51 protein-coding genes, 2 tRNA genes and 1 CRISPR repeat array (1 of these 54 running past the window's edge) are annotated in these 57,671 nt (G+C 65.6%); of the genes, 27 read left to right on the top strand and 26 right to left on the bottom strand.

The genetic code is table 11. The features are described from left to right. The 6 genes in view from trpB to aroE are tightly spaced (at most 10 nt apart) and all read right to left on the bottom strand, a layout consistent with a single transcriptional unit that may run on beyond the window. Positions 1-695: the 5' end (the start) of a tryptophan synthase subunit beta gene (gene trpB, locus VGK32_22395; protein ID HEY3384518.1), read on the bottom strand. 1,144 nt of this gene lie to the left of the window's left edge; the window shows 695 of its 1,839 coding nt (coding positions 1-695); the start codon lies at positions 693-695; the stop codon falls past the left edge of the window. Further along, a complete protein-coding gene (trpC, locus tag VGK32_22390) occupies positions 686-1,507 on the bottom strand; it encodes an indole-3-glycerol phosphate synthase TrpC (GenBank protein HEY3384517.1) in 822 nt (273 codons plus the stop codon). The genes trpB and trpC overlap by 10 nt, the downstream gene beginning before the upstream one ends. Beyond that, positions 1,504-2,526, bottom strand: coding sequence for an anthranilate phosphoribosyltransferase (gene trpD / locus VGK32_22385; GenBank protein ID HEY3384516.1), 1,023 nt, complete (start codon positions 2,524-2,526; stop codon positions 1,504-1,506). Before trpD ends, trpC begins: the two co-directional genes overlap by 4 nt. Positions 2,527-2,530: 4 nt before the next feature. Continuing rightward, positions 2,531-3,124, bottom strand: coding sequence for an aminodeoxychorismate/anthranilate synthase component II (locus tag VGK32_22380; GenBank protein HEY3384515.1), 594 nt, complete (start codon positions 3,122-3,124; stop codon positions 2,531-2,533). Positions 3,125-3,134: 10 nt separating this feature from the next. Continuing rightward, positions 3,135-4,613 (bottom strand): anthranilate synthase component I, encoded by a 1,479-nt coding sequence (gene trpE / locus VGK32_22375; protein HEY3384514.1) that lies wholly within the window; start codon positions 4,611-4,613, stop codon positions 3,135-3,137. Further along, positions 4,610-6,082 (bottom strand): shikimate dehydrogenase, encoded by a 1,473-nt coding sequence (gene aroE / locus VGK32_22370; protein ID HEY3384513.1) that lies wholly within the window; start codon positions 6,080-6,082, stop codon positions 4,610-4,612. Before aroE ends, trpE begins: the two co-directional genes overlap by 4 nt. Before the next feature lie 375 nt (positions 6,083-6,457). Between aroE and VGK32_22365 the strand changes: the two genes are divergently transcribed. Continuing rightward, positions 6,458-8,329 carry a SpoIVB peptidase S55 domain-containing protein gene (locus VGK32_22365; protein HEY3384512.1) on the top strand — a complete coding sequence of 624 codons (1,872 nt, stop codon included), beginning with the start codon at positions 6,458-6,460 and terminating at the stop codon, positions 8,327-8,329. A gap of 23 nt (positions 8,330-8,352) precedes the next feature. Next, complete coding sequence (locus tag VGK32_22360; protein HEY3384511.1) at positions 8,353-10,620, top strand: hypothetical protein; 2,268 nt, start codon at positions 8,353-8,355, stop codon at positions 10,618-10,620. Positions 10,621-10,641: 21 nt separating this feature from the next. Here VGK32_22360 and VGK32_22355 read toward each other — a convergent pair whose 3' ends face one another. Both VGK32_22355 and VGK32_22350 read right to left on the bottom strand, forming a co-directional pair. Further along, the gene (locus VGK32_22355; GenBank protein HEY3384510.1) at positions 10,642-11,439 is read right to left on the bottom strand and encodes a zf-HC2 domain-containing protein; all 798 of its coding nucleotides are present in this window, start codon (positions 11,437-11,439) and stop codon (positions 10,642-10,644) included. Next, positions 11,436-12,062, bottom strand: coding sequence for a sigma-70 family RNA polymerase sigma factor (locus VGK32_22350; protein ID HEY3384509.1), 627 nt, complete (start codon positions 12,060-12,062; stop codon positions 11,436-11,438). Before VGK32_22350 ends, VGK32_22355 begins: the two co-directional genes overlap by 4 nt. A 178-nt stretch (positions 12,063-12,240) precedes the next feature. Here VGK32_22350 and VGK32_22345 point away from each other — a divergent pair, with 178 nt between their 5' ends. Continuing rightward, positions 12,241-13,644 (top strand): tetratricopeptide repeat protein, encoded by a 1,404-nt coding sequence (locus tag VGK32_22345; protein HEY3384508.1) that lies wholly within the window; start codon positions 12,241-12,243, stop codon positions 13,642-13,644. Between the two features lie 55 nt (positions 13,645-13,699). Here the strand turns inward: VGK32_22345 and VGK32_22340 are convergent, their stop codons facing one another. Next, positions 13,700-17,167 carry a sigma 54-interacting transcriptional regulator gene (locus tag VGK32_22340; protein HEY3384507.1) on the bottom strand — a complete coding sequence of 1,156 codons (3,468 nt, stop codon included), beginning with the start codon at positions 17,165-17,167 and terminating at the stop codon, positions 13,700-13,702. Positions 17,168-17,303: 136 nt separating this feature from the next. On the opposite strand from VGK32_22340, the gene aroC reads away from it, so the two are divergent. The 9 genes from aroC to bamD all read left to right on the top strand — a co-directional run bounded on the left by aroC (position 17,304) and on the right by bamD (position 25,014). Further along, positions 17,304-18,509, top strand: a complete 1,206-nt coding sequence (gene aroC, locus VGK32_22335) for a chorismate synthase (GenBank protein ID HEY3384506.1) — start codon at positions 17,304-17,306, stop codon at positions 18,507-18,509. Further along, a complete protein-coding gene (gene def, locus VGK32_22330; GenBank protein ID HEY3384505.1) occupies positions 18,506-19,015 on the top strand; it encodes a peptide deformylase in 510 nt (169 codons plus the stop codon). Before aroC ends, def begins: the two co-directional genes overlap by 4 nt. 4 nt (positions 19,016-19,019) lie before the next feature. Beyond that, positions 19,020-19,973: a methionyl-tRNA formyltransferase gene (gene fmt / locus VGK32_22325; GenBank protein HEY3384504.1), complete on the top strand. Its 954-nt coding sequence runs from the start codon at positions 19,020-19,022 to the stop codon at positions 19,971-19,973. After that, on the top strand, positions 19,970-21,337 hold the full coding sequence (rsmB, locus tag VGK32_22320; GenBank protein ID HEY3384503.1) for a 16S rRNA (cytosine(967)-C(5))-methyltransferase RsmB: 1,368 nt from the start codon (positions 19,970-19,972) through the stop codon (positions 21,335-21,337). The genes fmt and rsmB overlap by 4 nt, the downstream gene beginning before the upstream one ends. Before the next feature lie 63 nt (positions 21,338-21,400). Next, on the top strand, positions 21,401-22,123 hold the full coding sequence (locus VGK32_22315) for a PASTA domain-containing protein (protein HEY3384502.1): 723 nt from the start codon (positions 21,401-21,403) through the stop codon (positions 22,121-22,123). Then, the gene (gene rpe / locus VGK32_22310; GenBank protein ID HEY3384501.1) at positions 22,120-22,800 is read left to right on the top strand and encodes a ribulose-phosphate 3-epimerase; all 681 of its coding nucleotides are present in this window, start codon (positions 22,120-22,122) and stop codon (positions 22,798-22,800) included. Before VGK32_22315 ends, rpe begins: the two co-directional genes overlap by 4 nt. Beyond that, a complete protein-coding gene (locus VGK32_22305) occupies positions 22,801-23,217 on the top strand; it encodes a thioesterase family protein (GenBank protein ID HEY3384500.1) in 417 nt (138 codons plus the stop codon). Next, positions 23,214-24,170, top strand: a complete 957-nt coding sequence (locus tag VGK32_22300) for an NAD-dependent epimerase/dehydratase family protein (GenBank protein HEY3384499.1) — start codon at positions 23,214-23,216, stop codon at positions 24,168-24,170. Before VGK32_22305 ends, VGK32_22300 begins: the two co-directional genes overlap by 4 nt. Before the next feature lie 13 nt (positions 24,171-24,183). Then, the gene (gene bamD, locus VGK32_22295; protein HEY3384498.1) at positions 24,184-25,014 is read left to right on the top strand and encodes an outer membrane protein assembly factor BamD; all 831 of its coding nucleotides are present in this window, start codon (positions 24,184-24,186) and stop codon (positions 25,012-25,014) included. A gap of 13 nt (positions 25,015-25,027) precedes the next feature. On the opposite strand, the gene pgsA is transcribed toward bamD, so the two are convergent. Beyond that, complete coding sequence (pgsA, locus tag VGK32_22290) at positions 25,028-25,609, bottom strand: CDP-diacylglycerol--glycerol-3-phosphate 3-phosphatidyltransferase (protein HEY3384497.1); 582 nt, start codon at positions 25,607-25,609, stop codon at positions 25,028-25,030. A 111-nt stretch (positions 25,610-25,720) separates the two neighbouring features. Between pgsA and VGK32_22285 the strand changes: the two genes are divergently transcribed. The 3 genes from VGK32_22285 (at position 25,721) to VGK32_22275 (ending at position 28,340) form a co-directional block, all read left to right on the top strand. Further along, positions 25,721-26,779: an NDP-sugar synthase gene (locus tag VGK32_22285; protein HEY3384496.1), complete on the top strand. Its 1,059-nt coding sequence runs from the start codon at positions 25,721-25,723 to the stop codon at positions 26,777-26,779. Positions 26,780-26,792: 13 nt separating this feature from the next. Continuing rightward, on the top strand, positions 26,793-28,151 hold the full coding sequence (locus tag VGK32_22280) for a phosphomannomutase/phosphoglucomutase (GenBank protein HEY3384495.1): 1,359 nt from the start codon (positions 26,793-26,795) through the stop codon (positions 28,149-28,151). Between the two features lie 115 nt (positions 28,152-28,266). After that, a tRNA-Gly gene (locus tag VGK32_22275) sits at positions 28,267-28,340 on the top strand. A 49-nt stretch (positions 28,341-28,389) separates the two neighbouring features. Here VGK32_22275 and VGK32_22270 read toward each other — a convergent pair. From VGK32_22270 to deoC, 10 genes are all read right to left on the bottom strand, one after another. Further along, complete coding sequence (locus tag VGK32_22270; protein ID HEY3384494.1) at positions 28,390-29,733, bottom strand: amino acid carrier protein; 1,344 nt, start codon at positions 29,731-29,733, stop codon at positions 28,390-28,392. Between the two features lie 57 nt (positions 29,734-29,790). Then, on the bottom strand, positions 29,791-30,078 hold the full coding sequence (locus VGK32_22265; protein ID HEY3384493.1) for a hypothetical protein: 288 nt from the start codon (positions 30,076-30,078) through the stop codon (positions 29,791-29,793). A 26-nt stretch (positions 30,079-30,104) separates the two neighbouring features. After that, positions 30,105-30,374, bottom strand: a complete 270-nt coding sequence (locus tag VGK32_22260; GenBank protein HEY3384492.1) for a EutN/CcmL family microcompartment protein — start codon at positions 30,372-30,374, stop codon at positions 30,105-30,107. Next, positions 30,371-30,694 (bottom strand): EutN/CcmL family microcompartment protein, encoded by a 324-nt coding sequence (locus tag VGK32_22255; GenBank protein ID HEY3384491.1) that lies wholly within the window; start codon positions 30,692-30,694, stop codon positions 30,371-30,373. The genes VGK32_22260 and VGK32_22255 overlap by 4 nt, the downstream gene beginning before the upstream one ends. Beyond that, on the bottom strand, positions 30,694-31,305 hold the full coding sequence (locus VGK32_22250; GenBank protein HEY3384490.1) for a BMC domain-containing protein: 612 nt from the start codon (positions 31,303-31,305) through the stop codon (positions 30,694-30,696). The genes VGK32_22255 and VGK32_22250 overlap by 1 nt, the downstream gene beginning before the upstream one ends. After that, a complete protein-coding gene (locus VGK32_22245) occupies positions 31,305-32,750 on the bottom strand; it encodes an aldehyde dehydrogenase family protein (GenBank protein ID HEY3384489.1) in 1,446 nt (481 codons plus the stop codon). Before VGK32_22245 ends, VGK32_22250 begins: the two co-directional genes overlap by 1 nt. Before the next feature lie 90 nt (positions 32,751-32,840). Further along, the gene (locus tag VGK32_22240) at positions 32,841-33,128 is read right to left on the bottom strand and encodes a EutN/CcmL family microcompartment protein (protein ID HEY3384488.1); all 288 of its coding nucleotides are present in this window, start codon (positions 33,126-33,128) and stop codon (positions 32,841-32,843) included. A gap of 10 nt (positions 33,129-33,138) precedes the next feature. Then, positions 33,139-33,441, bottom strand: a complete 303-nt coding sequence (locus VGK32_22235) for a BMC domain-containing protein (GenBank protein ID HEY3384487.1) — start codon at positions 33,439-33,441, stop codon at positions 33,139-33,141. A gap of 56 nt (positions 33,442-33,497) precedes the next feature. Continuing rightward, positions 33,498-34,121: a hypothetical protein gene (locus VGK32_22230; protein HEY3384486.1), complete on the bottom strand. Its 624-nt coding sequence runs from the start codon at positions 34,119-34,121 to the stop codon at positions 33,498-33,500. 14 nt (positions 34,122-34,135) lie between these two features. Continuing rightward, positions 34,136-35,398, bottom strand: a complete 1,263-nt coding sequence (gene deoC / locus VGK32_22225) for a deoxyribose-phosphate aldolase (GenBank protein ID HEY3384485.1) — start codon at positions 35,396-35,398, stop codon at positions 34,136-34,138. 218 nt (positions 35,399-35,616) lie between these two features. Between deoC and hpt the strand changes: the two genes are divergently transcribed. Then, entirely contained in the window at positions 35,617-36,147 is a 531-nt protein-coding gene (gene hpt / locus VGK32_22220) for a hypoxanthine phosphoribosyltransferase (GenBank protein HEY3384484.1), read from the top strand. 164 nt (positions 36,148-36,311) lie between these two features. Here the strand turns inward: hpt and VGK32_22215 are convergent, their stop codons facing one another. After that, on the bottom strand, positions 36,312-37,730 hold the full coding sequence (locus VGK32_22215) for an amidohydrolase (GenBank protein HEY3384483.1): 1,419 nt from the start codon (positions 37,728-37,730) through the stop codon (positions 36,312-36,314). A 97-nt stretch (positions 37,731-37,827) separates the two neighbouring features. On the opposite strand from VGK32_22215, the gene upp reads away from it, so the two are divergent. The 3 genes from upp to VGK32_22200 all read left to right on the top strand — a co-directional run bounded on the left by upp (position 37,828) and on the right by VGK32_22200 (position 39,479). Continuing rightward, positions 37,828-38,451 (top strand): uracil phosphoribosyltransferase, encoded by a 624-nt coding sequence (gene upp / locus VGK32_22210; protein ID HEY3384482.1) that lies wholly within the window; start codon positions 37,828-37,830, stop codon positions 38,449-38,451. Between the two features lie 21 nt (positions 38,452-38,472). After that, complete coding sequence (locus tag VGK32_22205; GenBank protein HEY3384481.1) at positions 38,473-39,336, top strand: citryl-CoA lyase; 864 nt, start codon at positions 38,473-38,475, stop codon at positions 39,334-39,336. A 67-nt stretch (positions 39,337-39,403) separates the two neighbouring features. Continuing rightward, a tRNA-Val gene (locus tag VGK32_22200) sits at positions 39,404-39,479 on the top strand. A 93-nt stretch (positions 39,480-39,572) separates the two neighbouring features. Here VGK32_22200 and VGK32_22195 read toward each other — a convergent pair. From VGK32_22195 to VGK32_22185, 3 genes are read right to left on the bottom strand one after another with little or no spacing between them, the layout of a single operon-like run. Then, the gene (locus VGK32_22195) at positions 39,573-39,785 is read right to left on the bottom strand and encodes a hypothetical protein (GenBank protein HEY3384480.1); all 213 of its coding nucleotides are present in this window, start codon (positions 39,783-39,785) and stop codon (positions 39,573-39,575) included. Next, positions 39,785-40,654: a hypothetical protein gene (locus VGK32_22190; GenBank protein ID HEY3384479.1), complete on the bottom strand. Its 870-nt coding sequence runs from the start codon at positions 40,652-40,654 to the stop codon at positions 39,785-39,787. Before VGK32_22190 ends, VGK32_22195 begins: the two co-directional genes overlap by 1 nt. After that, complete coding sequence (locus VGK32_22185; protein ID HEY3384478.1) at positions 40,624-40,875, bottom strand: hypothetical protein; 252 nt, start codon at positions 40,873-40,875, stop codon at positions 40,624-40,626. Before VGK32_22185 ends, VGK32_22190 begins: the two co-directional genes overlap by 31 nt. 1,513 nt (positions 40,876-42,388) lie before the next feature. Between VGK32_22185 and cas1f the strand changes: the two genes are divergently transcribed. From cas1f to VGK32_22170, 3 genes are read left to right on the top strand one after another with little or no spacing between them, the layout of a single operon-like run. Further along, the gene (cas1f, locus tag VGK32_22180) at positions 42,389-43,405 is read left to right on the top strand and encodes a type I-F CRISPR-associated endonuclease Cas1f (GenBank protein ID HEY3384477.1); all 1,017 of its coding nucleotides are present in this window, start codon (positions 42,389-42,391) and stop codon (positions 43,403-43,405) included. Continuing rightward, positions 43,402-43,821, top strand: a complete 420-nt coding sequence (locus VGK32_22175) for a hypothetical protein (GenBank protein ID HEY3384476.1) — start codon at positions 43,402-43,404, stop codon at positions 43,819-43,821. Before cas1f ends, VGK32_22175 begins: the two co-directional genes overlap by 4 nt. Before the next feature lie 27 nt (positions 43,822-43,848). Next, positions 43,849-44,823 (top strand): IS1595 family transposase, encoded by a 975-nt coding sequence (locus tag VGK32_22170; protein HEY3384475.1) that lies wholly within the window; start codon positions 43,849-43,851, stop codon positions 44,821-44,823. Positions 44,824-44,827: 4 nt separating this feature from the next. Here VGK32_22170 and VGK32_22165 read toward each other — a convergent pair whose 3' ends face one another. Beyond that, on the bottom strand, positions 44,828-45,094 hold the full coding sequence (locus tag VGK32_22165; GenBank protein HEY3384474.1) for a hypothetical protein: 267 nt from the start codon (positions 45,092-45,094) through the stop codon (positions 44,828-44,830). A gap of 152 nt (positions 45,095-45,246) precedes the next feature. Beyond that, a complete protein-coding gene (locus tag VGK32_22160) occupies positions 45,247-45,984 on the bottom strand; it encodes a hypothetical protein (GenBank protein HEY3384473.1) in 738 nt (245 codons plus the stop codon). On the opposite strand from VGK32_22160, the gene cas3f reads away from it, so the two are divergent. The 5 genes from cas3f (at position 45,958) to cas6f (ending at position 53,144) form a co-directional block, all read left to right on the top strand. After that, positions 45,958-48,927 (top strand): type I-F CRISPR-associated helicase Cas3f, encoded by a 2,970-nt coding sequence (cas3f, locus tag VGK32_22155; GenBank protein HEY3384472.1) that lies wholly within the window; start codon positions 45,958-45,960, stop codon positions 48,925-48,927. The genes VGK32_22160 and cas3f overlap by 27 nt on opposite strands. 319 nt (positions 48,928-49,246) lie before the next feature. Further along, positions 49,247-50,551 carry a type I-F CRISPR-associated protein Csy1 gene (csy1, locus tag VGK32_22150; protein ID HEY3384471.1) on the top strand — a complete coding sequence of 435 codons (1,305 nt, stop codon included), beginning with the start codon at positions 49,247-49,249 and terminating at the stop codon, positions 50,549-50,551. Beyond that, a complete protein-coding gene (csy2, locus tag VGK32_22145; GenBank protein HEY3384470.1) occupies positions 50,541-51,527 on the top strand; it encodes a type I-F CRISPR-associated protein Csy2 in 987 nt (328 codons plus the stop codon). Before csy1 ends, csy2 begins: the two co-directional genes overlap by 11 nt. A gap of 22 nt (positions 51,528-51,549) precedes the next feature. Beyond that, positions 51,550-52,575, top strand: a complete 1,026-nt coding sequence (gene csy3, locus VGK32_22140; protein ID HEY3384469.1) for a type I-F CRISPR-associated protein Csy3 — start codon at positions 51,550-51,552, stop codon at positions 52,573-52,575. A 5-nt stretch (positions 52,576-52,580) separates the two neighbouring features. Next, positions 52,581-53,144, top strand: a complete 564-nt coding sequence (gene cas6f / locus VGK32_22135; protein ID HEY3384468.1) for a type I-F CRISPR-associated endoribonuclease Cas6/Csy4 — start codon at positions 52,581-52,583, stop codon at positions 53,142-53,144. A gap of 129 nt (positions 53,145-53,273) precedes the next feature. After that, positions 53,274-57,504: direct repeats of the CRISPR family, unit length 28 nt; unit sequence GTTCACTGCCGCGTAGGCAGCTCAGAAA. Positions 57,505-57,671 lie beyond the last annotated feature (167 nt).

The raw sequence follows: 57,671 nt of genomic DNA, 5'->3' as shown, positions 1-57,671 counted from the left end.
AAGCGGCCACCAAACCGCCCGTAGTACCCGCGCGCATCCGGATCACGGCGTCCGAACAGAGGGAGCGTCGCCGGAGCCGGCCCGCCCCCTGTGGCCCGCGCCGCGGCGAGGAACGCCCGCAGGCGCCCATGGTCCTTCAGGCCGGGCCCGGTCTCGACGCCCGACGACACGTCCACGGCGAAGGGACGAACGTTGGCGATCGCCTCCGCGACGTTCGCCGGCGCCAGGCCGCCAGCGAGCACGATCCGTCGGCGTGCCGCCATCCGGGCCGCGACGTGCCAATCGACCGTCTGGCCCGTTCCGCCCCGCCGTTCGGGATCGAGCGCGTCAACGAGGAGCAACACGCCTTCCGGCCACTCGTCGAGCGATGCGAGTTGCCGTTCGGTCGCGAGCACCGCCTTGATGACACGGCACGGCCAGTCCCGACAGGCGTCCGGGGTTTCATGACCATGGAGCTGCACCGCGCTCAGGCCCACGTGTCGAACGATTTCCTCGGCGTCCGTCCGCGGCATGTCCACGAACACGCCGACAGCCGAGACAAATGGCGGCAGTCTCGAGACGATCGCCCGGGCCCGGGCCGGATCGATGTAGCGGGGACTTGCCGGCCAGAACACGAACCCGACCGCAGATGCCCCGCCGTCCACCGCGGCGATCGCGTCTTCCGCCCGCGTGATGCCGCAGACCTTTACGTGCATGCCTCGCTCCGTGAAGGCTCCGAGAGCAGCGCGCGCAGCGCCTCGCCCGGCGCCGAGGCCGTCATCAATTGCTCCCCAATGAGAAACGCGTCGAACCCGGCTGCGCGCAGCCGTTCCAGGTCCTCATGACGTCGAAGCCCGCTCTCCGCTATCGCCAGCACATCGTCAGGGATCCGATCCACCAGGCTCTCCGACGTCCGGAGGTCGACGGCCAGCGTCCGGAGATCCCGATTGTTGACGCCCACGATTCTTGCGCCGGCGTCGAGCGCCAGCGCCAAGTCATGGCCGTCGTGCACCTCGACGAGGGCCGACAACCCGAGCGACGAGGCTCGCGCCACCAACTGCGCGAGCCGCGACTGATCGATCGCTGCCACGATGAGCAGCACCGCATCGGCGCCAGCGGCACGGGCTTCGACGAGTTGGTACTCGTCGATCATGAAGTCCTTCCGCAGGACCGGCGTGGCGACCCGCGCGCGGACGGCCGCAAGGTGATCGAGCGAGCCGTCGAAGAACATCGGCTCGGTCAGGACCGAGATCGCTGCCGCGCCGGCCGCAGCATACGCCTCGGCGATGGCCGCGGGGTCGAATGGATCGCGCAGAACGCCCCGGCTGGGCGAACGTCGCTTGCACTCGGCGATGACGTTCCATGTGCCGATCCGCGACAGTGCCGCCGTGAACTCACCTCCCCGAGGCGCGCATCGGTCGGACGCCGCCTCGACGACAGCCATCGGGATGCGATCCCGCCGAATCTCCAGACTCCGGCGCGTCGCCGCCAGGATGGCCAGGAGCAAGTCCGGAACATCTCGCGTCATCGCGCCACGCCTCCTGATGACAGCGCGGCCATTCTCGCGAGACAACGTGCCGCGTCGCCGCAGTCGATCGCCCCTGCGGCCCGGTCGATCCCGGCGCTCATCGAAGCGCTCGCTCCCGCCACGAAGAGCGCGGCACCAGCGTTGATGAGCACCACGTCGCGTGCGGGGCCCCGTTCTCCTGCCAGGATCGCGCGGGCGATGCCGGCATTGACACCCGCATCGCCACCGATCAGTGCCCTGGCGGAAGCGCGCGGAAGTCCGACATCGGCCGGATGGAGGTAGAAGGTGATGACTGCCGCGTTGCGGCACTCGGACACCTTGGTGTACCCCGTGGTCGAGATCTCGTCGAGACCATCCGCCCCGTGAACGACCCAGGCGCGCTCCGAACCGAGGAGCATCAGCGACCTGGCCATGAGCTCGGTCAACTCCGGCCGCGGCACACCCACGATCTGACGACGCGGCCGCGTCGGGTTGGTGAGCGGGCCCAGCAGGTTGAAGGCGGTTCGGACACCCAAGGCGCGCCGCACCGAAGCCGCGTGGCGCATCGATGGATGGAACACCGGCGCGAAGAGAAACGCGATGCCGATCTCGTTCAGCATTCGATCGACGAGTTCAGGCGACATGGCGGCCGCGACGCCGAGGGCCTCGAACAGATCGGCGCTTCCGCACCGACTCGAAACCGATCGATTGCCGTGCTTGGCCACCTTTACACCGCAGGCCGCGACCACAATCGACGCCACCGAAGAGATGTTGAACGTCCCGGCCTGATCGCCACCCGTCCCGCACAGGTCGATGGCATCTTCGTGCGTCCCCGGAACCGGGACCGCACGGTCGCGCATCGCACGCGCGAACCCCACGATTTCCTCGGGCCGTTCGCCCTTCATGGCCAGGCCCATGAGCAAGGCCGCAACCGTCGCCTCACTCGCCGCACCGTCCATGATCTCGTTCATGGCCCCAGCAGCCTCGTCGGCGGTCAGGTCTTCGCGGCGCACGAGTCTCTCGAGACAGGTCTTGAACATGTGGCTACCGTGCAACCGCGACTTCGCCCGCCGACGCGAGGAACGCTCTGAGGATGTGGCGTCCAGGTCCGGTGAGAATCGATTCCGGGTGGAACTGCACGCCGTGCACCGGCCACACGCGATGCCGGACGCCCATGATGACGCCGTCGTCCTCCGCTCGAGCACAGACCACCAGTGCCTCGGGAACGGTAGCGGGATCGATCGCGAGCGAATGGTATCGGGCCGCAGGGAATGGTGACTCGACGTCAGCGAACAGGCCGCTGCGATCATGCGCGACCAGCGAGATCTTGCCGTGCCTCGGCGCGGGGGCGCGAACGACGCATCCGCCAAACGCGAGGCCGATGGCCTGGTGGCCAAGGCACACCCCGAGAATCGGCACCCGGCCCGCGAGACGGCGGATCAGTTCGAGCATGACGCCCGCCTGTTCCGGCCGGCCGGGGCCCGGCGACAGCACGATCCGCTCCGGAGGATCGCTGGCAATCGCCTCGACGGACACGCGATCGTTACGGTGTACGTCCAACTCGGCACCAAGCTCGCCGAGATACTGGACCAGGTTGTAGGTGAACGAGTCGTAGTTGTCGATCACGAGAACGCGCATGCTCGTGGCCTCACAAACCCGCGGCCGCCAGTTCGAGGGCCTGCATCAGAGCTTTCGCCTTGTCGCACGTCTCCTCGTACTCCGCCGACGGATCCGAATCCATGACGATGCCCGCACCGGCCTGGACGCGTGCGGAGGAACCCGACATCACAATGGTCCGGATTGCGATGCAGAAATCGAGGTTGCCGGCGAAGTCGACGTAGCCCACCGCGCCCGCATAGATCCCCCGCCGATCGGGTTCGAGCTCGCTGATGATCTCCATCGCCCTGATCTTCGGCGCACCGGAGACGGTGCCAGCCGGAAAGCACGAAACGAGCGCATCGAGACGATCGCACTCGGGCGCCAACCGTCCTTCGACCACCGAGACCAGGTGCATGACGTGCGAATAGCGCTCGAGTCCCATGAATTGCGGCACGCGAACGGACCCGTACGCCGACACGCGCCCCACGTCGTTCCGCCCCAGATCCACGAGCATGACGTGCTCGGCTCGTTCCTTCTCGCTCGCCTTCAGTTCCTCGGCCAGGCGCACGTCCTCCGCCTCGTCGCTCCCGCGTGGCCGCGTCCCGGCGATTGGATGCGTCTCGACGCAGTCGCCCTCCACCCGCACCAGCATCTCCGGTGACGACCCGATGATGGAGCGTCCGCCCATCCGGATGAAGAACATGTACGGCGACGGGTTGACGTGCCGCAACGCCCGGTAGACTGTGAACGGTGCCACATCCACCTGCGCGTCGAAACGCTGCGACAGCACGACCTGATAGATGTCGCCGGCCGCAATGTGTTCCTGCCCGGCGCGCACCGCCGCCTCGAACCGCTCGCGAGACATGTTCGACCGCACGCTCAGCGGCCGCGGCTCGGTCTTTATCACCCGCGACAGATTGCCCTGCAACTCGCGCTCGAGGAAGGTAATCTTCGCGCAGGCGAACTGGTAGAGCGCCTCGAGGTCGTCGCCCGGCACGATCCTCGCGTTGGCGATGAGCAGAATGCGATGCCGCACGTGGTCGAAGGCCAGCACCGTGTCGAACACCATGAATCCCGCGGCCGGATCGCTCTCATCGCGTCCGCTGGCCGGCGCCAGCGGTACCGGCTCGAACCACGCCGCCGAGTCGTACCCGAGGAAGCCCACCGCACCGCCCGTGAACCGTGGGAGCCCCGGCACGACCGGTGACCGGAAGTCGGCCATCAAGCGGCGCAACGTGGGAACGAACGCCTCGTCCGGCGTTGTCGTCACCCCGGCCCGCTCGATTGTCGGTCGGCCGTCGGCGTTCGCCCGAAGAACGAGGAACGGATCCTTCCCGAGAAAGGAGTAGCGGCCAACGTGCTCACCACCTTCGACGCTCTCGAGCAGGAAGGCATAGTCGGAATGCTCCGCGATCGCCAGGAACGCCGAGACCGGCGTCAGCAGGTCCGCGATCAGCTCCTTGCAGACCGGCACGAACGTGCCCTGACGCGCCAGTTCGGCAAACTCGGAGAACGTCGTCATCTTCATGCGATACCTGCCATCTGGTTCAGGCGCGCCACTGCGGCCGCCTGCATCACGTGGCGTGGCGCCGCCACGCCGGTCCACCATTCGAACTGCACGCACGCCTGCGAAACGAGCATCTCGAGACCGCCGATTGTCCGGCAGCCCGCGGCGGCTGCCTCTCGGAGCAGCCGCGTCTCAGCCGGGTTGTAGACGAGGTCGTACACGACCCGGCCGCGGGCCAGCCGCGATGCAGCGAGCGGCGTCTGTGTCACGTTGGGATGCATGCCGATCGGTGTCGCATTGACAAGAAGGTCCCACTCGCTTGGCTCCGGCAGACCGAGCCGTCCCGTCGTCCCGACGGCCAGCGCTGCGACTCGCTCGACGTGTTCGCGCGTACGGCCCCACACGGTCACGCGCGCCCCGGCATCCGCCAGCGCCCGGACAGCCGCGCGTGCGGCGCCGCCGGCGCCGAGGATCGACACCCGCGTCTCACCGAGCCGGATACCCGACGCAACGAGCGGCGCGAGGAACCCCGACACATCGGCGTTGCGACCCACCCACCGCAACCCATCGGCCTTGAGCGTGTTCAGGGCGCCGGTCTGAAGGCTCACCGTGTCCACCTCGGCGGCACAGGACATCAGATCCACCTTGAAGGGCACCGTCACGCTCGCTCCCGCCACACCAATCGCCCGCGCGAACCGCTCGAAGTCGTCCGCCGAACTCGCTTCGAGCGGCACGAAGACGGCGTCGATCCCGGTCGCCTCGAACGCGGCGTTGTGCATCGCCGGGGACACCGAATGTGCGATCGGGCGTCCGACGATCGCGAACACGCGGGTGCGAGGTGTGATGGCTCGAAACCGGAACTCGGACAGCAGGCGTCCGGGAGCCATCTGCCCCGGCGCGACCCCCTCGCCCGCGTAACTCCAGCACGATCCGAAGTGCGGCGCCAGGATCCGGCTCGGCCATCCCGGCGTGCCCATCGCCACCAACGCGGCCTTCACGCCGTCGTTCGTATCCCGCCCGAGTTCCACGAGCGGCAGGTTGTCGCAGAGCGATCTGGCCGTCACGGCGAGCTTCACGACCTCGGCTCCAGTCGCTCGCATCGCTCGATAGAGCCCCGCCAGACCGCGCGGCACGCCGGCGAAATCGTGCATTGACAACACCACGCCGCGGCCGTCCCTCGCCGCCACGAACTCGCGGTGATCGGCCTGGAACTCGACGTCGACGTACTCCGCGCCCTGTTGCTGAGCCTGACGAAGCAGGCCGAGTCGCTCCTCTTCAGCGCCGTCGAACGCGCCCCCCTCGCGGACGGGGCGGCAGGTGACGAGCACCGGCACCGTTCGACCTTCGAGAGCCCCGCTCACATCGGCGTCCCGCACGCCGTCGAGACGAAGCTCCACGAGGTCCGCCACCTGTGCCGCGGCATTTCGTCTCGCGCGCAACTCGGCCGTGGTCGAGCCGGTCACCGTCACACAAAGCTGTGGAGTGCTCATAAACACAAAAAGCCTCTCCAACCGTTCAGGCTGAAGAGGCTTCTCAAAGGTCGCAAGCTGCAGTGGCTAGGACACGGACGCCCCTTCAATGATGGAATACCACCACCAGCCACGATACGACAGCATCGACACCCGTACCGCAACGGCGCGTGCGGAACGCGAGAAGCCAACCGGGCGGGAGAATGCTGGTGCGTGCATGCGATCTATTCGAGCCAACGTCGCCCAGAGGGTATCAAACCAAGCGTCCGGACGTCAACCAATGCGCGCGCGCGCGTCCGCGTTCTCCTTGACCGGCAAGCAGTTCCTCCGCCTATAATGGTCTCAAACCATGCACGTGTTCACTCGCCGCATGCACCCGGGACGACAGTCCTTTCCATGAAGCTTCGGACCCTCTCGTCAGTTCTCCTTCTCGCATCGGTCGTGGTCGCCTGGCCGACCGCTGCACCTCGCTACATGTCCGTGGACGAGGTGCGCCCCGGGATGGTCGGCATCGGCCGCACCGTGTTCGAGGGTGACCGCATCGAGGAGTTCAAGGCGCACATCCTCGGCGTGCTCCGCAACGTCAACGGCCCGAGGCGGAACATGATTCTCGCCCGCCTCGAGGGCGGTCCGCTCGCCAACACCGGCGTCATCGCCGGCATGAGCGGGAGCCCGGTCTACATCGACGGCCGCATGGTGGGCGCGGTGGCGTTCTCGGTCGGGCAGTTCTCGAAGGAACCGATCGCCGGCATCACGCCGATCCAGGAGATGATTGAATCGGCGGGACCGCCCGTGCGACGGGCCCCGATCGACAAGAAGGTCCGGATCGATTTCCCGATCACGCAGGAGAAGATGGCCGCGGCGCTGCGAGATGCGTTCGCATGGTTCCAGCGTCCCTTCGCCGACAGCCCCGCGGACGTCCTCGCGTCCGGTTTCGGTGCGATCGACGCACAGCGAGGGGCCCAACTCGGCGCGATGCTCCGCCCGATCGCCACACCACTGGTCGTCGGCGGTTTCTCCGGCGTGGTGGGCGACAGCCTGAGCGCCGCCTTTCGCGACTCAGGCTTCGTCCCGGTGCCGAGCGCGAGCCGTTCCCAGGCCGCCGCAGCCGGCCAGGCGCCGGCCGGCACCGACAGGCCGGTGCTCCGCCCCGGAGATGCCGTCGGAGTCAACCTCATCACGGGCGACTTCATGCTGGGCGCCACCGGTACGGTGACGGAGGTGGATGGCAGCCAGGTGTACGCGTTTGGCCACCCCTTCTACAACCTCGGGACGACGCAGTTCCCGATGACCCGGGCCTTCGTCTACACCCTGTTGCCGAGCCTGACCTCATCCATGAAGATTTCGACGACGGGTGAGACGATTGGCACGTTCAGCCAGGACCGTGCCACGGCGATCGCGGGCACGCTCGGCAAGGGCCCCGACATGGTTCCGGTGCACATTACCCTCGATACCGAGCGCGGACTCAAGAAGGACTTCTCCTTCGAGATCGTCAACGACCAGTTGTTCACCCCGCTGCTCACCTACGTCTCGATCCTGAACACGCTGTCGTCCTACGAGCGCGAGTTCGGCGCGGCCACGTTCACGGTGAAGGGCAAGGCCATCGTTCGCAAGCATGGCGACGTGGCGTTCGAGGACGTCTTCACGGGCGATTCTCCGTCGATTGGCGCGGCGGCCTATGTGGTGGCTCCGTTGACGTTTCTGCTCGGAAACGACTTCGAGCCGATCGAGATCGATGGCGTGGATCTCCAGATCAGCACGAGCGAGCGTCCGCAGACCGCCACGCTCGAGCGCGTCTGGCTCGACAGCCTGAAGGTCAAGGCTGGAACGACGGTCCCGCTCAAAGTGCTGCTGCGCACGTATCGGGGTGAGGAAGTGACGCGCACGGTTCCGATCGAGATTCCGGCGAATGCCGCCGGCTCCCTGTCGATTCTCGTCTCTGACGGCGGCCGCCTGACCCAGTGGGATCAGCGCGAGGCGCGCTCGTCCACCCAACCGCACGGTCTGGCCCAGATGATGCGCGTCCTCAACAAGGCCAAGCGGAACAGCCGGCTGTACATCCGACTGCTCCGTCCCGACGCTGGCGCCATGGTCAACGGCGAGAAACTCTCGTCGCTGCCTCCATCCATACTTGCCGTGATGGAAGCAGACCGGAATGGCGGGAGCTTTTCGCCGCTCGGCAGCGCCACGATTGGCGAATGGGAAATGGCGACCGATTGCGCCGTCTCGGGGTCGCGCATCCTGACGGTGACGGTCCAAGGCAACTAACCACATCTTCCGGCACGCATCGCATGTCCCACCGAAACGCTCGACTGCTGTTCTCGGCTGTGCTGGTCACCGCGGCGATATCGCTCGTCTCTGCCTCGACGCCTGTCTTCTGGCAGGTGTCAACACGCGCCGAATTCCTGAAGGGCGACGTGGAGAACCTGTCGATCGACCACGATGGCCGCCTCACGCTCGGCCCTGCGACGACGCTCGCCTACGACAGCGCGGCGCCGTTTCTGTGGGCCCTGCAGCCGGGCGCTGACGGGGCGATCTTCGCCGGCAGCGGCAACGAGGGCAAGGTATTCCGCATCGATCGCAACGGCAAGACGACCACGTTCCACGACGCCAGCGAACTGGAAATCCACGCGTTGGCGCCGGCGCCCAACGGCGGCCTCTACGTTGCCGCGTCGCCCGACGGTCAGATCTACCGCCTGGATGCAAAGGGCACGGCGACGCCGTTTTTCAAGCCCGAGGACACGAAGTACATCTGGGCCCTCGCCGTTGACGCGGCCGGCAACGTGTACGCGGGCACCGGCGAGAAGGGCCTCGTCTACAAGATCACCCCCGAGGGTAAGGGCTCGGTGTTCTACAGGACCCGCTCGAACAACGTCGTCGCGCTGACGTTCGACCAGGCCGGCAACCTTCTGGCCGGCACCGACTCACCGGGGCGCGTATTCCGAATTGACGCCGCCGGCAAGGGCTTCGTCTTGCTGGAGTCGTCGTTCCGTGAGATCCACGCGTTGCGGGTCGACGAAAAGGGAACCCTCTACGCCGTGGCCGTCGCGGCAAAGGGGGGCCAGGGTGAGGATCGGACTGGCTCCGCGGATGCCACACCGTCCGAGCCGGCGAAGAACGTGGCGATTCCGTCGGTCTCCACCGAGATCACGTCGATCTCCATCATCGACGTGGGGGCGGCCTCCGGGGCGGAAGCCAAGGCACCCCCAACGCGCGTGGGGCCGAAGGGGTCGAAAGGCGCCGTCTATCGCATCGCCCCCGACGGGGTCTGGGATTCGATCTGGGAATCGTCCGACGACACGCCGTACGACGTGGCGCTCGATACCGACGGCTCGGTGCTGATCGCGACCGGCAACAAGGGAAAGATCTTCCGGGTGGCCGGGGATCCGCCGCGCATCACGCTGGTCGGCCGGGCGGCCGCCCAGCAGGTGACACGCTTCCTGGCGCTTCCGTCCGGGGAAATCGCGTACGCCACGTCGAACCCTGGCAAGGTATTCCGACTGGCAGCGGCGCGCGCGGAACGGGGCACGTACGAGTCCGACGTGCGCGACGCGCAGACGGTGGCCACCTGGGGCGCCATCAGTTGGCGCGGATCCGCGCCGCAGGGCACGCAGATCGAGTTGCGGACACGGTCCGGAAACAGCCAGACGCCCGACGACACCTGGAGTCCGTGGTCGGAATCCTATCGAAACGCCGACGGCGAGCAGATCCGGAGTCCGAAGGCGCGCTACCTTCAATGGAAGGCCACACTCACCGGCAAGGGCGCAACGCCCGTGCTGACATCCGTGACCGCCGCCTATCTGCAACGCAACCTGCGGCCACGGGTCACGGCGATCACCGTCTATCCGCCGGGAGTCGTCTTCCAGAAACCGTTCTCGACAGGCGAGGCCGAGATCTCGGGCTTCGAGGACGGCTGGCCCGACACGCGCCCTTCGCCGGCCGCGCTCGCCAGTGGCTCACCCGGGGTGTCGGCGATGTCGGGACCGCCACTTGGACGTCGAATCTACCAGAAGGGCCTCCAGGCGTTCGCGTGGAAGGCCGAGGACGACAACGACGACAGACTCATCTACGACGTGCTGTATCGTCGGGAGAGCGACACCACGTGGAAGACGTTGAAGCGTGGCGTCGCGGAACAGATGTTCGTCTGGGACACCTCGTCGGTTCCCAATGGCAGCTACATCATGCGCATTGTCGCCTCCGACGCCCCGTCCAACCCTCCCGGCGCGGCACTGTCGGGCGAGGCCGACAGCGCCACCTTCGATATCGACAACACGCCGCCGACCATCCGCGTGACCGGCGTTCGCCGTGAACGCAACCGCTCTATCATCACCTTCGAGGTTCGCGACGACCAGTCGCCCGTGCAACGCGTGGACTACTCGCTCGACGCCACGCGCTGGCGCCCGGTCTTCCCGGACGATGGCATCTGCGATTCCCGATTCGAGCAGTTTCAGTTGATCGTCGAGGGCGATGCGGCGAACGTCGTGATCAGGGCGTTGGACGCGATGAACAACGTGGCCACGGCGGCAGTCCCGGCAAGCGTGGGAACGGGGAAGATGTAGAGGGGCGCGGGTCGCGCCCCCTCAAGCCACGGCCAGCGTCGTCCGGCGGATCGTGCGCTCGGGAATCGCAATCGTCGTGCGGCCCGGGTTTCGCGGCAATTCCGGCATCTTACCGCGCACGGTGAGATGGGCGTAGAGCCAGACCATCCGGACAGCCACCGGCGATCCCGCATACCGGGCCGGTTCGAAGCGCGCCTTCGAGATGGCGTCGAGCATGTCGAGCACGGCCTGCCGATCTTCCCGCGACTGCTTCTTGCTGCTCGGATCCACGAGCCTGAGGTTGGCAATCCGCCCCTCGCGCGTCACCACGGCGGCCAGCGCAAAGACCGATTCCTCCTCGTCCTGCATCGCCGCGGCAGGGAACACGTCGGTGGCATAGGCGGTCGGCAAACTCATCCGAGTATCCATGACCACCGGGTTCTGATTCGACCCGGCCGGCCAGGACGTCGCGTAGTAGAAGATGGTGAAGATGATGGCCAAGCAGGCCACCGTCGCGCCCGTTGCACCAAGTGCGGCCCACACGAGGTGCAGATCCTCGAACACCCGGCCAGTCACCCCGGTGAAGGACTGGTCGTGCTCGGCCTTCAGTCGGCTGACGACGATCGACGGCAGTCCGCCCCAGACCTCGGAATCGACGACCGACGACACCGCCCCGACGCGCAACGAGGCTCCGATGGCATCGAAATCCCGAGCCTCGGTCGCACACGCCGGACATTCCCGCAGGTGCGCCTGAACGGCGATCTGTTCGCCGACCGGCAGTTCGCCATCGTGGAACGCGGACAACTGGCGACGGATGTGACGACAACTACTCGCCATCATGCCCTGTCCGCCTCTCTCAATTGGTCTCGGAGCGCCTCGCGGGCGCGCGTGAGCCGCGACTTCACCGTACCGACCGCCACCCCGAGCGAGAATGCGATTTCGTCGTAACTCAAGCCGTCAATCTCACGAAGCACCACAACCGTGCGCTGTTCGAAGGGAAGATGGTTGAGCGCAGCCCAGATGCGCGTGGCCAGTTGCTTGCGTCCGAACATCCGGTCTGGATGGGCAAGTTCGCTGGCCGGCGGCAGCTCACCGTTCGTCTCGATCCGCTCCTCGAGCGACACCTGTTCTGATCGGTGACGGCGTCTCCACCACCGCTGGCGGTTGCGGGCCTGGTTGATGACGATACGGTAAATCCAAGTTCGAAGCGCGGACTGGCCGCGGAACCGGCCTATCGTGCGGAAGACGTTGAGGAAGACTTCCTGTGAGAGGTCGAGGGCCTCCTCGTGGTCGCTGAGCAGATGCAGAGCCAGATGAAACACCATCCGCTGGTGCTCGGCCACCAGTTCGGTGCATGCCACCTCGTCCCCCGCTGCACAGCGGCTGATCAGTGCCGCTTCGCGGCTCCCGACCTCGGACCAGCTGATTGCTGGTGCTCGCTTCACCGTGAGTTCCCCGGCCACCTGGGCTACTCCCTTCACTATAGCAGTTTCGTCCCCGGCTGTCAGGAAGACTCGAACTCTGCGGACGGCCCGGCGCCGCGCGTCCTCGGCTTCTACACGATTAGACACGGCAATCGCTGGAAGGTTCCGCGCGCCAGTCGTTTATCCCCGGTGCGGACCCTGCTACCATAGGGTGGTCATGAAGCGGACGGCCATCCTGGCGCTCCTCGTCTCTGCCGCTCTGCTCGGCACGCTCTCCTGGCAGGCCGTCGTCCGCGAACGCGACTATCGCCGGCTGATCGCCGACGGCGACCAGGCTGTGGCCGCCGACCAGACCTTTCCGGCAGTCGAGGCATACAGCGGTGCCATCGCCCTGCGCCGCGACTCGATGCTGGCCTACCTCAAGCGTGGCGAGACCTATCGGCGCCGCGGAGAGATGGGCGCCGCCTTGCGAGACCTGCGCGAGGCCTCGCGCCTCGATCGGAGCGCGACCCGGCCGCTCGAACTGCTCGGCGACGTCAATGCGGAACTCGAGCGATTCGCGCGCGCCGAGGAGAGCTACGACGCTTACCTCCGTTTGGACGACCGGTCGCCGCGCGTCCTGTACAAGCTGGCGCTCACCCGGTATCGGCTGGGTCAGCCCCAGCGGGCGCTGGAACCTCTCAGACAGGCTCTGGCGCTCGACAATCGAATGGCGCCCGCCCACTACCTGCTCGGACTGAGCCTCCGGTCGCTCAACAACCTGAACGAAGCGACGGACGCCCTGGAGCGGGCGGTCCGGCTGGAACCGGGACTGATGGCCGCGAGAGAGGAACTCGCCCGGATCTATGCGTCAACGCACCGGGAACGGGAGGCTATTACCCAGCTCGAGGCGCTGGCGGCGCTCGAGCCGTCGCGGCCGGAACGCCAAGTCGCGCTCGGCCTCGCCTACGCTCGATCGGGACGATCCGACATGGCCGTCGTCACGCTGCGACGCGTCGTCGAAGAGCACCCGGAGAATTCGGACGTTTACGTGGCGATCGGCCGCGTCTGGCTGGAAACGGCCGAAGCGCACAAGGACAGGGTCGCGTTGAACAAGGCGCTCGAAGCGCTCGACGGCGTGGCGCGGCGGAGCCCGCCGGGCAGCGAGGCGCTTTTGTTGCTTGGCCGCGCACAGGCTCTGGCGGGTGAGACCACCCGTGCAGAACAGACCCTCAAGCAGGCGGCGGCCCAGTTCCCCATCGACCCGGTCGCGTTGCTACAGCTGTCGATGATGGCCGAAAACGCGGGACATTTCGCGATTGCGAGGGACGCGCTCGCGCGCTATACCGCCCTTTCTGGCGACGGCCTGCCGCCCGCCGACCGGGCCATCCATCTCGGCGATCTGTCGATGCGGCTGAACGAGCCGGCCACTGCGACGTCGTGGTATGCAAAGGCCGCGCAAGGGACCGCCGCCCCGGTCGGTGTCTTCGTTCGGCTCGCGAATGCGCAACTGCGTGCGGGTGACCGGGCCGGGGCGATCATTTCCGCGGAGCGAGGCCTCCAGCGCGAGCCGCGCAATCCGACGCTGCTCGCCTTCCAGCGCCAACTCCGGTCCCAGGCTTCGACCCGTCGCCACCCCTAGCCATACACAGCCCAGGGAACACCGTCAGGTGAGGCCCGTCCGGCAGATGCGCCCATCAGTCGTCGATCCTCAGCCGAATCATCAACTTCATCAGCCCCTGGCGCGACAGGCCCAGATCGCGGGCCGCCTGGCTGCGCCGGCCGCCGGCGCGCGCCAGCGCGGCTCTCACGAACCGCGCCTCGAACGAGCGCCTCGCCTCGTCCAGCGTGGACGCTTCGCGCGTGGCACCCTGGCCCGCGATGATCCCGGGCAGCCGCTCCGGACCCACACTGCCACGCCGGCCCACGGCAACCGCCAGCGCCGCCATGACGTTTTGCAGTTCGCGAACGTTACCTGGCCAGTCATACCCTGCCAGCGCCGCCAGTGTGGCGGGTGCCAACGTCGTCCGGCTGCCGAGCCGGCTGGTCACGTCGTGCCAGAAGTGCGCGGCGAGCACGGGAATGTCCTCCGGCCGCGCCCGCAGCGGGGGCACCAGGATCCTGATGACTTCGAGCCGGTACAGCAGGTCCTGCCGGAAGGATCCCGCTTCGACGGCCGACCGCAGGCTCCGGTTCGTGGCCGCGACAATGCGAACATCGACCGATCGCGCAAAATTCTCGCCGATGCGGCGCACCTCACCTTCCTGGATGGCCCTGAGCAACTTGGCCTGTGCCCGCGCCGTGAGTTCTCCGACCTCGTCGAAGATGAGCGTCCCGCCATCTGCCTCTTCGAACAGCCCCTTGCGCTCGGCGATCGCACCGGTGAAGGCACCGCGGGCGTGGCCGAACATCTCCGCCTCGACCAGTTCGTCGCTAAGCGCGGCGCAATTGAGCGCGCACAACCGGCGGTGTCGCCGCGGACCCAGCCGATGAATCGCTCGGGCTACCAGTTCCTTGCCGCTCCCGCTCTCGCCCTCGATGACGACGCTGAATGGCGCCGTCGCCGCACGCGCGATCTCGCGCTTCAGCGCGCCGACTGCATCGCTGACACCCACGATCTCGGCGCCGGTTGGATCGGCGGGGGGAGCCGGACACGCTCGACGATCGAGCACCGCGCGGACCGCCGGGCTCGTCGCCGCACCGGCGGCCGCCAGCAGCGCGCCGGCTCGCGGCCAGTCGGGAGTGACGTCGGCGGCCCAACGGCATGCCACTGCCCCAATCACGGCCCCGCCCACCCGGATGGGCACGGCCGCTTCCTTCCCCGAGATCGACGACGCCGGTGAGATGGCGAGCCCGGATTCGATGGCCCGGCGCGCCACCTGCTCCGGCACCGGTTCCTGTCCATCGCCTGCGAGCAGAACCTGCTGATCGTGTTCTCGCCCGATGTAGGCCAACGACGCGCTCCGCGTGCGCTGGCGCAAGGACGCACTGACCTTCCGCAGGGCGGCCTCCTCGTCCTCGATGGCTTGCACATCGGCAAGGATGTCGACGATCGCGTCGGCTATGTCGCTGCGCCTTCCGGCCGAACGTGACGTTGGCCCCTGTGGGCCGCCCCTGAGCAGGCGTTCCAGCGGCCTGCGCACCACGACCGGCAGCCGCGCCGGATCGAGCCGCGCGAGACGTGTCAGCACCAGGCGCGCCTCGGGCGCCCGGTTCGAACCCAGGAGCCCTTCCGCCAGCACCAATCGGAGGCGCAGCGCGCGAAGCGGCGCGTGCCCGCGGCGCGCGGCATCGAGACCATCCTGGACATGCTGCCGCAGGATCGAAATATCGCCGACCGCCGCGTACACCGCAGCCAGCACACAGCAGGCCGCGGCTTCGTCCACAGCCGTTCCACACCGCGCCGCACGCTCGCGCGCCTCGACCGCCGCTCGCCCCGCCGCCGCGAGGTCGCCGGTTCCGAGAGCCACCCGCGCCAGAAGGCACGACCGGGCGACGCCCGGATCAGGGTCCCCAAGGTGGAAACCAAGCGATCGGGCGCCCGCGTCCAGCGGCAGCACGGCGACCGCAGCGGACTCGCGCACCGAGCCGGCTGCCGAATCGGCGTTTCCGGCATCGTCCGACCCCTCCAGCCACTCGTGGGCCTCCGACAGCCGCGACTGCCACAACAAACACCGCGCGAGCGCGATCGCCGCAAAGTCCTCTCCTGGATCGTCGTCGATTTCGTGCGCGGAAATCCGTGCCGCGCGCAATGCGCCCTCCGCCTCGGTCAGTCGCCCCGAGTCGGTCCACGCCAGACCGATGAACACGCCGGCGCGCACGGCTTCGCGAGAGAGCCTCGCGCGATCGAATTGCTGCCGCGCCGCCTCGAACGCGCGCGCCGCCTCCACCACTTGGCCGCGAGGCAGTAGGAGGCGACCGAGCGCCAGCGCTGCCTCGCCCGCGCCGGCGTCATCGCCTCGTCTCACGAGGTAGCCGCGTGCGCGGGACAGGAGCCGCGCCGCCTCCGCGTGCCGCCCTCGCGCTGCCGCCTCTGCGGCAGTCCTGAGTCCCTGCCGGCCTCGGGAGGCACTCCCAGGAGCATCGTCGGGCCAGGGATCCACGCCTGCCACCACCGCGTATGGAGTCGGACGCGTGCCGGCGTGGTGCTCGACGACGTAGCCTGCTGTTTCCTCGCGGAGAAGTTGCCGTCGCGACGAGCGAGAGGCGTCGTGGGTCCGGATCTGTGCGGTCGCACCCGCCTCCTGGTGCAGCATGAGCAACACGTGCGGCCGTTCACTCGACAGGCCAAGCTCCAGGAAGAACAGGGCCGAACTCTTGCTGTTCTCCTCCGGCGAGTGTTCGTGGATGACGAGCACATGGCGGCCGGCCAGCAGCCGGCGGCAGAGGTCGGTGGCGAGACGACCCTCTTGGCGGGCCCCTGCCATGACGGCGCTGACTGGAATGTACCCGCGAAGCCGTGCCGTTCGCGCCAGCGCGCGCCGCAGCAGCACCCTGGCCGGTCCCTCGGGCGTCTGGACGTGGAGGACACGCGGCCGGCCGGACACGCCGGTGTCGAACACCTCGGTGACCCGAGTCAGGAGCCCAGCGAACATCGCCCCCATCACCAGACCCGCCGCCTCGTGCCGAAGACCGGGTCGACGCGCCGAACCGCGATCGGCCCCACCGCACGACTCGATCACCCTCGCGAGCCTCTGCGCCTGGCGCTCCGCTCCGATCGGGCCGCTGCCTGACGATTCCCGTCCCTCGTACTCGAGAGGCATCCCGGTGTGTGCGTCTGGAAGCAGCGCCGGAATCCCCCGCGCGTTGACGATGCTGGGCCATTGGAGATTGCCAGCCGCCAGCCGTTCAGTCGCCAGAAACGCCGTCACGTCCACGAGGGCATCGGCTGTCGAGGCGTCGCGCGCTTTCCAGCAAACGTGCGGCGGGGCGCATGCAAACGCCTCGAAATGGCTCGCGCGACCGGCCGATCCGAAGTCGAGCAGGCCGACCAGGTGCGGGTGCCACAGTCCGTACAGCCCCGCACAGCGATCAGACCACGCGTCGAGTTCCTGCCGGCCCGACAGGCTGACGGTCCGGATCAACACGTCCTCGCCTGACGCCAGGTCCACCGCGCGCCCGGCCGCCGTGACGAGAAACCGATCGGCAAACAGCGTCGGTCGCATTCGCGTGTCAACGGTGCAAGATGACCGCCGTCGAGCCGGCGACGCGGAATCGCGCTGATTCAGGCGCAAGATCGTCTCGGGTTCTTCCAAGGCCAAGGAGGGAGCAGGCAGAAACTTCGGCTAGAATAAGTCCAACATGCTGCGCTTTCTGACTGCTGGTGAATCGCACGGCGAGGCGCTGGTCGCCATTCTCGAGGGCATGCCTGCCGGTCTGCCGCTCGACGCCGGAACCATTGACGCCCAGTTGCGGCGGCGTCAAGGCGGATATGGACGCGGTGGCCGGATGGCGATCGAATCCGACCAGGTCGAACTGCTCTCAGGCGTCCGCCACGGCCGAACACTCGGCAGCCCGATCGCGCTCGTCGTGCGCAACAGGGACTGGAAGAACTGGCAGTACACGATGGCTGTCGGAGCGGAACCGCCGGCCAACGCTGGCGGCGCGCACCGGACTCCCGTGACCCGGCCGAGACCGGGTCACGCGGATCTCGCCGGAGCGCTGAAGTACGGCCACGACGATCTAAGGAACGTGCTGGAGCGCGCCAGCGCCCGGGAGACCGCCGCCCGGGTCGCAGTTGGCGCGTGCGCCCGCCAGTTGCTCTCCCAGGTCGGGATCACGGTGGTCTCCCATGTGACTTCCATCGGCAACGTCTGCTCGCCCTCGACCGAACCCATCGCTTCCAGCCGCGTCGCAGAGATTCCCGAAGATGACTGTGTGCGATCCGCCGACCCGGATCTGACGGCGCGGATCGTGGCGGCGATCGATCAGGCGAAGGCCGCTGGCGACACGCTCGGCGGCACGTTCGAGGTCATCGCCCGTGGGGTGCCGCCTGGTCTCGGAAGCTACGCGCACTGGGACCGGCGGCTGGACGCCCGCCTGGCCCAGGCGATGGTGTCGATCCCCGCCATCAAGGCAGTCGAGATCGGGGCCGGCGTCGAAGCGGCGTCGCGTCGGGGTTCGCAGGTTCACGACGAGATCCGCGCGACGATCACCGGTCGCTCCTGGCCGCTCGAGCGGCCGACAAACCGCGCGGGCGGGCTCGAAGGCGGCGTGACAAACGGTGAGGACGTGCGCGTCACGGCGTATATGAAGCCGATTGCCACGCTCATGAGGCCCCTCCGCTCCGTGGACCTGGCGACGGGCCTGGAACAGGACGCGGCGGTCGAACGCAGCGACACGTGCGCCGTGCCCGCAGCCGCCGTGATTGGCGAGGCGGTCGTGGCGCTCGTCATCGCCGACGCCTTCATCGAGAAGTTCGGGGCCGACTCGATGGACGAGATCCAGCGCAACTACGAGACCTGGCGTGCCGGTCTCGCCGATCGCTTCGGAGGCGCGAGGCAATGATCCGTCCGATCGTCAAGTTCGGCGACAGCAAGCTCCATCAGCCGGCGGAGCCCGTTCGGGACATGACCCCGGAGCTCGAGGGGCTCGTCCGGGACATGGTCGAAACCATGTACTCGGCACCGGGGATTGGCCTGGCCGCACCGCAGGTCGGAATCCCGTTGCGGCTGATCGTGATCGATCTGTCGGTCGGCCGCACGGCGAACGGACTCATCACGCTCATCAACCCGGAGTTCATCGAGCGCGAGGGGATGCAACTCGAGGAAGAAGGCTGCCTGAGCCTGCCCGGGTTCAACGCCACGGTCGCGCGCCCGCAGCGCGCCGTCATCAAGGGGCTCGACCTCGCCGGCGTCGAACGGGTCTACACGGGCGAAGGCCTGCTGGCGCGCGCGTTCCAGCACGAGATGGACCACCTCGACGGCCACGTGTTCGTGGATCGCCTCAGAGGGATCAAGCGCGATCTGATCGTCCGCCGCATCCGCAAACAGATCCGCGCGGGCAAGTGGTGACACGATGAGCGCGCTACGCACTCTCTTCTTCGGTACGCCCGGGTTCGCCGTCCCGAGCCTTCGCGCACTCGCCACCGCCGGTTTTCCGGTCGTGGGCGTCGTCACACAACCCGATCGGCCGCGCGGCCGGGGGCAGAAGCCGAGCCCGGGCCCGGTGAAGTCATTTGCCCTGGCGAACGGCCTGACGGTCCTTCAGCCCGAACGGCTGAAGGACGAGCCCTTCCTCGAGACGCTGCGGGCGCTGGCGCCCGATCTGGGCATCGTGGCGGCCTACGGGAAGATCCTCCCGGTCGCGGTGCTCGACCTGCCACGGCTGGGGCTCGTCAACGTCCATGCTTCGCTGTTGCCGCGATGGCGAGGCGCCTCTCCGGTGCACCGTGCCGTCATGTCCGGCGACGATGAGACCGGCGTGTCGATCATGCGGGTCGTGCAGGCCCTCGACGCAGGCGCCGTGTTCGACAGGGCGCGCCGCCCGATCGGCCCGAACGAGACGAGTGAGGCAGTCGAGCACGACCTTGCCGAGCTGGGCGCACGCCTCCTCATGACCGTCATCGCGCGGATCGAGCGTCGCGAGGCGGTCGAAACACCGCAGGACGAAGCGGGCGTGACCTACGCGCCGCGTCTGACGCGCGAGGACGGCGTCATCTCGTGGAATGCGCCCGCCGCCGCGATCCACAACCAGGTGCGAGGCCTCTATCCCTGGCCGCACGCGGTGACCGTCCTGCACGGCGAACGCGTCATCGTGCTCGAAACGTCCACCGAGGGTGCGCAGGAGACTGTGACGTCCGAAACCACGCCGGGCGACGTGCTCGCCATCCGCCACGACGGCATCGTGGTGGCGACGGGCGATCGCCCGTTGCGCCTCCTGAGGCTTCAGGCCGAGGGACGGCGCCCTGTCACGGCCCGCGAGTTCGCCGCGGGCGCGCGGCTCGTCCCCGGAACGCGGTTCGGACGATGACCAGGGCGGCGCCGGCTCGACGGTCCGCCTACCTCGTGCTGAAGGCCGTCCTGCACGGACGCCGGGACTTGCCCGATGCCCTCGCCCTCGCGCGAGCACACCTGCCCGACGAGCGAGACGCGGCGCTGACCGCCGAGATTGCCACCGGCACGCTCCGCCGGATGGGCGCGCTCGATGCCATCATCGCCGCATGTGCTGGCCGGCCAACCTCTCGGCTCGATCCGCAGGTTCGCGACATCCTCCGCCTCAGCGCCTATCAACTGCTGCATCTCGACCGCGTGCCGACGAGCGCTGTCGTCAACGACGCCGTCGAGCTTGCGAAGGAGATGGGCACGAAGAGCGCGGCGGGTCTGGTCAACGCCGTGTTGCGGCGCGTCGATCGCGAGAGGGCTCACCTGCCCCTGCCGGAATTGCCCGCGCCGGGCGCCAGCCGAGACACCCAGGTGGCCTATCTCGCCACGACGCTGTCCCACCCCGCGTGGCTCGTCGAGCGCTGGCTCGATCGGATGGACTTCGACGCCGCCCGCTCGTGGGCGGCGTTCAACAATCGTCCGGCTCCGCTCACCGTGCGAGCGAACACCCTGAGGGTCTCGCGCGAGCAATTGCAGGTGCGGCTGGCAGAGGCTGGCGTCGCGACCGAGCACGCGCGCTACGCTCCCGACGCCCTGCTTGTGACCGACGGAAATCCTCTCAAGCTGGCCGGGGCGAGCGACGGCGACTTCTTCGTACAGGACGAGGGGTCTCAGTTGGTGGCGCTCGTCGTCGGTGCCCGCGCCGGCGAGCGCGTGCTGGACGTGTGCGCGTCGCCGGGCGGCAAGACGCTGGCGATGGCCGCCGGCCAGCAGGATCACGGTTTCATTCTGGCCAGCGACTTCCGCGGGCGCCGCGTCTCACTCTTGCGCGAGGCGGTCGGCCGGAGCGGTGCCCGGTCGGTGCGCCTGGTGCGGCTCGATGCGACAAAGGCCCTGCCCTTCGAGGACGTGTTCGACTGCGTGCTCCTGGATGCGCCGTGCTCCGGACTCGGAACGATCAGGCGCGACCCGGACATTCGCTGGCGGCGATCGGTCGAGGATCTGGTGCCGCTCTCGGCCACACAGCGGGCCATGCTCGACCGCTCAGCCGCCGCTGTCCGTCCCGGCGGTCGCCTCGTCTACGCAACCTGCTCCAGTGAGCCTGACGAGAACGAGGCGGTCGTCGAGGCGTTCCTGGCGGCCCGGCCCGATTTCGAGCTCGTCCGGGCAGATGCCGGTCCGCAGGGGAACGTGTTGGCCGCCGTCGTCACCCGAGCCGGGTACCTCCAGACTCGACCGGACCTCCACGGCCTCGAGTGCTTCTTCGCCGCGGTTCTCGAGCGGCGTCGGTAGGACGCACGTTTTCAGCCGCTACTTTGTGGAAATAAAACACTTGTAGTACATTCGCTGGTGCTCATGGCACTCACGACCCGGGTCTGGAGCGCGGGGAAGATCCTCCTGCTCACCGTCGCCCTGTTTTCGACATACGTACTGTTTGCGGCCCTTGCCGCGCGCATCGCGCTACGGGTTCGAGAGGTGAAGGTGCCCGCACTTGTTGGCGTCCCGCTGGAGAGCGCCAGCGCCATCGTGGTCGAACTCGGCATGACGGTGAAAGTTGACGAGAGCCGCAGGGTCGACCCGAAGATCGCCGCGGGCCGAATCGCCCAGCAGGATCCTCCGGCCGGCGAAACGGCCCGTCGGGGGCGCACGATCAAGGTATGGCTCAGCTCGGGGGGCCGAATCGCCGCCGTCCCACGCGTCGTGGGAGAGAGTGAACGAACGGCTCAGCTTCGGCTCCAGCAGGATGGCCTGGCCGTCACGGCGGTCTCCGAAATACGGTCGAACGAATTTCCGCCCGACACCATCGTCGCGCAGGACCCGCCGGCGCAGACCCGCGCCGTCTCGGTGTCGCTGCTGGTGAATCGCAGCGACCGGGCGGCCGCATACGTCATGCCGGATCTCATAGGGGTCAACGGTGCCCGCGGGGCCGACATCCTGCGGTCCGGCGGCTTCCGCGTGGCTGTCGTCGCGCAACATCCCTATCCGGGCGTACCGGCCGGAGTCGTCATCCGACAGTCGCCCCAGGCGGGGTTCCAGGTGACGCCCGGGGACACTGTTTCGCTCGAGGTCAGCCGGTGATCATCCGCCTTGCTCCGTCGATTCTGGCCGCTGACTTCGCGGCGCTCGGCTCTGCCATCGGGGCCGCCGAACGCGGCGGGGCGGATCTCATCCACGTGGACGTGATGGACGGGCACTTCGTCCCGAATATCACCATCGGGCCACCGGTGGTCCGATCCCTCAGGCGGGTCACGACGGTGCCGCTCGATGTGCACCTGATGATCAGCGAGCCGGACCGCTACATCGAGGCCTTCGTGGAGGCTGGCGCGTCAATGGTCTCGGTCCACGTCGAGGCCCTCCACCATCTCAACCGAACGGTGGCGCTCATCAAGAGCCTGGGCGCGAAGGCCGGCGTCGCCATCAACCCTGCCACGCCCCTCGGCACACTGGAGGAGATCGCGGGTGAGGTCGACTACGTCCTGCTCATGTCGGTGAATCCCGGGTTCGGCGGGCAGGCTTTTCTGCCGCGGAGCGAGTCTAAAGTGAGAAGTCTTCGTGCGATGCTCGACCGGGTCGGTAACGCGGCCCCCATCGAGATCGACGGGGGCATCGACCTCGACACCGTCGGCCCGGTTGTGAAGGCCGGGGCCGAAATCCTCGTTGCCGGTTCGGCGATCTTCCACGCGTCCGACATCACGGCCGCCGCCCGCGCCCTGCGCCGTGCCGCCGAAGAGGCGGCGGCGTCCGGATCCCGCTAGATGTCCGCCCCTCTGATCAGCGACCGTGTCTCGACTGCCTCCTTGCGGGTGCGCTATGCCGAGACGGACAAGATGGGTGTTGTGTACTATGCCAACTATCTCGTCTGGTTCGAGGTCGGGCGCTGCGAGTGGTTCAGGACAACGGGCTTGTCGTACCGGCAACTCGAGGTCGAGGGCACGATCCTGCCGGTCATCGAAGCGCACTGCGAGTACCGCCGGCCGGTGCGGTACGACGAGGACGTCGAGATCCGAACGGGGGCCACGTTGCTCTCCCCCATCCGGCTCAGGTTCGACTACGAGGTGGTCCTGCCTGGCGCGGCGGTGCCCTCCGCTGCCGGTTGGACCGTTCATGCGGCGATCGACCGCGAGGGTCGGCCGCGACGATTGCCACCCGTCGTGAGGAGTCTGTTCCCATGAAAGCGTTGGTCACGGGAGTTGCCGGGTTCATCGGCTCGACACTGGCGGGCAAGCTGCTCGACAACGGAGCCCAGGTCACCGGCATCGATTGCTTCACCGACTACTACCCGCGCGTCACGAAGGAGGCGAACCTCGCGACGCTGCTGGCGCGGCCGTCGTTCGACTTTGTCGAGTCGAGGATCCAGGACGCGGATCTGACGCGACTGCTTCTCCCGACGACCCACGTGTTCCACCTGGCGGCACAGGCCGGCGTCCGCAAGAGCTGGGGCCGCGACTTTCAGATCTACACGGTCAACAACATCGAGGCCACGCAGGTCCTTCTCGAAGCGTGCGTGGGGAGCTCGATCGAACGCCTCGTGTATGCCTCGAGTTCCTCTGTCTACGGCGACGACACGCCGCTGCCGATGACCGAGACGGCCGTCCCGGCTCCCCTCTCGCCGTACGGGGTGACGAAGCTGGCCGCCGAACACATGTGCAACCTCTACCACGCCAATCACGGCGTCCCGTGCGTCTCGCTCCGCTACTTCACGGTTTATGGGCCGCGCCAACGCCCCGACATGGGTTTCCATCGCTTCCTGCGCGCCGCCATCCTCGACCAGCCCATCACGCTTTACGGCGACGGTGAGCAGACGCGCGATTTCACGTTCGTGCTCGATGCCGTGGCGGCAACCATCGCGGCTGGCACGCGGGGTGTCCCCGGTCGCGTGTACAATATTGGTGGTGGGTCGAGGGTGTCGATCAACCGGGTTCTCGAGATCGTCGGCCACCAGGCCGGACGTCGGCTGGACATCAGGCGCGAGGCAACGCAGAAGGGCGACATGCGCGACACCTACGCCGACACGTCACGCGCCCGAACCGACCTCGGCTTCGTTCCGTCCGTGACAATCGAACAAGGGTTGCAGGCCGAGCACGCGTGGCTGGCGGCGGCGCTGAACCGGGCATCAGTGAAGTGAAATGAGTATGCACGTGAATCGACTGATTCTCACCCGCCTCTGCGCCGTGGGCGCCGTCTGTGGCCTGCTGGCCATCTCGGCCGGTTGCGCATCGAGCGGGTCGACGATTCCCAAGGGCGTGACCACCGAGGCGGACAAGTTCCTCTACGACAAGGGCACCGAGGCGCTCAACAAGAAGAAGTGGATGAAGGCCCGGGAGTACTTCCGGCAACTCGTGGACAACTACCCGCAGAGCCAATACCGGCCAGACGCGAAGGTCGGTCTCGGCGATACCTATCTGGGTGAGAACACGCTCGAGGCCCTGATCCTCGCCGTGAACGAGTACCGCGAGTTCCTGACGTTCTATCCAACGAGCCGACGCGCAGACTACGCGCAGTACAAGCTGGGATACGCCCATTTCGCCCAGATGCTCGCGGCCCAGCGCGACCAGACGCAGACTCGCGAAGCCGTCAAGGAGTTCGAGACCTTCGTCGAACGGTACCCGAACAGCTCCCTCATGCCCGAAGCGCGGAAGAAGCTCCGGGAGACGCAGGACCGCCTGAGCGACTCGGATTACCAGGTCGGATATTTCTACTATCGCTCGCGCTGGTACCCAGGCGCGGTCGAACGGTTCAGGGCGGTGTTGAAGACCGACCCGGGCTACTCGAACCGCGATGCGCTCTACTACTTCCTGGCCGACGCCTACGTGAAGATGAACCGCAAGGCCGAAGCCGTGCCGCTCGTCGATCGACTGATCAAGGAGTTCGAGAAGAGCGAGTACCTGGAGAAGGCAAAGAAGTTGATGGTCGACCTGCAATCGGCCGAGGCCGCACCCGAGGCCAAGGCGCAGAAGAAGCGCCCTTGAGCCCCGAATCCTGCTAGAGCGGCGGACCTGCGATTTCGGCCGATCGCGGTCCGGGTCCGCGCATGAACCGGCGGTAGTAATCCACCGCGGAGATCACCGCCGTCGCCACCGCCACCCAGAGCGCCGCCGGCCCGACGAACGCGAGCGGACCCAGCCGTGGTCTCAGCGTCAGCGCCATGATCGCCACGACTTCGGCGCCCATCTTCACCTTGCCCATCGGCGACGCCGGAATGTTCACGCCCCGGGAATAGCCGATGCTCCGCAGCGCCGTAATGGCCAGTTCGCGCCCGATGATGATCGCAATCATCCACGCAGGCGCCATTTCCAGCTGAACGAGCGAGATGAAGGCCGCCGAGGTCAGCAACTTGTCGGCCAGCGGGTCCATCATCTGGCCGAGCGGCGTAATTTGCTTGCGGCGGCGCGCCAGGTACCCGTCGAGCCAGTCGGTCAGTGACGCCAGGCCAAAAATCGCTGCCGCCGCCAGATCCTTCGGCACACCGAGGACGAGGCGTCCCTCGAACTTCGTCAACAGGACGACGACGAGGAGTGGCACCAGGAAGATGCGAGACAGCGTCAACGCGTTGGGAAGATTCATCGACAATCCGAGGGTGACGCGAAACAGCCGCAGCCATTGTAACGCGCCAGCCGCGATCGGCCAAAACAGGACGGGCAACCGGGACGAGATGCGATATGATGAACGGCTGTCATGAAAGCCATACTCCTGGCCGGGGGCAAGGGCACGCGCCTTCGCCCATTGACCATCCACACGCCGAAACCGATCGTCCCGATCTTCGGTCGGCCGTTCCTGCACTACCAGATTGATCTCGTCAAGCGACTGCCGGAGATCGATGAGGTCGTGCTCAGCCTGAACTACCAGCCGCGCCGCATCGAAGAGGTGTTCGGCCACGGCGAGGGCCTCGGGGTGAAGATCTCCTACGTCGTGGAACCGACACCTCTTGGGACCGCCGGAGCGGTGAAGTACGCGGGGAAGGAACACGACGACACGGTCGTCGTGTTCAACGGTGACGTCATGACGGCCGTGGACCTTGCGGCCGTGTTGAAGCTGCACCGCGACCGCAAGGCGCAAGCCACCATCGTCCTCACGCCCGTTGACAACCCGTCGGCTTACGGCCTCGTCGAGACCGACGCAGACGGCAACGTCCGGCGGTTCCTCGAGAAACCGAAGCCCGAGGAGATCACCTGCAACACGATCAACGCCGGCATCTACATCCTCGAGCCGAGCACCTTCGATCGGATCCCCAAGGACACGGCGTGGTCGATCGAGCGGAGTTACTTCCCATCGCTGGTCGAACGGGGCGAGACCTTCATCGCCTACGTCTACAACGGCTACTGGATTGACATCGGCACGCGGGACAATTACACCCAGGTCCATCGCGACATCATGGACCACCGGTTCACGGCGCCGCCGTTCGAGGGCACGCCGCAGAACTTCGCGCTCGTGGCACCCGACGCCCGCATCGAAGACGGTGCGCAGGTTCAGGGGCCGTGCTTCGTCGATGGCGGCGCGATCATCAAGAGCGGCGCGATCGTGGCCCCGTACTCGGTCATTGGCCGCCAGTGCCACGTCGAGGAGGACGCGCGGATCGACGCGTCGATCATCTGGGCGAATACACGGATCGGGCGCGATGCGACCGTGCGCCACTCGATCCTCGGCCGGCACTGCCACGTCGGGCGGAATTCGGTGCTCGACGGCGGGATCGTGCTCGGTGACAAGTCCGTGGTCACTGACTACAGCAGGCTCTGACGAGAACCTCCCCATGACACCTGTGAACCCCGGCATCTTCAAGGCGTACGACATCCGCGGCACCTACCCGACTGAGATCGACGAGTCGGTGGCGCGCGACGTTGGGCGGGGATTCGTCACGTACCTGAAGGCGAAGCGCATCGCCGTGTGCCATGACATGCGCCTGTCTTCGCCGTCGCTCGCCGAAGCGTTCATCGAGGGCGCCACCAGTCAGGGCGCCGGCGTCGTGAACTACGGCCTGGCCGGCACCGACATGCTGTACTACGCCGTCGCAGCCGAGGGCTTCGATGGCGGCGCGATGATCACGGCGTCGCACAACCCGAAACAGTACAACGGCATGAAGCTCGTGCGCCAGGGGGCCTTTCCGCTGAGCGGCGATGCCGGCATCTCGGACATCCGCGACATGCTGACGGGCGGGACGCTGCCGAATCCCGTGGCGATCCGCGGACCCGTCACGAAGGCGGACATGCTCGACGCCTATGTCGAGCACGTGATGAGGTTCGTCGACCCGGCGGTCATCAAGCCCTTCAACGTCGTCCTCGACGCCGGCTGCGGAATCGGCGGCCTGGTGGCGCCGATGCTGTTCGCACGGCTGCCTTGTCGGACAACCGAGCTGTGCTTCACGATCGACGGCACCTTCCCCACCCACGAAGCCAACCCCCTCATCGAGGAGAACCGGAGGGATATCGTCGAGGAGGTGGTGAGGCAGAGGGCTGACGTCGGCATCGCCTGGGACGGCGACGCGGATCGGTGTTTCTTCATCGACGGTCAGGGCCAGTTCGTGCCGGGCGACTTCATCACCGCTCTCCTCGCCGAGGCGTTCCTCATCAAGAACCCGGGCGCGACGATCATCTACGATCTGCGCGCCAGCTACGCCGTGAAGGACACCGTGGCGCGGTACGGGGGTACGGCCCTGATGAACCGCGTGGGCCATGCCTTCATCAAGCGCCGGATGCGGGAGGACAACGCGGTATTTGGCGGTGAGGTGACCGGGCACTACTACTTCCGCGAGAACTTCTACGCGGACAACGGCTTCATCCCCGCACTGCTCATCCTCGAGTTGATGTCGCGAAAGGGACAAACGCTGGAGGCGCTGCTGGCGCCTCTGAGGGAACGCTATTTCATCTCCGGCGAGATCAACACGAAGGTCGGCACCATGGAGGCGGTGAACGCCAAACTGAGCGGCCTCGCAGCGAAGTACGCCGACGCGAAGGTGTATCACCTGGATGGCGTGTCGGTCGAGTACTCCGACTGGCACTTCAATGTGCGGCCGTCGAACACCGAGCCGCTGCTGCGGCTGAACCTCGAGGGTCAGACCCCGGAACTGATGGAAGAGAAACGCGACGAGGTACTGGCGTTCATCAGGAGCTGAGGCGGTCAGGAGCCAGGAGCCAGAATGCGGTATTCCGGGCGAACTCCTGGATGCGGCCCCCCGGAATTCCGGCGCCCGGATTCTGGCTCCTGTTATAGAATATCTCTCTGGCCGAGCGGGCTTAGCATAGTGGTAATGCTCTGGCTTCCCAAGCCAGTTAGACGGGTTCGATCCCCGTAGCCCGCTCCATCGTTTTCCTCCGACGTCTGCTCCGTCCGCCACGCAACCGAGACTTCTGCTACTTCCTGCGGGCGGCGGTGGCCACGAGACCGCTCAGGCCGACGAGACCGATGATGTTGGGAAACACCTGGAGGCCGTTCATCAGGTCACCCCAGGCCCACACCGTCTCGACCTTCGCGGCGGCGCCGAAGATGATCAAGAGGCAGTAGGTCCATCGATAGGCGAGTGTCACCCGCGTCCCGAGGATGTACTCGAAGAACTGCTCGCCGTAGTAGGCCCAGCCAATCAGCGTCGTGTAGCCGAAGAGGAACGCGCAGAACGTCACAATCCAGCCGCCGGCCAGCGGAATCGCGCTGTCGAACGCGCGGGCGACGACCGCCGTGCTGTTGAGGCCGGACGTCCAGGCGCCGGTGACGAGAATCGTCAACGCGCTGATGGAGGAGGTCACGAACGAGACGACCACGACATCGATGACCGCATTCAGCCCCTGCTGTTCGGGCCGTTCGCTGCGCGCCGTCCCGTACGCGACTGCCGCAGTGCCGTAGCCCGCCTCGTTCGCGTAGACGCCTCGCGCCAGGCCGTACCGCATGCTGACCATCAGGCCGAGCCCGACCGCGCTTCCCGTGGCGGCGCGCAGCGAGAACGCCTCGCGGAAAATCAGGGCGAACACGTCAGGCAGGCGCCCGGCATTCATCAGGATCACGAACAGCCCGCTGGCGAGATACAGAAACACCTTCAGCGGCGAGAGTTTCTCGACGGCGCGGCCAATCGACTTCACGCCGCCGATGATGACGAGCCACGTCAGCACGGCGATGACGACGCCCGACACCCAGGGATTGATCGAGAACGTGGCCTGGAGGGCGACGGCCATCGAGTTGGGCTGGGTGAACGGCGTCGTGGTGAGCGCCGCGACGCCGGCGATGAGGGCATAGGCCCACGCCAGTCGCGGCGACTTCAAACCGTCGCGCAGGTAGTACATCGGGCCGGACGACACCGTGCCCGCGCGAGTGATGCGGAACGACACGCCGAGGACCGCCTCGGCGAACTTGATCGCGGTCGCGAAGAACCCGTAGCACCAGATCCAGAACACCGCACCCGGACCGCCGGCCACCACGGCGGTGGCCACGCCGGCAATGTTGCCGGTCCCCACCGAGGCGGCCAGCGCCGTCATGAACGCCTGAAATGGTGTGAGGACGCCGCCTGTGCCCGATTGCTCGGGAATCAGCGTCCGGAGCGCTTCCGGGAAGCGTCGCACCTGAACGAACCGGAAGCGGATTGAGAGGAACAGGCCGACCCCGAGCAGCAGCACCACGAGGGGGCCCGGCACCTGGCCGATGCCGGTATTCCACGGGCCCCAGACCGCGTCACTCAGCCACGAGATCGCGTTCGTCAGCAGGGACATCCCGACCACCTCCCGTACCCAATCACCGCACGTTCAGCGGCCGTGATCTATGTCAGGCTACGCCTTGGCCTTGCGACGCTCGACCCAGTATTTCTTCATCCGTTCCGAAGCGGCCTTCTTCTCGGCGGCCGACATCTTCCGACGCTTGCGCCGCGGCTTCTTGACCGACGCCGCAGGCTCGGAGGCCTCCGCCGGCGCAGACTTCTTCTGGCGCGCGACAGTTGCCGCGAGTCCAGGAAATGCGCGCAGAATGGCCCGTCTCTCTTCCTCGAGCTGTTCGAGCCGTGCCTGGGCGCCGAGTCTGGCAAACCGCCGCAGTTCGTCCTGGCCGAGATCCTTCGCCATCCGCGTCTCCTCTGAAAGGCCGGCGTTCAGCCGGCGTGCACTTCGTCCACAATGCCGACAATCACCGATCGAACCGGACCGTCGGCCGACCGGATCACCTGCCGCGCGCCGCTGCCTTCGTCCAGCACCAGCACCCGCTCGCCGGGGCCGGCCCCCACCGTGTCCACGGCGATCAGGTAGCCACCGGTACGCCGCCCGGCACCGTCCTCTCGTTCGACGAGGAGCAGTTTCTTCGCGTCGTAGAACGGATGGTTGATGGTCGAGTACACCTCGGCTGTCACCGTGCCGACAATCATCGCGCGCTCCCGTCGGGTCCCGACGCGGAGTCACCTGATCCGCCGTGATCGGCCGAGCGGTGCACGTCGTCCACGATGCCGATAACCGCATGGTCCACGGGAACGCACCACGGGTCGAGCGCCATCGCGGCCTCACGGCCCCCCTCGTAGTAGACCAGCTCCCCCGGCCCAGCCATCCGCGTCGCGTCGGCCGCGACGAGCACGCGCCCCTCCGAGTTCCCGGCCTTGTCGAGCGGCTGAACCAGCAGCATCGGTACGCCTTCGAGACCCCGGTAGATCACACAGGGGACGACCGTCCCGACGATCCGGCCGAGCAGCATCAGACCACCTCCCCGTCGAGTTCGAGCAGTTTGGTCGACTCGAACGAGCTGCTGCTCGCCAGTTGCGTGGCCAGCGCGTCGTGGGGCGCAGAGATGATGGTGTGTCTCACCTCGCCGCCGGTCTGCCGCATGAACGCGAGCACGATGTCGACGGCGGCCTCGATATCTGGCAGCTCGCCCTGGTAGATGCTGACCCCCTTGCCCGACAGGCCGGCGTCGGCCAGCCTCAGCTCGAGCAACACCACCGGCGTTCCCTTGAGCGCGAGTTCGGCCGCCCGCACGTTCGAGGCCACGGTGTCGGTCTCGATCACCGCGAGCGAACCGCCGTCACCGACCGAGCGCTCGCCGAGGATGGCGGCGTACACCCTGGGATGCACGTCGGCGAGCAGGAGATGATCGAGGACGCTCTCACCGCCGCGGGCCAGGCCCTCAGACACCGACTCCTCCACCGCCGCGGTACTGCCCCCGATGAGCGTGAGGAAACGGCCTCGCGTGATCGTGCCGGACTTGACGAACGCGATCGGCGCCTTCTTGAGCATGGCGTCGGTGGCGTCGATGCCCGACGGGATGTCGCGGAACTCGATGATGGCGAGAGCCGGCGCGTTCTTCATCACGTGATCCTGAAGTGATCGACCATGACGCAGCGGCGCCATCGGGAGAACGACCGCGGGCCGGTCAAGCCCTCCCCGGTCGGACTGGCGATCGTGAACGACGCGAACCCCTCGCCGTCCAGTCCGAGACCCGCCTGCGACCGGCCGTTCTTCACGAAGATGCTGCAATCGCACTCCCGCGCCATCCGGCTGAGGCTGTCGATGTTGGTCGAGTGCATCACCGCGGTGTGGCGATTTCCCCCCTCGACCTCCACGGCGAGGTCGATCGCGTAGTCGACCGTCGGCACGCGGCAGATCGGGAGGATCGGCATCATCTGTTCGGTCCAGAGCAGCGGGTGGTTCTCCTCGACCTCGACGATCCCCAGCCGCACCGAATCGGGCACGTTCATCCCGATCTTCCGAAGAATGACACCTGCGTTCCTGCCGATGAGGTCGCGGTTGACGTGCGCGCCCTGACGCGGCCCGGGAATGTCGACGAACAGCACCTTCTCGAGCTGCGCCAGCTGCGACCGATCCACCAGCACCGCTCCAGCCGTCGTCATGGCCCGGAGCAGGGTGTCGGCGACCGTCGCGACCACCAGCACTTCCTTCTCGTCCGTGCAGATGATGTTGTTGTCCGTGGAGGCGCCGAGCACGATGTCGCGCCCCGCCTTCTCCAGGTGCGCCGTCTCATCCACCACCACCGGGGGATTGCCCGGCCCGGCGCAGATCGCGCGCTTGCCGCTGGCCATCGCGGCCTTCACGACCATGCCGCCGCCCGTCACGACGAGCAGCCGGATCCCGCGATGCCGCATCATCTCCTGGGCTGTCTCGATGCTCGAGTTCGAGAGACACGTCACGACGTTCGGTGGCCCGCCCGCCGACTCGATCGCCTTGTTCAACAGCGCCACGGTCTGGATCGAGCACGACCTCGCGCTCGGGTGAACGCAGAAGACGACGCTGTTGCCAGCGCTCAGCATCCCGATCGCATTGCAGATGATGGTCGAGGTGGGGTTGGTGCACGGCGTGATCGCGCCGACCACGCCGAAGGGCGCGGGCTCGATGAGCGAGAGCCCATGGTCGCCGGTCACGGCTTGCGGCGCGAGGTCCTCGAGACCGGGAGTCTTCTCCGTCACGAGGAGGTTCTTCACCACCTTGTCGTCGACGCGGCCCAGCCCGGTCTCCTCGTGCGCCGCCTTCGCCAGCGCGGCCGCATGCTCGGTCATCGTCTGCCTGATGGCGGCGATGATCCGGGCGCGCGTGGTCAGCGGCAGGCGCGCGAACCGCGGCTGAGCCAGCCGCGCGGCCTGCACCGCCTCGTCCACCGTCGAGAACACCCCCAGCCCGGAGGCCGACGACCGATCGCCCGTCGACGGTGGGCGGGCAGAGACGCCAGCCCCCGTCTGGAGATCGGCCACAATCCGGCGTGCGATCGCCTCGATATCTACGTCGTTGAGACTGGCCATACGAATGCCTTGCACCGCTCTGGGCTCTCGGCTCCAGGCTCGCTCGGCCTTGGCCCAGCACCCAGGGCCCAGAGCGTAGAGCCTGGAGCCCTATTTCTGGTACCGCACGGCGCCGTCGATGCTCCAGCTGTCGATGATCGCCATGACCACAGCGTCGACCGGACGCTTGTCGGTGGCTTCCGTCTGGCGCGCGGAACTGCCGGAGGCAACGAGCACCATCTCCTCGGGGCCGGCACCCACCGCGTCGGCGGCGACCAGATGCGTACCTGTCTCCTGGCCGGCCTCGGTCACCGGGCGCACCAGCAGCAGCTTGAGACCGTCGAGGCTCGGTTCCTTGCGCGTGGCCACGACCGTGCCGACCACTTTCGCCAGCAGCATGGTGCGACCCCTACTTCTTCGTCGCCTTGGCTTCGGCGGCTCGGCCGAGCGGCATCACCGTGTCCACGTTGAGGTGAGGGCGCGCGATGATGTGCACGGCGACGACCTCGCCGACACGACCGGCCGCCACCTGCGCGGCATCGCACGCCGCCTTCACCGCCGCGACGTCTCCGCGGATGATGACCGAGACGTAGCCGCCGCCGGTCTTCTCATAGGACATCAATTCGACTCTGGCCGCCTTCACTGCAGCATCGGCTGCTTCCACCACAGCGGGAAACGACCGGGTTTCAATCATGCCAAGCGCATCTGTCATTGTCTGCTCCTTCAGAGGGCTCTGGGCTCCAGGCTTCGGGCTTCACGCTCTCGGTCCTAGGCCTTCCCAGAGCGGCCGGTGACCTCGCGGATCGCCTGCTCGGCGGCCCGGTGGCCGATGTCGATGTCACGCTCTTCGCCGCCGAGATAGACACGGCCGAAACTGCCGAAGGCGCGGACCTCGAGAATGTTGATGTGGGCGGCCTTCTCGGCTTCATTGGCCGCGAGCGCCGCGTACCCGGCCGGCGCCACTTCCATCACGTACAGGGACTGACCGGGGAGGATCAGATCACCGTGCCTCGTCCGGTTGATGAGCTGCGTGTGATAGTCCGTGATGTTCCGGATCACCTGGCTCGAGACCAACTCCGGCTTGATGCGGTCGGCTTCCTTCAGCCCGAGGGCCTCGAGGATCGCGCTCCCGGCCTCCCGTACGTCCGCCTGCGAATCGGAATGCAGTTCCAGCATGCCGTAGAGACGCTCGATGATGAGCATCCCGGGCCGCACGTCGGTCGCCTTCAGCGCGACATCGGCCATTCGCATGATGTCCATGCCGGGCGCAATCTCGACAAACAGCGATGCCTGCCCGGGCGTGGGCAGGAACCCCTGCGCCACCGTACCCAGAAACGACGCGTATTGCGCCTGGAGACTATCGAGAAACACGTAACACCGAAGTTCGGACATGTGATGCCTCGCGTCTACTTCTGCCCCGCCCTGGCCTCTTCCAGAATCTTGACGCTGCTGCTGCTCCCGACGCGCGTGGCGCCGGCCTCGACCATCTTGACGACGTCGGCGTAGCTGCGGATCCCGCCCGAGGCCTTGACGCCGAGCTTCTTCGGCGCCACCGTGCGGCTCATGAGCGCGATGTCGGCCACCGTCGCACCACCCGGCCCGAACCCGGTGGAGGTCTTGACGAAATTCGCGCCGGCTTTCATGCTCAGCTCGCAGCCGCGCACCTTTTCCTCATCGGTCAGCAGGGCGGTTTCCAGAATGACCTTGCAGATCGCCCGGCCGTCCTTGCACGCCTCGACGACGGCCCGGATGTCCTTCAGGACCATGGCATCCTCTCGGCCCTTCAAGGCCCCGATGTTGATGACCATGTCGATCTCGCGCGTGCCTTCCCGGATCGCCCGTCGTGCCTCCAGGGCCTTCGTCTCCGGCGGCTGGGCGCCCAGCGGGAACCCGACCACGCAGCACGTCTTCACCGACGTGCCGCGCAACAGCGAGGCCACCTGGCGGACGTAGCTCGGGTTCACGCACACCGAGAAGAACTGGTGTCGCTTGGCCTCGTCGCACAGGCGCTGGATGTCCGCCGCGGTCGCTTCGGGCTTCAAGAGCGTGTGATCGATCAACGACGCCAGCTTGTCGGCGGGGATCGCCGCCGGCTTGGCCGGCCCACCCTGCTCGGCGAGCAACTGCCGGACCCGCTCGGCAATCCGGTTGATGTCCTCGGCCGACAGTTCCGGCCCACGTGAAGAAGTCGTGCTCATGCGGCCTCGTTCGATATCGCGAATCATCTGCACCCGCGCACGGTGACGATCCGCCGTGCACGACGTGGAGAGGAACACGTCCAGAATCGCCATGGCCTGCTCGGCCGTCGTCAGTCCTGCTCCGAGCGTCAGCACGTTGGCGTCGTTGTGCTCGCGGCTGTTGCGCGCGAGCACGTCGTTGTAGCACGCTGCGGCCAGCACGCCAGGCACCTTGTTCGCCGTCATGGCCGACCCGATGCCCGCGCCGTCCACCATGACACCGAACTGGCAGTCGCCCGATGCCACGAGCGCTGCAACCGCCAGGGCAATCCGCGGGTAGTCCACCGGGGCCGTGCCGTTGGTTCCGCAATCGCGAACGGTATGGCCCTGCGACGTGAGATGTTCCCCGAGTTGCTGCTTGAGGGCGAACCCGCCGTGGTCGGCGCCGAGGGCAATCCTGAAGGCCTGGCTCATCTCCGAACGTTCACCCATCGAAGAGCTGCGCGGCACGGCGTGAGGTCGCCGTCACGCCCAGCCGGTGGAGAAATGGAGCATATCACGGACGCCCCGATTCAGGACCCACGCACACCGCAGGTCGCTTCAACTCACGCCGCGAGATGTGCTAGTCTGCCGGGCACACCCAAGGGACGGGTTGTCCGTCCCGTACGGGATTCGTACCCAAACAGCGACCCATCGCACTGGACGCCGAGATGCCCGATACCGCGCCGCCCGTCATGTTGAGCACCGAACAGGTGCAGGCCCGCATCAGAACGCTCGCAGCCGATATCTCCCGGGACTACCCGCCCGACGAGGATCTGCACCTCGTTGCCATTCTCAAGGGCGCCTTCCTGTTCCTCGGCGATCTGATTCGCGTGATGGACCGGAACGTGACGGTCGATTTCATGGCGGTGTCGAGCTACGCCAAGGGTACGACCTCGTCGGGCGAGGTCCGCATGGTGAAAGACCTCGACTCCGGCCTCGAGGGCCGCAACGTCATCATTGTCGAGGACATCGTCGATACGGGCCTGACGCTCGCCTACCTGCAGGAGATCCTGCGGGCCCGCAACCCGAAGACGCTTCGCACCGCCTGCCTGCTCAGCAAGCCGTCCCGCCGGAAGATCGACGTGAAGGTGGAGTACATCGGATTCACGATCGAAGACCGGTTCGTCGTCGGCTACGGGCTGGACTACGCGGAGAAGTACCGCAACCTGCCCTACATCGGAACGCTGGACGAAGGGTAGAACCCGTCCGCATCCCAGGCTGCCGGTCGAGAGCGAGCGCGTGGAGATCGCCGCGCGATGCGTGCGATCTGTCTCGGCGCCCTCCGCGGGCCCATCAGAAGTGCGGCTCGCCGCCCTGCCGTCAAAGCGGGTGGCGGGCGCGGCGGGCCGTCGACTCGTTCGGGCTAGTGTTTTCGGACCGCATCCTGCACTTTCACCGCCAATTTCCGCGCGTCGGCGAGAACGACGGCGTCGTCGAGCGTCAGGACACGGCGGTCCCTCATCAGGATCCGGCCGTTGACGATCGTCGTCCTGACGTCGCCGCCCTTGCTGACGTAGACCAGGTGCGACGGTGCGTTGTACATCGGCGTTTGCCTGGCACCGCGCATCGAAACGACGATCAGGTCAGCCCGCTTGCCGACTTCGAGCGACCCGATCTTCCCGTCCAATCCGAGTGCCCGCGCGCCGCCGATCGTCGCCATGTCGAGTGCGGCGGTCGCCGGGACCGCGGTCGGATCCTTCGAGGCCAGCTTGTGGAGGAACGCGGCCTGGCGCATCGCTTCGAACATGTCGAGGTCGTTGTTGCTCGCCGCGCCGTCGGTTCCCAGGCCCACTGTCACGCCCGCCGCGAGGTACTTCGTCACCGGGGCGACGCCGCTCGCCAGCTTCATGTTGCTCTCAGGGTTGTGCGAGACCGACGCGCCCCGCCGCTTCATGATTGCGATGTCTTCGTCGTTCAGCCACACGCAGTGCGCGGCCACCACATTCGGCGCGAGAAACCCGATTGAGTCCAGCCAGGCCGTGGGAGACAGGTGGTACTTCCGACCGATGATGCTGACCTCGTCCTCGGTCTCGGCAAGGTGAATCAGGATTGGCACCTGGTACCGGGCGGCCACCTCGCGAACGGCCCGCAGCGTGGCCTCGTCGACGGTGTAGGTCGAGTGCGGGGCCGGAACAGGAGTGATCAACTCGTCTCCCGCGAACGCCTTGATGAACGCCTCGGTCCGCGCGAGCGCCTCGGCGGGAGTCCTCGCGTCCGCCACCGGGAAGCCGATGATCGTCTGGCCGAGCACGCCGCGCAGACCCGCAGCCTTCGTCGCCTTCGCCACTTCCTCCTCGAAGTAGTACATGTCCGCGAAGGTCGTGGTACCCGACTGGATCATCTCGAGCGCGGCAAGGCGCGTGCCGATTCGCACCATCTCCGGGGAGACGGTCTTCGCTTCCCCGGGGAAGATGTATTGCTGCAGCCAGTCCATCAGCGCGAGGTCGTCGGCCAGTCCCCGGTACATCACCATCGCAGCGTGCGTGTGGGTGTTGATGAGACCGGGCAGGATGACATCGCCGGTCGCCTCGATCGTGTCGGGCGCGGAGAACTGAGCGGCAATCTCGTCCGGCCGGCCGACCCCGGCGATCCGGTTCCCGTCGACGGCGACCGCTCCCGGAGAGAGCACGCGATGGACTGAGTCAACCGTCACCACCGTGCCGCCGGTCACGATGAGCGAGACGCGGCGAGTGTCGGCGGACTTGCGGCAGGCGCCGAGCGCGATGAGCGCCGTCAGCGCGAACGCGAACCAGACGAGAGAGGAGCGCCGGAGTACGGTCATCACCCGCCGATCCTACTCCATTTGCACGCGATTCCGGCCGGAGAGCCTCTCCGGCACGCGTTGTCGGCACCGCGCGCTATCGTGTATAGTTGACGCCGTGCCGGTCCATCTTGTCGAACATCCGCTTGCTCAGGACGCACTGCTCGTCCTCCGTGACCGCCAGACGGACACGGCCGCCTTTCGGCAGATGGCCACCCGGATCAGCGTCCTCATCGCGAGCGAGGCCTTGCGTGACCTGCCCACGGGCTCGGCGACCGTCATGTCACCGATGGGGGCTGCCCATGGCCGCCGACTCGCGGCCGACGTCGTCGTGGTCCCCGTGCTGCGAGCGGGACTGGGGATGCTCGATGCCGTCCTCGAACTGCTGCCCTCGTCGCGCGTTGGCCACATCGGCCTCCAACGCGACGAGAAGACGGCCATCGCCTCCCAGTACTACGCCAAGCTGCCGGCCCGGCTCGACGAGAGCTACGTCCTGATGATCGACCCGATGCTGGCCACGGGCGGGAGTGCCGTCGCCGCCATCGAGTTGCTCGAGCGTGCCGGCGCACGCGACATCCGTCTTCTCTGCATTGTTGCCGCCCCAGAAGGCGTCGCGCTCGTCCAGCAACGTTTCCCAGGCGTCCATATCTACACGCCGGTCATCGACCAGGGATTGAACGATCGCAAGTTCATCGTCCCCGGCCTCGGCGATTTCGGCGATCGGCTCTACGGCACGCTCTAACCCCCCGACGCGGAGGCACGCATGGCCCGTCAGCGCGAGGACCCGACCACGCCGACCCGTCTCGCCGCCGAGCGACGAACGCGCCCGCGCACTGCCGATCCGCACTGGCGCACGGCCATCACGCGGATCGAGCCCAACAAGATCCTGATTCGCGGGTACCCGGTGGACGAGCTGATGGGCCGGCTGTCGTTTGCCGAAGCCGTGTATCTGATCCTGCGCGGCGAGTTGCCGACGCCGTCCATCGGGCAGCTATTCGGGGCGGCCCTCGTCTCCTCGATCGATCATGGGGTGACTCCGCCGTCGACGCTGGCCGCGCGGAACATCGCCACCACCGGCGCGCCCCTGCGCGCGTCGGTCGCGACCGGCGTGCTGGGCTTCGGGATGTACCACGGCGGTGACATCGAGAGCTGCATCCGGTTCATCCAGGATGGACTCTCCGCCGTCCGGCAGGGCGCGACGGTTCAGGCGGCCGCCGAGGCGCTGGTGAAGTCGTACCGGGCCACGGGGCGGCGTCCACCGGGTTTCGGGCACCGCATCCACACGAGCGACCCGCGCGCCGCGCGCCTGCTGCAGATGGCGCACGAGCTCGAGCTCGACGGCGAACACGTTCAGATGATTCGGACGGTCGAGCGCCTGCTCTCCCACGCCGAGGCCGGGGAGAAGCCCCTGCCCTTGAACGTGGACGGCGCCATTGCGGCGGTGTGCGGCGACATGGGCTTCGAACCGGAACTGGGAAATGCGCTGTTCATCATCGCGCGGATCCCGGGGCTGATCGCCCACTCGAACGAGGAGCGCGCCCGGCAGCAGCCGATGCGCCAGATCGATCCGAAGGACGCGATGTACGACGGGCCTCCGCCACGCCGGCTGCCGGAGACACGAAAGTAGCCGGATTGGATCGAGCGGGTTGTCGCGTGGCGCCCAGATGGTTTAGACTTAGGATTCTCGCCGGGTCGGGCACTTAGATCAGCGGTTAGATCGCCTGCTTCACACGCAGGAGGTCACTGGTTCGAATCCAGTAGTGCCCACCATCCTCCTCCGAAACGAAAAAAGGTGACAGGCCCCAGGTCCGGCTGTCCGGGACCAAGGCGCCTGTCACCTCTTCTGTTGTCCTGCGTTTCCGCCTACTGCAGCTTCTTCGCCTGGGCAATCAGCGCCGTGAGCATCTTCGCGTAGCGCTGGTCCGCGTCGGCAAACGCCTTGAGGTACTCGTCCTCACTGGCGATCTTCTGCTTCTTCCAGTCACCATCGAAGACCAGGGCCTTGACGCCGATATCGCACGTATCGAAACGGCCCTCGTCCTTCTTGGCACGCAGCCCATCGGCGCCGCTATCCATCACCAGAGCCTTGGTGCCGCTGATCGACGCGCTATTGAGATCCGTGTAGACGTCCCGAAACTCCTTCTTGGCGATCTTCTCCGCCAGCAGCGGCGGCACCGCGTATCGCGCAGAGACGACGAGGAGTTGGCTGCCAGGGAAGTAGAGCGCAGCCACGAAGCCGTCAGCCGCGTCGCCTCGTGTGTGGGATCCAGGACCGGCGTGGCTTTGGCCTCCCGCCCCAGTGAGACGTACGCCGTGATGGCACGTGTTTCCAGAGCGACCAACGTCGCGTCGTCGCGGTACCCCGCGTCGGCGAGCACCCCGGTCGGCCGCGTACCGAGCGTGTCCTGCACCCGGTCGCCCAGGGGCAGCAACGCGCCCTGGTCCGCCGCACCGTTGCTGAGCCCAGTGGCGACGATCAATTGCGAGACCTCATCCACCGCGGTCTGCGCGTTGTAGCACTGGTCGAAGCCCGCCGTCGTGTTCATGATCCGGCTCTCGGGATCCGTGAAGTTCTCTTGGGCCGTGTCGGGCGGCACGCCAAAGTCCCGCGTGAACGGCTTGCGACCGAGGCCCTGGAGACCAGCCTCCGGTGTGCGGCCCTGCTCGCGGTCCGCGACGGCCTGGCGCGCTTCGAGTCGCGCCTTCGCCGCCGCGATCGTCGCCAACCGGGTCTCGCGGCGCTGCACCTCGGCGGGCAACTCATCGTCCCGCACGTCGGCGCCATGCTCGACATCCTCCGCGACATCGGTCCACTCGGCCTGGGTGGTGAGGGCCGCGATCTCGTCGCGCAACCGCCGTTCCTCCGCGCACATCCGCCCGTAACTCATCGCCTTGCGCTTGCTGGCGTTCGCCTTCAGGCGATGCTGCTCGGCCCCGCGATCCACTTCGAGAATCGCTCGCGGGTGTAGTGGCAGCGGCTCGCGCCCGAGTCGATGACCACGACCGGCTTGGGAATCCGGACCAAGTGTCCATCGCGGCGGGCACGGATGATGTCGCTCAGCGGTGAATTGTCTGACCAGTCGAAATGGACCGGGTCGAGATCGTCGCTGACATCCTCGGCCGGCACCCAGTCTTGCCCGTGCGTTGTCTTGGTGGCAGTGTTCACAGCACCTTCCGCCGCGGTGTACCGAACTCGCCTGCCCGGTTGAGAGCCACGAGCTCGAGCGCCTCGCCCAGTCCGCTGGTCAGCAGGAGGTAAAGGGTCGCCGACGAGCCGGCGGGAACGATGGGGACACCATGGGGAGGCAGAACTGCGTGTCGTGGGTCATACCAGCAGCGTGGACGAGCACCATGACAGGTGAGGGCACGTCCAGGCGAGGGGCGGGCGGCGAGAGGCGCTGACCGCCCGGACGTCCTTGTCAACCGACACGGTGCGGGAGAACTCGTGGGTCCGGAAGGGGTGGTGACGGCAACGTCACACCCGCCTGCGCAGCGGCGATGACGATTCTTGCGCATGCTTCCGCGTCGGACGCGGCTTGGTGATGATCGAGCGGAATCCGCAACCGTCGGCATACATCTGGGAGCTTCGTCGGATAGATGCCCCAGGCGGATCGTGCGAGGCGGACCGTGCATTCGAATCGGCTGGTAGGCGGCTCGACGCCAGCGCGTTCGCAGCAGGTCTCCAGAACGGAGCGGTCGAAACTTGCGTTGTGCGCCGCGAGAAACTCGACGCCCTCGAGCTCCAACCTGAGTTCGGGCCACAGTTCGCGAAACGACGGCGCTCCAGTGACATCGTCCCAGGAGATCCCGTGCAGATACGAGAAGACGAAGGTCCTTCGGGGCGGGCGAATCATGTGGTGAACACGCCGGACAATGCGCGTACCCTCGACCCGCACGACGGCGACAGCGCACGCGCTGTCACGTTCGTAGTCCGCCGTCTCGAAGTCGATGGCAGCAAAGACAGGCTGTTCCACGCCACACTTTCAAGTGTGCTTCATGCCACCCCCATCGGGAAACCGCCTGGCCCCGTCGGAGGAACAACGATGGTACTCGATGGGACAAGGCGGTAAGGGGAACCCAGGGGCGGACGGAGAGCCCAATACGGATCCGTGCGGCATCCTACCACAGCAGTGAAGCCCCAGACATGGAATCGGAGTGCGGCGTCGGAGTGCCGCAACGCAAACGGGGCGGGCACCGTCAGGTGGATGAGATAACCCGCCCGGCGTCGAGTAAGGCCAGCCAGACCACCGTGTTCTGATGGTGCCCACGCCCGGAAACGTCGGGCCGCCCAACGGCCTGGACCGCCGAAGGCATATGCGCGTCCAGCGAGTCGGCCAGGTGGTCGCGCGTGACGACGACCAGCGAGACCTGGTGCCGCGACGCCATGATTCAGAGCCGGCCGGTCTCCAGGTCGAACTCGCTGGGCTGGACGACGCCAGCCAACGGGTGAACGACGATCACCACCCAACGTTCGAGGCCCCGCCAACGTTCCGGGGGGTGTCGATGGCGACGCCCTTCAACCACATACAGTTGGCAAGCCCCACGTGGCCTCATCACATCGGCCACAGCGGTAGGCCGAGTCGCATGGGAATCTCAGCCGCTGGGAATCTCAGCCGCTTGACGGTTGGCCGTTCGACAGAGCACAATCCGCCCCGGACGGACTACTTGCGGAGCATGCGGTGAATCCACACGCGTTGCGTCCTTCCGACCTCAAAACGATTTTGCACTCCAAGCGGGCGAACATTTACTACTTGGAGCATTGTCGCGTGATGGTGAACGGTGGCCGCGTCGAGTATGTCACCGACGCTGGGCCAGACTCCCTCTACTGGAACATCCCTATCGCCAACACGACCACGTTGCTCCTCGGAACGGGAACGTCGGTCACTCAAGCGGCCGTCCGAGAACTCGCCAAGGCTGGTGTGCTCCTGGGGTTCTGTGGGGGAGGAGGGACCCCACTGTTTGCGGCAGCGGAAGGTCCGCAGGAGGTTGTCTGGCTCCAACCGCAAAGCGAGTACCGCCCGGGCGAGTACCTGCAGCACTGGGTACGCTTCTGGTTTGACGATGCCCTTCGCCTTCAAGCAGCGAAGCAGTTTCAGCGGGCCCGAGTTGAACGCGTTGAACAGCACTGGACCGCCAACCGTCTGTTGAAGGACCAACATTTCACCGTTGCTCCGCCCCTCTTGCAGCGCCTCTTGAGTGAAGCTGACGCTGAGTTCACTCTGGCGCGTGACCATTCCCAACTGTTGACCGCGGAAGCGCGCCTGGCCAAGCGGTTGTATCGCATCGCGGCAGAGACCACACGCTACGGCGAGTTTACCCGGGCTGAGCGAGGAGAAAGCGCGGACCGCGCTAATCAGTTCCTCGACCATGGCAACTACCTGGCCTACGGGCTTGGCGCCACCGCCACGTGGGTGCTCGGCCTGCCGCATTCCCTGGCTGTGCTTCATGGCAAGACTCGGCGCGGCGGGCTGGTCTTCGACGTGGCTGACTTGGTGAAGGATGCGGTCATTCTGCCCCAGGCGTTCATCTCAGCCGCGCGAGGCGACACCGAACAGACATTCCGACAGGCGTGCGTCGAGATGCTCACCCGCACCGAATCCCTCGATTTCATGATTGAGACGGTCAAAGCCACCGCACTCCTCGTAGGCCAAGTCGCCTTGAGGCAGTCGAGCCCTGCCGAGGAGAGCAGTGGGTGAATGTCCTGCTGGTATCGCAATGCGACAAACGCGCTCTGACCGAGACCAGGCGGATTCTCGATCAGTTCGCCGAGCGCCGTGGCGACCGCACCTGGCAGACGGCCATCACGCAAGATGGCCTAGACACACTGCGTCGCTTGCTGCGCCAGACCGCACGCAAGAACACGGCAGTCGCGTGCCACTGGATACGCGGGCTGGACCACACCGAGTTGTTGTGGACGGTGGGCAACGCGCGCCGTTTCAACGCCCAAGGCGCGGTACCGACAAACACTACGAGACGGAATGTTCTCCGCCGCCAGGAAGAGAACGATTGGCATAGCGGCGAGGACATCCACCTGTTGGCCGCTCTTGCCGCCCTGCTGCATGACATGGGCAAGGCTACGGAGGCTTTTCAGGGTAACAACATACTTGACTAACCGCATGCTTCGGCCTATATTGAAGGCATGAAGCGCGACGACATCGACGAACCGAAGACCCTACAGGAAGCCATCCTGTTCTTCGCTGACTGCGAGCACTGCCGCGCGGCCGTGGAAGCGATCCGCTGGCCGAATGGCATCGTGCGCTGCCCGACTTGCGGGTCCGACCGCGTCACCTATCTGGCGAACCAGCGCCGGTACAAGTGCTACGAGCGGCATCCGCGCCCGCAGTTCTCGCTCAAGGTCGGGACCATCTTCGAGGATTCCCCCCTTGGCTTCGAGAAGTGGCTCCCGGCACTCTGGCTGCTCACCAACTGCAAGAACGGCATCAGCAGCTACGAGTTGGGCCGCGCGCTCCACGTCACCCAGAAGACCGCGTGGTTTATGCTGTCGCGTCTCCGGCTGGCCTTGCAGGACGAAGAGACCGGCGGCAAGCTCGGAGGCGAGGTCGAAGTCGACGAAACCTACATTGGCGGCAAGGCCAGGAACATGCACCCCGCCAAACGCGCCAGGGTCATCACTGGCACTGGCGGCATGGGCAAGGTCGCTGTGATGGGGTTGCTCGCGCGGCACGGCAAGGACGGGCACTCCACCGTCCGCACCACCGTTGTGCCGGACGTCAAGAAGCCGCGGCTTCAGGCCGAGGTCCGCCAGCATGTCCAGCCCGGCGCGACCGTCTATACCGATGCGCTCTCGTCCTACGCTGGGCTGGCGTCCGACTACACCCACAGCGTCATCGACCACGCCGAGTGCTACGTGAACGGGCAGGTCCACACCAATGGCCTGGAGAACTTCTGGAGTCTCCTGAAGCGAGCCATCAAGGGCACCTACGTGAGCATCGAACCGTTCCATCTGTTCCGCTACCTCGACGAAGAGTGCTTCCGATTCAACCAGCGGGCGGGCGATGATGCCTCCCGCTTCGCGCTCGCCCTCAAGGGCATTCTCGGCCGTCGCCTCACCTACGCCGTCCTGACCGGAAAGGGGCTACCAGAAACGTGCTGAACGCTCACGGCCGCAACTTCGACGGGGCCGACGAGTCCGGAACCGGAATTGAGAACTCAACATGCGCCGAACTCGCCCGGAGCGTCGTGTGAAGGTTCTGGAACACGACCTGTGCATCCTGCGCCGCTTTGTCGAATTGCGTCTTGCAGGACGGACATCGCTCGACCAGCGTTGCATCGAACTTGATCGTGATCTTTGCTCCACACGTGCAGACCAGCGTGAGTGTCTGTAGATCGTCGAGTTGAACAACAATCGCGTGAAGGGCAGTCATCTATGACTCCAGTTGTACCGCGCAAAACCATCACACCCGACGTGCCCGCCGACAACCCAAAGGGCACGATGGACCGATTCACCAAGGGACTGCGGCGAGTTCTCAGGGCGCCAAAGCGAAAAACACACGTATCTCGCGACAAGTGATTCGCGCTATTTGTCCTCTCCGAACTTCACCGCAAGCGATGTCATCAGGCGCCTAACGTGATCCATGACGGCGTCGGCATCTTTCGGTCCGTAGTCCTTCCTGGTGTGCGCTACGTGATTTCTCCAAACGTCTTTTATGGCTTGAATCTCCTGCCACGCACCTAGAAAGCATTCCTGCGCTGCCTGTTTCTCGTCTTTTCTCCGCATCTTGTCGATCTTGCCGTCGATAGCTGGCTTCAGCCCAGAAAGCACCTTTTCCCATGTGGCGTACGCAATTGGAACATATTCGTCGTACCTCTTGGTCGCCTTGTTCCACTTGTTCCTGACCTGCTTGAAGCCAAAGTAGAGGCAGAACCGGCGGAGAGCCCACTCTACAGCCCGCATCAGATGGAAGACAGCGGCGGTGTCACAGCCTGCGGCAAGGCAGTTTCCAGCTTCTCGAATGTCGTTCGTAGCCGAAGGGAAGGCCGCCGAGACGGCCTCTCCAAACAGATCAGGCCTGTCTAGGTACTCAGTTCTGTCATGAGGCACCAAAACAAACTTGAGTTTCTCCACTTCGCGTATGAGTGCGTCACTCACATTCTTTAGGTCGGCGGCGGCCCAAGAATAATCAACCACTCGGGGACCGACCGAACCCTGCATTCGTGGATCGAAGGCGCGTAGAGTATCTCGCGTTCTGCCGGCCCCATCACAGAACTGATACTTCACACAGAGATCGTGGGCAATCGTGACGTACGCCCACACGAGACGCTGGTCATCCTCCGAGACGGCTCTAGCCCCTTCGCCAAGCGCGCGCCTGGCCTCACAATTCCTAGCGGTGTTCGACAGAGACCGCACGGCCGCCACGAAGTCGCCAACGTCGAACAGATTCATGATGTCCCACAGGCTCAGAACCCTGCCGGGATCATCCCAGCAGCCGGGGGTCACAGTACACCCCCGGCGTGGGTTAGGCAAGTATATTGTTGCCCTTTTCAGGGTCTCTTGCGCCGCCAACAGGTCGGTCGCAACCGATACCGCCACGAGTGGGTTTCGCTGCGGCTCTTCGAGGCGTTCGTCGGCCCGGACGTTGACTCGGATTGGCTCGCAAGGTTGGCCGCTCCGACGACCGAGGACGATGCGACGTGGCTGGGCCGCCTCCGTCGTGATGGACTCGACCGAGACTGCCGGCGCCCTCTGGACTCCTTGTCTCACGCTCCACTGGCCCAGGCCGTCGGGTGGTTGGTGGTGAGCCATCATCGCCTGCCTGTCCGACCCAGCGATCGAAACGGTGACCGGCCGGTGTTCACGGTGCCGGGGCTCTCGAACATCTTGGCGCAGGTGGATGCGAACTGGAACGAGTCGTGGCAGGGCGACGACCACGATGCGGATGGCGTTGCCTCCTACTGGCGATTTCCCCGTGGCCTTCCTACTACGTCAGTCGCTTGGCGACGGAATGCGGCACGGGTTGCCCGACGACTGCAAGCGATGTGCAGCCGGCCCGACCGGGCGCAGGGGTTCATCTGGGTGGACAACCCGTATGTGATGCACCTGTCGCGCCTCTGCTTGATGCTGGCCGACCACCACTATTCGGCCCGGTCAACCCTGCCTGAATGTATCTCCGCGCCGGAGAGTGACACGCTCTACGCAAATACCGACCGGAGCACGGGCTGTCTGCGGCAGACGCTCGACGAGCATCTCCTGGGCGTGCTGCGTCATAGCCGGGCGGCGGCCGTTGCGTTGCCCGCACTTGATCAGCATCTCCCGCGTCTCCTGGCATCACGTGCGTTGAACGCGCGCGTGCAGGACGAACGCTTTCGGTGGCAGAACAAGGCCGCTGACGTTGCGGCCACGATGCATCAGCGAGCCAGTCGGCACGGCGCTTTCATCGTCAACATGGCGTCGACCGGGTGCGGCAAGACTTTGGCGAACGCGCGCATGATGTATGCCTTGGCGGACCCAGCGACGGGCATGCGTTGCGCATTTGGGATGGGTCTGCGAACGCTGACCCTTCAGACGGGTCGGGCATTCCGGAACCTCTTGAATCTGGGTGACGATAGTGTGGCGATTCAAGTCGGGGGGGCCGCATCCCGCGCGTTGTTCGAGCACTACCAGCATCTGGCTGAGCAGAGCGGTTCCGCCTCTTGCCAACCGTTGCTGGACGAAGACAGTGTCGTCGATTTTGGTGGTACCGACCTTGAGAGCCACCCATTGCTCGATCAGGTGGTGCACGACCCACAGATACAGGCGTTGGTCGCCGCCCCTCTGTTGGTCTGCACAATCGACCACCTGACACCGTCGACCGAGAGCCAGCGCGGTGGAAGCCAAATTGCGCCGATGCTGCGGTTGATGAGCGGCGACTTGGTCTTGGACGAACCTGACGACTTCGACATCAGCGATCTGCCTGCTCTGACCCGTCTGGTCCACTGGGCCGGACTGTTTGGTTCGCGTGTGCTGCTGTCGTCGGCGACGTTGCCGCCGGCCTTGGTGCAGGGCTTGTTCCTCGCCTACCGGGCCGGCCGCGTCCATTTCCAATTCAATCGGAACGACCGCCCCGGCGGCGCTGCCCCCCCACCCGACATCTGCTGCGCCTGGGTGGACGAGTTCCGACAGATCCAGGTCGACTGCCAGACGCCTGAACTGTTCGAGTCCACACATGCAGCCTTCGCGAGCCAGCGACGTGACGCACTCCGGCAACTCGCGGCCGGCGAGGCTCGGCGGCGATGCGAACTCATCGACCTATCTCCCGAGGTGGATGAGGACGACACAACGCTGTATGCCCGTTATGCATCGCTCGCAATGGCCTCGGCGAGCGAGTTGCACGCGCGGCATCACACGGTGGATGCGCTCAGCGGTAGACGGGTCAGTTTCGGCCTGGTCCGTATGGCCAACATCGGACCTCTCTACGAAGTCGCGCTGGCCCTCTTCCGTGCTGGTGCCCCTACCGGGCATCGCGTCCATCTCTGCGTGTACCACTCGCAGTACCCACTCCTGCTGCGGTCGGCCATTGAGCACCGCTTGGACTTGGCGTTGAATCGAGTGGACCCGTTGGCGGTCTTTCGGCTGCCGGACATTCGGGCGCGATTGGCCAGCTACCCAGAGCACGACCACCTGTTCCTGGTGCTGGGGTCACCCGTCACCGAGGTCGGGCGTGACCACGACTACGACTGGGCAGTCATCGAACCCTCGTCCGTACGCTCGCTCATCCAACTCGCTGGAAGGGTTCGACGGCATCGACCAGGGCGTGCACGTCACCCAACCTGCGAGTCTTCAATGCGAACCTCAGTCACTGCAGAGCACCGGCGAAGCTCGCATTTTGGCGACCAGGCTTTGAGTCCTGCGAGTTCACACTCGCGGAGCACCAACTGGACCGGCTACTCGACCCGTCAGAGCGCGACGTCATCGACGCGCGACCGCGAATTGTCGCCGCCGAACAGCTGCGGCCACACCACCGCCTTGTGGACCTGGAGCACGCGCGGATGCGGGAGATCATGCTGCCCGTGGCACAGGCCCTTCAACACCGTGGTCCACCGAACCCACGAGCAAGACCGGTTCCGGCTGTCAATGCCGCACTGTGGTGGAGCCTGCCTCCGGCCGACGCGCTGCTCACCGCGGAACTCCAACGAAAACAACCGTTCCGCGGTGACACGACCCCGGACGTCGAACTGTTCTTGCGGGTGTCGTCCGACGACGATGACGACTTTGAACTGACCCGTTTGCTGCCCATCCACGGCGGTCGAGGCCACCTGCATGAGGCGGTTGACAGGTCGCTGCTGCAGCGGTTGCCAGACGACTGTGTCCAGGGACCGGGTATCGTGGCGTGGAGCGACGCCACCTTCATGCAGCCCTTGCGTGACTTGGCCGACGCGCGAGCGATGAGCCTCCGGGATTGCTCCAGACGGTTTGCCACCGTCACCTTGCCAGAACACGAGGCGGGCTACCGATTTCATCCGACGTTGGGCTTTGCCAAGAGACTGCGCTGAACTGTTCACCGCTGTGGTGACGTTCTTGAGTACAGGGGAGGACATCCGTGTCAGATCCATCACGCGCCGACCAGATACGGCGCATCATCGAAGAGTTCTTGTCGGCGCGACTTCAAGAGAAGCTGAGGTCGCTTGCGACTGTCGAGGGAGGTGCGGGCAACACACCCTCGAACCGAGAGGAGTTGCATCGCAAGTTCGGGCTAGAGGCCTGGATTGGCGATGCTGCCCACCGGATACAACAACTCCAGGCGGTGACCCATTCACTGAAGGCGACCCATCCAGACGCCAAAGGCACGAACCTCTACGCCGACCCCACGACATTGCCCGCCCTGGCATGCGTCGGAAGTCACTGCCTGGGCAAGGACTACGACAGCGATACGGTCGGGAACGCCGCCGCATTGGACGTCGTCAAGTTCTTGAGACTGCCGGTCGGAGAGGCAACCGTGTGGGATCTCGTGCGTTTGGACGATCCGGACGTGGGGGCGGCGTTGAGCGCTGACCCTGAGCAGGCACAAGGATGGCTGGACGCCTTCAAGCGGCTGATGGAGCCGAAAGGCACGCTGGCTTCACACACGCTGGCGAAGCAGGTCTACTGGCTGGTCGGCCTCGACCCTCACGACGATGACTGCTACCACCTGCTGGCACCGCTGTATGCGACATCGCTTGCTCATCGCGTGTACGTTGCCGTCCGGTCCGATCGCTTCAGTGAGGAAAGCAAGAGCGCGCATGCGGCGAGAAAGGCCTGTAAGTACGCGGAGCATGTGTTGCATGACTACCCCGGTCTGGCCGTTCAGAAGCTTGGGGGCACGAAACCCCAGAACATCAGTCAGTTGAACAGTGAGCGTAGAGGCGAGAACTACCTGCTTACATCGTTGCCACCCCGTTGGAAGTCCGCGAGCGTGCGGCCCCTACTGAACACCGAGTCGATGTTCACTCCTTTCGCGCGTCGGCCAGCAGTCAAACAAGCGGTCGCCACGCTGCGGTCTCACCTTGAGTGCGCCCCGGCGGCGAATTTACAGACCCGCCGGCGTCGAGATGCGCTGGTGTCGGACCTGCTAGGTGAACTGCTGATGTATCGAGCTGAGTTACTGACCCTGCCGGCTCGCTGGACGGCGGAGCCCAATTGTCGTCTGAGCGCTGCCGAACGACAGTGGCTGGACCCCGATGCCGAGCAGTCGGGCCGCGCTTTGCCTCCCGGCTGGGAGAATGAAGTGAGCTTGTCGTTTGGTCGCTGGCTCAACACCCAGTTGCGCGATCCGCTTCCGATGGGTGACCCGGAGTACATGCATTGGTGCGCGTTGGCACAGGCCGAGATAGAGGCCCAGGAGCAGGAGGAACTGCATGTCGACTGACTATCAGGAAGCCGTGCTGATTGTGCCCCGCTTGAAAGTACGCGGTGCTAACGCCGTGTCAAGCCAGATGACCTGGGGGTTCCCGTCGATCACCGCGTTTACTGGTTTGATGACGGCCCTTGCGAGGCGCCGAGCCGGCGAGGGCGCCGTGGAGTTTCGTGGCATCGGAGTCGTGTGCCACGACTGTGAGCCGCAGACCACCGAAGGCGGCTATACCCGAGCGTTCCGACTGACGCGGAACCCCGTTGACAAGAAAGGGGACACGGCCGCGATTGTTGAAGAGGGTCGAATCCATCTCGACGTCACGCTCGTGTTCTTGGTCAACCTAGCCACCACTCACGTTGGCGAGGGGGCGCGTCAGCGAATCGCGCAGGAGACGTCCAGGCTTCTCCACGATATGCGGATAGCTGGTGGTAGCCTGCTGCCCAGCGCGCCAGACGAAGGCAGGCGCGCGCAGCGGCCGTCCCTGCACGTGTTGCCTGACACATCCGATGACCGACGCGCCCAATTCCGTACGATGACGCGTCGATGGTTGCCAGGCTTCACGCTGGTGGACCGCAGGGACCTGCTTGACGCCCACCTTGCAACTCTCTGTCAGACCACGCCAGGTACCCGCCTGCTCGATGCGTGGCTCGACCTATCGCGGCTGAACCATCGGGCGATTCGAGCACCAGACGGAACCGTCGAGTGGGTAACCGACCGGCGCGAAGGATGGACGGTGCCCATCCCCGTGGGCTACGCGGGGCTCTCGCAGCTATACCGTAGCGGTGAGGTTGCCAACGCCCGTGATGCGACCACGCCTTTCAGGTTTGTCGAGAGCGTCTATTCCATTGGGCAGTGGATAAGTCCGCATCGCCTGACTGACGTGGTCGACCTGGTCTGGTACACCAGCTATGACCCGGCCGATGGTCTGTATCGGTGCTGTAACGACTACTCTGTTTCGACATCTGCCGCCGATGCAGCGGCCATCCGCTAACCCGAAATCTGAGGAGTGCACAATGGCTCTCAAGACTGCGACCGTTCTGGCCTTTGAACGTAAGCTCGACCCGTCCGATGCGTTATTCTTCGCCGGGCGCTGGGAAGCGCGCGCCAGCGACGACGCGTGGCAGCCCATTGCCGTTCGTGAGAAGTCAGTACGGGGTACCATTTCCAATCGCCTCAAAGCAAAGGATCAAGACCCTGCCAAATTGGATGCCGCTGTCGAGAATCCCAACCTACAGAAGGTTGATGTGGCGACGCTGCCAAATACGACGGACACGCTCCGGGTGAGCTTCACGCTGCGTGTGCTCGCCGGAACAGGCGTTCCATCGGCATGCAACAACAGCGAGTATCGGGCCAGATTGCTCGCCGTAGTGAACAGGTACGCAGAGGAACATGGCTTCGACGAACTGGCGCATCGCTACGCCATCAATCTGGCAAACGGACGGTTTCTCTGGCGCAATCGAATTGGGGCGGAACAACTCGAGGTGCGCGTCGCACAACTCCGGGACGGGGCGCTGGCCCAGAAGTGGACGTTCAATTCTCTCGCCTTCTCGCTCAGGAATTTCGAGGTTCCAAGCACAGACACCGCCAACGTCGACGCTCTGGCGGGCGTCATTGCCAACGGGTTCTCCGGCCCGCAATCCGTGTTGCTCAGCGTGACGGCGTTTGTGCGCATCGGCACAGGGCAGGAGGTGTTTCCATCGCAGGAGTTGTTTCTCAACAAGGAGGCGGGCAAGAAGAGCAAGACCCTCTACTCCGTGAGCGCCGTGGCCGGCATGCACTCGCAGAAGATCGGCAATGCGATACGGACAATCGACACGTGGCACCCCGAGTCTGAGGAATTCGGGCCCATTGCTGTCGAGCCTTACGGATCCGTGACGACCCTCGGTAAGGCCTGCCGGCAGCCGAAGTCGAAGCAGGACTTCTATAGCCTACTGGACAACTGGATACTCAAAGACAACGCGCCTGAGATGAGCAATCAGCATTTCGTCGTCGCGACGCTGATTCGAGGCGGAGTGTTCGGTGACTCTGGGAAGGAGTAACGGGAATGGACTACTTCACGGACGTTGAGGTTCGCCGGGACCCTGAACTCGCGCCTCATGTGCTACTCGGCGCTCTGTACGACAGACTGCATCGCGCACTGGCACCCGACAACAAGCTCGGCGTCGCGGTTGCGTTCCCTGACTATCAGATTCGACCCCCATCGCTTGGCAGACGACTAAGGCTTCTTGGGGGTCGAACGGCACTGGATACGCTGCTGGCGTCCGACTGGCTTGGGGCCATGCGAGACCACGTATTGGTTGGGCCCGTAGACTCAATACCGAGTCACGCGGCTCATCGCACGCTTCGCCGTGTTCAGGCCAAGAGCAGTCCTGAAAGACTCCGGCGGCGGCTTGCCAAGCGTCATGGTCTCGACGCGCTGCAACTTGCCGAGCGGGTGCCCGAGAACGTGGCTGAGCGGTTGACGCTGCCATGGGTTCAACTACGCAGCCACACCACGGGGCAGAACTTCCGGCTGTTTCTGAAGGCGGGAATCCCGCAGGACGAGCCGGTCACAGGTACTTTCAATGCGTTCGGACTGAGTCTCTTGGCTACGATCCGGTGGTTCTGACCCTTTTCTGGAGCCTGCTCGCAGTCCCGCGTTACTTCAGCGACTTACGGTGAGGCCGTTTAGGAAGGAAGGAGGCCATGATCTGCGAGTAACCGCTCTATCAATAGGACTTGCGGCGATATCGGTCGAGTTCACTGCCGCGTAGGCAGCTCAGAAAGAACGATGTTCGCCTCGCCGGGCGGTGCGGATGTTCACTGCCGCGTAGGCAGCTCAGAAAATGAGCCGCGGCCGCCGGGCACGCGTCGGACGGTTCACTGCCGCGTAGGCAGCTCAGAAATTGGAGGCGCTGATCCGCCGAGCCCTGCCGATGTTCACTGCCGCGTAGGCAGCTCAGAAATAGTGGCGACTAGGCGAGGGGTCGTGTCTGGAGTTCACTGCCGCGTAGGCAGCTCAGAAAACGACGCCGACCAGGCGAAGGCCGACCTTGTCGTTCACTGCCGCGTAGGCAGCTCAGAAATTTATGCCGCCGAGCGGCGTCAACGTGGTCACGTTCACTGCCGCGTAGGCAGCTCAGAAACCACCGAACCGATAGTCCGCGACCACAAGCCATGTTCACTGCCGCGTAGGCAGCTCAGAAATCCGTCGCGCCGAACCAGGATCGTCCCCAGGCGTTCACTGCCGCGTAGGCAGCTCAGAAAACGACGCTCACGGAGGACGTCGCGGCAGGGGACTTCACTGCCGCGTAGGCAGCTCAGAAAAATGCGCCGTTGATGTTGGCGATCGCGACCGTGTTCACTGCCGCGTAGGCAGCTCAGAAATGGACGCCTCGGGACTCTGCCCTGACGCCATCGTTCACTGCCGCGTAGGCAGCTCAGAAAAGCGCGGACCGGAACTTCCGCCGATTGAACGAGTTCACTGCCGCGTAGGCAGCTCAGAAAATCGACATAGGCCCCACCTGGCCAGCGGCAAGGTTCACTGCCGCGTAGGCAGCTCAGAAATCTGTGTGCCAGGGGGTGCCCCGAACGGACCAGTTCACTGCCGCGTAGGCAGCTCAGAAAAGCGAGTTGCAGCGGACGAACGATCCGCCCGTGTTCACTGCCGCGTAGGCAGCTCAGAAATCACGATGTCCGGTGCCAAGATCACGCAAAACGTTCACTGCCGCGTAGGCAGCTCAGAAATTTTCGCGGAACGTACATGAGTATCCGGAACCGTTCACTGCCGCGTAGGCAGCTCAGAAACTGGAACGCGTGCACGCTGACGTGCTCCCAACGTTCACTGCCGCGTAGGCAGCTCAGAAATGACCATCCGAAGTTCGGCGAGGCCGGTGCGCGTTCACTGCCGCGTAGGCAGCTCAGAAATGTTAGGGAGTCTGAGCGATGTCACAACAATAGTTCACTGCCGCGTAGGCAGCTCAGAAATTGCACGATGGCCGGGAGTACGTCGGACGATCGTTCACTGCCGCGTAGGCAGCTCAGAAATGCGCGATACCGTAGTCACCCTCGACCCCGAGGTTCACTGCCGCGTAGGCAGCTCAGAAAAGGCAGCTGCGGCGGTCGGTGACGGCCACCTACGTTCACTGCCGCGTAGGCAGCTCAGAAATCCGCGTGTCCTACTCCAGCCTGCCCAGACCAGTTCACTGCCGCGTAGGCAGCTCAGAAAACACCACGGCGATGCACGCCAAGGCCAAGGTGGTTCACTGCCGCGTAGGCAGCTCAGAAAATCGGCACCGCATGCAGTGCCACAACCGACCCGTTCACTGCCGCGTAGGCAGCTCAGAAATCACCCTGAGTTCATCGGCCCAGGCCCACCACGTTCACTGCCGCGTAGGCAGCTCAGAAAGCTTCAGGAGGTCGGCGTTCACCCCTTCTATCGTTCACTGCCGCGTAGGCAGCTCAGAAAAGAGAGGGACACCATGCTCGGACTACTACTTCGTTCACTGCCGCGTAGGCAGCTCAGAAACGTGGTATCTGCTACTCGACGAACCCGTAGAAGTTCACTGCCGCGTAGGCAGCTCAGAAACGCAGCACTTCCTCGGCCAGCGTGCGCGCCGGGTTCACTGCCGCGTAGGCAGCTCAGAAATGCGCCTGGTGGGCGTAGGCGTCGACGACCCGGTTCACTGCCGCGTAGGCAGCTCAGAAAGATCGGCGCAAACGCCGCAGCCCTGGCATGCCGTTCACTGCCGCGTAGGCAGCTCAGAAAATCTCTTTTCGGCCCCGGCCCGGCCAGCCTCCGTTCACTGCCGCGTAGGCAGCTCAGAAAGTGACCAGGCGTGGCAGGCCGGAGAGACGGCCGTTCACTGCCGCGTAGGCAGCTCAGAAAGCGCTGATGGCGGATGCCATCGCCGAACTGGCGTTCACTGCCGCGTAGGCAGCTCAGAAAAGCGAGGCCTTCAGCGGACGACAACGCACCGTGTTCACTGCCGCGTAGGCAGCTCAGAAAGAAAACGCCTCGACCATCCGCACGAATCGCGCGTTCACTGCCGCGTAGGCAGCTCAGAAAACACGCACGACGCGCTCCCCCGTGCCCATCAGGTTCACTGCCGCGTAGGCAGCTCAGAAAAGGTGGCGCCAGGTGGGCTCTGCTGCCCTCCAGTTCACTGCCGCGTAGGCAGCTCAGAAATAATGGGGTACCCATCTTCTTGCGATGACAACGTTCACTGCCGCGTAGGCAGCTCAGAAAGAGTGGCAGGAACGCTGGTCAAAGCGCAGCTAGTTCACTGCCGCGTAGGCAGCTCAGAAAGGCAAGCTCCGCGCCGTCGTCACGAGCGACAAGTTCACTGCCGCGTAGGCAGCTCAGAAAAGCAGCCCATCCGCGTCATTGAAGCAGATCCCGTTCACTGCCGCGTAGGCAGCTCAGAAAACGCGTCGCCACTACGTGCCCGTGCTAGATTCGTTCACTGCCGCGTAGGCAGCTCAGAAAGCTTGCATGACCGCGTCGAGCAACGCGCGAAAGTTCACTGCCGCGTAGGCAGCTCAGAAAATCAGGCCTTGGCCGTCCGTGTACGCGCTCGTGTTCACTGCCGCGTAGGCAGCTCAGAAAAAGGGCTACCGGGAGGATGGTCAGGTGCCACCGTTCACTGCCGCGTAGGCAGCTCAGAAATCAGGGTGCGGCGGGTCGTCCTCGTCCCCCTCGTTCACTGCCGCGTAGGCAGCTCAGAAAATCGGCCGCGTCCGTCGCGCTGTTCTCACCCCGTTCACTGCCGCGTAGGCAGCTCAGAAAACACCGGACACAGCGCGTCTGTAGGGGTGGGGGTTCACTGCCGCGTAGGCAGCTCAGAAAAAATGAAGCGCAGTTGACGAGGCGTGTGATGCGTTCACTGCCGCGTAGGCAGCTCAGAAAACCGAGCCGGTGAAGGTCGTATGAGCGATCCCGTTCACTGCCGCGTAGGCAGCTCAGAAAATCAGGCGGGCGTCTCCGAGGTGGACGTGATCGTTCACTGCCGCGTAGGCAGCTCAGAAATCGTGCCGACGAGCCTCACGCTGACGACATGGGTTCACTGCCGCGTAGGCAGCTCAGAAAGTGCGGTCGCTGTGCTCAATCGGCCAATCAAAGTTCACTGTCGCGTAGGCAGCTCAGAAAACACGGCCCGCCGCGACAACGGCAGCAGCGCGGTTCACTGCCGCGTAGGCAGCTCAGAAAGACGAGTCGCGCGATCGTGGCGTCCATCGTGGGTTCACTGCCGCGTAGGCAGCTCAGAAATGAGACGACAGAGAGCGAGGCGTAATCATGGCGTTCACTGCCGCGTAGGCAGCTCAGAAAAAGGGCATCGTGAGCAGCCACGGGGGGACGGAGTTCACTGCCGCGTAGGCAGCTCAGAAAGCTGGCACGTGCGAAGACGAGCGAAACAGATCGTTCACTGCCGCGTAGGCAGCTCAGAAATTCGGATGCCGCATCACGCCCTTGTGTAGGGTGTTCACTGCCGCGTAGGCAGCTCAGAAATGAGTCTGGCGAGCCACGCGAGCAGAAGCTCAGTTCACTGCCGCGTAGGCAGCTCAGAAAGCACGGCCTTTGCCGAGATGCCACGGGGCCAGGTTCACTGCCGCGTAGGCAGCTCAGAAAATGCGAGCAAGGGATTCCCGCGCGCCTGCCGAGTTCACTGCCGCGTAGGCAGCTCAGAAATCTCGGTCCGCGTGACCCGGGAGGAGCGCCGCGTTCACTGCCGCGTAGGCAGCTCAGAAATCGGTCTACATCACTTCCTCACGCCCGCCACACGTTCACTGCCGCGTAGGCAGCTCAGAAAACAACGAGGTCGTAGGTTTTGGTGAGCCACTTGTTCACTGCCGCGTAGGCAGCTCAGAAATTCGGCGATGAAGCGTTCGAGTAGCCGCGTCTGTTCACTGCCGCGTAGGCAGTTCAGAAATGCTCTATGGCGTCGGGCAACGCCTCTCGGGAGTTCACTGCCGCGTAGGCGGCTCAGAAACCGGTGATCTGGCGTTTGTCACCCGACGGAACGCAGGAGGTCACTGGTTCGAATCCAGTAGTGCCCACCATCCTCCTCCGAAACGAAAAAAGGTGACAGGCCCCAGGTCCGGCTGTCCGGGACCAAGGCGCCTGTCACCTCTTCTGTTGTCCTGCGTTTCCGCCTAC

The organism is Vicinamibacterales bacterium (assembly GCA_036504215.1).
GTDB lineage: Bacteria > Acidobacteriota > Vicinamibacteria > Vicinamibacterales > Fen-181 > FEN-299.
This window is presented reverse-complemented; position numbering and strand designations above follow the sequence as displayed.

Coding starts and splice junctions, on each gene's coding strand:
- trpC (HEY3384517.1), bottom strand. CDS start 1,507: ATGACGCGAGATGTTCCGGACTTGCTCCTGGCCATCCTGGCGGCGACG.
- trpD (HEY3384516.1), bottom strand. CDS start 2,526: ATGTTCAAGACCTGTCTCGAGAGACTCGTGCGCCGCGAAGACCTGACC.
- VGK32_22380 (HEY3384515.1), bottom strand. CDS start 3,124: ATGCGCGTTCTCGTGATCGACAACTACGACTCGTTCACCTACAACCTG.
- trpE (HEY3384514.1), bottom strand. CDS start 4,613: ATGAAGATGACGACGTTCTCCGAGTTTGCCGAACTGGCGCGTCAGGGC.
- aroE (HEY3384513.1), bottom strand. CDS start 6,082: ATGAGCACTCCACAGCTTTGTGTGACGGTGACCGGCTCGACCACGGCC.
- VGK32_22365 (HEY3384512.1), top strand. CDS start 6,458: ATGAAGCTTCGGACCCTCTCGTCAGTTCTCCTTCTCGCATCGGTCGTG.
- VGK32_22360 (HEY3384511.1), top strand. CDS start 8,353: ATGTCCCACCGAAACGCTCGACTGCTGTTCTCGGCTGTGCTGGTCACC.
- VGK32_22355 (HEY3384510.1), bottom strand. CDS start 11,439: ATGATGGCGAGTAGTTGTCGTCACATCCGTCGCCAGTTGTCCGCGTTC.
- VGK32_22345 (HEY3384508.1), top strand. CDS start 12,241: ATGAAGCGGACGGCCATCCTGGCGCTCCTCGTCTCTGCCGCTCTGCTC.
- VGK32_22340 (HEY3384507.1), bottom strand. CDS start 17,167: ATGCGACCGACGCTGTTTGCCGATCGGTTTCTCGTCACGGCGGCCGGG.
- aroC (HEY3384506.1), top strand. CDS start 17,304: ATGCTGCGCTTTCTGACTGCTGGTGAATCGCACGGCGAGGCGCTGGTC.
- def (HEY3384505.1), top strand. CDS start 18,506: ATGATCCGTCCGATCGTCAAGTTCGGCGACAGCAAGCTCCATCAGCCG.
- fmt (HEY3384504.1), top strand. CDS start 19,020: ATGAGCGCGCTACGCACTCTCTTCTTCGGTACGCCCGGGTTCGCCGTC.
- rsmB (HEY3384503.1), top strand. CDS start 19,970: ATGACCAGGGCGGCGCCGGCTCGACGGTCCGCCTACCTCGTGCTGAAG.
- VGK32_22315 (HEY3384502.1), top strand. CDS start 21,401: ATGGCACTCACGACCCGGGTCTGGAGCGCGGGGAAGATCCTCCTGCTC.
- VGK32_22305 (HEY3384500.1), top strand. CDS start 22,801: ATGTCCGCCCCTCTGATCAGCGACCGTGTCTCGACTGCCTCCTTGCGG.
- VGK32_22300 (HEY3384499.1), top strand. CDS start 23,214: ATGAAAGCGTTGGTCACGGGAGTTGCCGGGTTCATCGGCTCGACACTG.
- pgsA (HEY3384497.1), bottom strand. CDS start 25,609: ATGAATCTTCCCAACGCGTTGACGCTGTCTCGCATCTTCCTGGTGCCA.
- VGK32_22285 (HEY3384496.1), top strand. CDS start 25,721: ATGAAAGCCATACTCCTGGCCGGGGGCAAGGGCACGCGCCTTCGCCCA.
- VGK32_22280 (HEY3384495.1), top strand. CDS start 26,793: ATGACACCTGTGAACCCCGGCATCTTCAAGGCGTACGACATCCGCGGC.
- VGK32_22270 (HEY3384494.1), bottom strand. CDS start 29,733: ATGTCCCTGCTGACGAACGCGATCTCGTGGCTGAGTGACGCGGTCTGG.
- VGK32_22265 (HEY3384493.1), bottom strand. CDS start 30,078: ATGGCGAAGGATCTCGGCCAGGACGAACTGCGGCGGTTTGCCAGACTC.
- VGK32_22260 (HEY3384492.1), bottom strand. CDS start 30,374: ATGATTGTCGGCACGGTGACAGCCGAGGTGTACTCGACCATCAACCAT.
- VGK32_22255 (HEY3384491.1), bottom strand. CDS start 30,694: ATGCTGCTCGGCCGGATCGTCGGGACGGTCGTCCCCTGTGTGATCTAC.
- VGK32_22250 (HEY3384490.1), bottom strand. CDS start 31,305: ATGAAGAACGCGCCGGCTCTCGCCATCATCGAGTTCCGCGACATCCCG.
- VGK32_22245 (HEY3384489.1), bottom strand. CDS start 32,750: ATGGCCAGTCTCAACGACGTAGATATCGAGGCGATCGCACGCCGGATT.
- VGK32_22240 (HEY3384488.1), bottom strand. CDS start 33,128: ATGCTGCTGGCGAAAGTGGTCGGCACGGTCGTGGCCACGCGCAAGGAA.
- VGK32_22235 (HEY3384487.1), bottom strand. CDS start 33,441: ATGACAGATGCGCTTGGCATGATTGAAACCCGGTCGTTTCCCGCTGTG.
- VGK32_22230 (HEY3384486.1), bottom strand. CDS start 34,121: ATGTCCGAACTTCGGTGTTACGTGTTTCTCGATAGTCTCCAGGCGCAA.
- deoC (HEY3384485.1), bottom strand. CDS start 35,398: ATGGGTGAACGTTCGGAGATGAGCCAGGCCTTCAGGATTGCCCTCGGC.
- hpt (HEY3384484.1), top strand. CDS start 35,617: ATGCCCGATACCGCGCCGCCCGTCATGTTGAGCACCGAACAGGTGCAG.
- VGK32_22215 (HEY3384483.1), bottom strand. CDS start 37,730: ATGACCGTACTCCGGCGCTCCTCTCTCGTCTGGTTCGCGTTCGCGCTG.
- VGK32_22205 (HEY3384481.1), top strand. CDS start 38,473: ATGGCCCGTCAGCGCGAGGACCCGACCACGCCGACCCGTCTCGCCGCC.
- VGK32_22195 (HEY3384480.1), bottom strand. CDS start 39,785: ATGGATAGCGGCGCCGATGGGCTGCGTGCCAAGAAGGACGAGGGCCGT.
- VGK32_22170 (HEY3384475.1), top strand. CDS start 43,849: ATGAAGCGCGACGACATCGACGAACCGAAGACCCTACAGGAAGCCATC.
- VGK32_22165 (HEY3384474.1), bottom strand. CDS start 45,094: ATGACTGCCCTTCACGCGATTGTTGTTCAACTCGACGATCTACAGACA.
- csy2 (HEY3384470.1), top strand. CDS start 50,541: ATGTCGACTGACTATCAGGAAGCCGTGCTGATTGTGCCCCGCTTGAAA.
- csy3 (HEY3384469.1), top strand. CDS start 51,550: ATGGCTCTCAAGACTGCGACCGTTCTGGCCTTTGAACGTAAGCTCGAC.
- cas6f (HEY3384468.1), top strand. CDS start 52,581: ATGGACTACTTCACGGACGTTGAGGTTCGCCGGGACCCTGAACTCGCG.